The following is a 56,529-nucleotide window of genomic DNA, read 5'->3' as shown; positions in this document are numbered from 1 at the left end:
TATCAGAAGGTCTGCGGCTTCGTCGAGCGCTACCTGCCGGAGCTGATCGGCCGGATCGAACACTATCCGGGCGAGCGCCCGATCTTCGACCTGTTCAACGTCGAGGAGGAGATCCACCGTGCCCTGGAGCGCAAGGTGGAACTGAAATCCGGTGGCTACCTGATCTTCGACCAGACCGAGGCGATGACCACGGTGGACATCAACACCGGCGGTTTCGTCGGCCATCGCAAGCTCGAAGAGACCATCTTCAAGACCAATCTGGAGGCCGCGCAGGCGATCGGTCGCCAGCTGCGCCTGCGCAATCTCGGCGGGATCATCATTATCGATTTCATCGACATGCAGGACGACGAGCACAAGCGCCAGGTGATCCGCGCGCTGGAAAAGGCCCTGGAACGCGATCATGTGAAGACCCAGACCTGCGACGTGTCGCCGCTGGGCCTGGTGGAGATGACCCGCAAGCGCACCCGCGAGAGCCTGGAGCACCAGATGTGCGAGCCCTGCCAGGTGTGCAGCGGGCGTGGCTATCTGAAGTCGGCCGAGACGGTGTGCTACGAGCTGTTCCGCGAGATCCTGCGCGAGGTGCGCCAGTACGACGCGCGCGAGATGCGCGTGCTGGCCTCGCAGAACGTGATCGACCTGTTGCTGGACGAGGAATCCGCCAGCCTGGCCGAGTTGCAGAGCTTTGTCGGCATCCCGATCCGCTTCCAGGTGGAGACGCTGTACACCCAGGAACAGTTCGACGTGGTCTTCGTCTGATCTACAAGTAGATTAAGTAGACAGGCACCCGGTCCCCGTCTCCGTCAGGGAGGAAGAGGCGCGAAGATGAATCGCCAGTGCGGACCCAGCACGGATACGGGTCCCGGTCGGCCGGGCGGGTCGGATTGTGCCTTCCCGGTGGAGAAATGAGACGCCTGTCACAAATCCTGAGGGTGGCGCTGGGCGTCCTCCTGGCGCTGATCATCGTGATCGTGCTGCTGCGCCTGGCGCTTCCGCACTGGGATGGCCTGCACGCCTGGGTGGAGGATACCGCCAGTGAGCAGCTCGAGCGCGAGGTCACGGCCGCAGGGATCGAGCTCGGTTGGACCGGCTGGTCGCCGGCGCTGGTGGCGCGCGATGTCCGCGTGGCGATGCCGGATGGTGAACCGGTCGCCATCGACCACCTCGGGGTCGCGCTGAGCGTCGGGGCCAGTCTGCGTAGTCGCCATCCATCCTTCACAGTGCATGTTCGGGGCGTCGAGCTGCGCCTGGTACGCCACGCCGACGGACGCTTTTCCCTGCACGGTCGCGAGCTTGGCATGGGCGAGGGCCGCTTGTTCACGTTCTCCGTGGAGCAGTGGCCGGATGTCGAGGCCGAGGCCATCCGGTTGGTCTGGGACGATCGCAGCGCCGGCCTGGAGTCCGATGCGCGACTGGACCGGGCCGCCCTGCGCACGGCGCATGACGGGTCGCTGCGGATGCACCTCGAAGGGGTGCTGGAAGGCGAGGCCGCGGGCGGGCACTTCGAATTGGGGCTGAAGGCCCCCGCTGCGGATTTGCGTGATGCGCGCTTCTTCCTGCGGGCCGATGCGGTCGACCTGACCGCCTGGCAGCCGTGGCTGGCCTACCTCGGCTGGCCCGCGCCCGAGGGCACGGCCGCGCTGCGTCTGTGGGGCGGACTCGACGAGGGGCGCATGGCCTGGCTGCGCGGGGAGCACGAAACCACCCTCAACCTGGCCGGGGAACCGGTCGGCCCGGCCATCGGACATCGTTTCGACTGGCGGGTGCAGGAGGATCGCCACCGCTCGTCCTGGAGCGGGACCCAGCCCGGTTCCGGCGATCTGCGACTCGCCTATCGCCTGGAGGGCAAGCCGGAGGGGCTGGTGGTGGACGCGGTGGAAATGGCCGCGCGCGATCTCGAAGTGGAACCCTACGCGCCGCTGCTCACGCTGCTTCAGGATGCGGCGCCCGAGTTGGCGGAGCGGATTGCGGACCTGCATCCGCGCGGCACCCTGGACTTCGCCCGGCTGGAGGCCCGCCGCGAGGATGGCCGTCTGCAGCCTGTCTGGGCGGAGGCCGACGTGCACGACCTTGGCTGGCGCGCGGGGGATCACGGGCTGGGCGTGCAGGGTGCCTCGGGGTATATGCAATGGCGCCGTGGCGGTGTGGAACTGCTGCTGGACAGCCGCGACCTGCAGATCGACCTGCCGCGTGTGCTGGCCGATCCGGTGCCGCTGGATACGGTGCGTGGACGGCTGCGTGCCGAGCGCGATGACGCCGGACACTGGCGCCTGGCGGGCGAGGGCCTGAATGCTGCCAATGCCCATGCCGCAGTTCGCGGCCGCCTGCGGGTGCTGCTGGATGGTCACGCGGCCGGACCCCGGGTCGATATAGCGATGGACATTCTGCGAGCCGACGGTGATCACACCGCGCGCTACCTGCCGCTTTACCACCTGCCGGACAACACCTACCAGTGGCTGGTGGACAGCATCGTTACGGGCACGTCCTCCGGCGGCGGCATGGCCTATCGCGGGCGCGGGAAAGATTTCCCGTTCGCCGGCGACGAGGGTGTGTTTGATCTCTGGGCGGATGTCGAGGCGGGCATCCTCGACTATCAGGAGGGCTGGCCACGAGCGGAGGACCTCAGTGGCCGGCTCCTGTTCCACAACGCGAGCTTCCGCGCCGAGGGTGCGCGCGGGCGCATTCTGGACACCGAGGTGCGCGACACCCGGATCGGGATCGAGGACATGGAGCATGCGGTCCTCGAACTGGAAGGCACGGCAGAGGGCGATGCGGCGGATCTTCTGGCCTACCTGCGCCAGGCCGAGTTGCTGGAGGAGGCGGCCGAACTCCGTGACCAGGCGCGGCTGGACGGGCCGACCCGGCTGGGTCTGTCGCTGAACCTCCCGCTGCAGGCGGGCCGAATGGCCGAGACCCGTGTCGCCGGTGATCTGGACCTGCGGGGGATCCGCGCCGAGGTCTCGGGCTGGCCGACCATTCTCGAGGCCGTGGAGGGACGGGTCCAGTTCGATACCGGGGATCGCGTGACGGCCGATGGGGTCACCGCGCGGGTTCACGGCGAGACGGTGACGCTGGGGGCGGACTGGCCGCTGGATGGCGAGACGGCGCGGTTGACGGCGCGCGGTCCGCAACCCCTGGCCCCGTGGCTGGAGGACTTCCCGGAGCTTGCGCCCTATCTCGACGGGGCGGCGCACTGGGATGCCCAGCTGCGCTTGGGGCCGGCGGTGGACGGGGTTCGTCTGGAGTTGCGCTCGGACCTGGTCGGGGTCGCGATCGACTGGCCGGAGCCGATCGGCAAGTCCGCGGCGGCGGCCCGCGAGCTGGAGCTGGCACTGCCGCTCGGGCATGACGGCGCCGGTATCGGCCACCTGACGCTGGGGCAGGTCCTGCGCGCACACCTGCGCCTGTCACCGGCGGCCGCGCCCGAGGACCCGGCCGTACGGGGTGCCGAGCCGCGTACGGCGGCGCGCGGGATCGGGTTGCCGGCGATGGCGCTGGAGATCGGCGCGCCGTGGGCGGGTGCCCTGGCCTTGCCGGGGGAGGGGGTCTCGGTGCGGGCGCGCCTGCCGGAGTTGGCGGTCGACCCTTGGTTCAAGGCCCTGAGCGAGGCCCCCTGGGGCGGCGATGTGGATCTGGGTGCGGCCAGCCAGAACTCTGGGGAAGCCTCGGGAGCGGTCGCGTTGACCCGCCTGGAACTGGATATCCGCGACCGGATCCGCTGGGGCGAGCAGGACCTTCCCGGTGTGCGCTTTCTCGGTCGACGCGGGGATGCGGGCTGGGATCTGGAGGCCACTTCCGACTGGCTGGCGGGCGAGGCACGCTGGCGCCCGATGGGTGCGGGCGGGCACGACCGCTGGGAGGCGCATGTGCGCCACCTGGTCCTGGAGGATCTTGAGTGGGACGGCGAGCCGGACCCCGATCCCGGGGTGAAGCCCGTCGCAGTCGGGGGCTTCGAGGACCCGCGCGTGTGGCCGGCCGTGGACTTGACCCTCGACAGCCTGGCGCTGGGGGATTACCGTTTCGCGGACATCGAGCTGGGGCTGGAGCCGCAGCCGAACGGTCTGGTCGTCCGGGACCTGGAGCTGCGGACCCCGGAAGGTGACCTGCACGCAGACGCCGTCGGGGTCTGGCGGGTGACCACCGGCGGTCTGCCGGAGACGCGCCTGGACGTGAGCCTCTCCGGCGGTGACTGGGGCCGGGCGCTCGAGTCGGCGGGGTTGTCGCGTGCGATGGTCGGCGGGAGCGGTGACGGTTCGCTGTCGCTGACCTGGCCGGGCCCTTTGTATGCCCCGCGCCTCGCGCAGCTGGCGGGCTCCATGGAACTCTCCCTGGAGGACGGGCGTCTGGCGGATGTCGAGCCGGGCGCCGGCCGCCTGCTCGGCCTGGTGAGCCTGGACGTGTTGCCGCGGCGGTTGCGGCTGGATTTCCGCGACGTGTTCACCGAAGGCCTGACCTTCAGCGAACTGATCGCGGAGGCGACACTGCGCGATGGTGATCTCTACGTGCCGGCCCTGCGCATGGAAGGGCCCTCGGCGCGCGTACGCCTGAGTGGCCGCACCGGGCTGGTGGCGCGCGACTACGATCACGAGATCGTGGTGGTGCCCAGCCTGCGTACCGCGCTGCCGATTGTCGGGGCGCTGGTGGGCGGGCCGGTTACCGGGGTCGTGGTGCTGCTTGCGGAACGCGTGCTGGGGATTGGGGATCAGATAGAAGAGGCGGCTCGTGTCGAATACTCGGTGACGGGCCCCTGGGACGACCCACAGGTGCGCGTGCTGGTACAACCGGCCGCGGGAGCCGATGGGGCTGACAACGACTAACGCCGGCAGGGATCGGCGTTGCGGGTGCCATAACCGGCCCCGGTAACCAGATGATCGGAGCGACATGACTCAGGTAGCGGCCATCCAGATGGCCTCCGGACCCCAGCCCCAGGCGAACCTTCTGGAGGCAAAGCGACTGCTGCAGGAGGCCGCCGACAAGGGCGCCCGCCTGGCGGTTTTGCCGGAGAACTTTGCCTTCATGGGCATGCAGGACACCGACATCCTCGGGATCGCGGAGGTGGCCGATGGTGCCGGCCCGCTGCAGGCGTTCCTTGCGGAACAGGCCCGGCGCCTGGGGTTGTGGATTGTTGGCGGGACCATCCCGCTGCAGACCCCGGGCTCCGAGCGGGTGCGTTCGGCCTGTCTGGTGTTTGACGACCGCGGGCAGCAGGTGGCGCGCTACGACAAGATCCACCTGTTCGATGTGTGCCTGCCGGACAGCACCGAGGCCTACACCGAGTCGAAGGTCTTCGAGCGCGGTGACCAGGTGGTGGTCGTCGATACGCCGGTGGGCCGCATGGGCCTGGCGATCTGCTATGACCTGCGCTTCCCCGAGCTGTTCCGGGCCCTGCTGGACCAGAATGCGGAATGGGTCGCCCTGCCGGCGGCCTTCACCGCCCAGACCGGACAGGCGCACTGGGACGTGTTGCTGCGGGCGCGCGCAATCGAGAACCAGTACTACATGCTGTCGGCGGCCCAGGGCGGCTTTCACGTGAACGGCCGCGAAACCTACGGCCATAGTGCGCTGGTGGATCCCTGGGGTCGGGTGGTCGGTCAGTTGCAGCGCAACCCCGGGGTACTGCTGGCGAATCTGGACCCGACCCAGGCCGCGCGCATCCGGAGCAGCTTCCCGGCAGTGGACCACCGCCGCCTGCCGTGCCCCGGGGCCATCTGACCAGGAAGCGTACCCCCTGGATACCGCGTTTTCCGGGCCGGGGTGGCGATATACCCGCAACGGCCGCGCGCTTGAAAGCGAACGGCGTGCCCCAAGCTCCATACTGAGTGCCGACAGCTGCTCCCCCGTGATGGACACGGAACAGCGGATTTACGGAACCCGAGAGGACTTCATGATCGATCGCCTTGCGCAACAGACCCTGCTCGACCCCGCCGGTCTCGGCGAAAGCGAGCTGAGCTCCCTTCTGGGCACCACCTTCGGTCACGGTATCGATGGCGGTGACTGCTACTTCCAGTTCTCCAGCCAGGAGGGCTGGTCGCTGGAGGACGGCATCGTGAAATCCGCCAGCTTCAACATCGAACGCGGCGTTGGCATCCGCGTGGTGCGTGGCGAGCAGACCGGGTTCGCCTACTCCGACGACATCGCGATGCCGGCCATGCTGGAGGCCGCGAAGACCGCGCGCAGCATTGCCAGTGCCGGGCAGAGCGGGCGCATTGCGGTGGCCTCGCGCGCGTCCTCGCGGCCGGCGCTGTACGCCCCCGATAATCCGCTCGATTCGCTGGGCGAGCAGGCCAAGATCGACCTCCTGAAGGAGGTGGATGCCGTCGCCCGCGCCGAGGATTCCCGCGTAACCCAAGTGATGTGTTCGCTGGCCGGGGTGCACGAGGTGGTGCTGGTACTGAATGCCCGCGGCGAGATGACCACCGACGTGCGCCCGCTGGTGCGCCTGAACGTCCAGGTGATCGTCGAGCAGGGCGGGCGCCGCGAATCCGGCACCTCTGGAGGCGGTGGTCGTCACGGCTACCAGTACTTCCGCGAGGATGGCCGCGCTGCCGGTTATGCCCGCGAGGCGGTGCGCCAGGCCCTGGTGAATCTCGATGCGCGCGACGCGCCGGCCGGCAGCATGAAGGTGGTGCTCGGGCCCGGTTGGCCGGGCATCCTGTTGCACGAGGCGATCGGCCATGGGTTGGAGGGCGACTTCAACCGCAAGGGGACCTCGGCCTTCTCCGGGCGCATCGGCGAGCAGGTGGCGGCCAAGGGCATCACCATCGTCGACGACGGCACCCTGGAGGGCCGCCGCGGCTCGTTGAACGTGGACGACGAAGGCAATCCGACTCAGCAGACCGTGCTGATCGAGGATGGCGTGCTGCGCGGCTACATGCAGGACGAGATGAATGCCCGCCTGATGGGTACGCAGTCCACCGGCAATGGCCGCCGCGAGTCCTATGCCCGGCTGCCGATGCCGCGCATGACCAATACCTACATGCTGGGCGGCGACGCCGATCCGGAAGAGATCCTGGCCTCGGTGGACGACGGCCTGTACGCGGTCAATTTCGGCGGTGGCCAGGTGGATATCACCTCCGGCAAGTTCGTGTTCTCCGCCTCGGAGGCCTACCGGGTGGAGAACGGCAAGGTGACGTACCCGGTCAAGGGTGCGACTCTGATCGGCAATGGCCCGGATGTCCTGACGCGGGTGTCGATGATCGGGAACGACATGAAGCTCGATTCCGGCGTCGGTACCTGCGGCAAGGAGGGCCAGGGCGTGCCGGTCGGCGTGGGTCAGCCCACGTTGCGTATTGACGGCATGACCGTGGGCGGTACCCAGGCAGCCTGAGGGCCGCGGGGCCCGATGCAACCAAGGAGGCACAGATGAATCTCGATTTTCTCGAACAGGAACGTTCCCTGCCGGAAGGGCATGGCCACGACAAGATCGTCCAGTGGCATGTCTTTCGCGCGCGCGACAAGGCCGAACAGTTCGCCCACCACGTGGAGCTGAGCGAAGGCCAGGACCTGGTGGGCGGCTGGACGCGTGACAGCGTCGGCATGCTCTACTGGGTCGGCGTGCACGTCGACGACCTGGAGCGCTGGGGCAACGCCGGCGCGGTCCACAAGCACGGCGCCCGGGTCGACTAGTCATCCCTTCCCCGGGCCATTCGGCCCGGGGTGTCCTTGTATCGCCCCCAGATCAGTCATCGAGTAGCGGAACCCTGCATGAGTACATTTCCCGAACGCGCCATCCCGGAACCCGTGTCCCAGGAAGACGGGGTCCAGGCCCTGTCCCATTCGCCGGAATCCCTCCAGACGAGGGTTCAGCGCACGCTGGAGGCCGCGCGCGAGCGCGGTGCCTCGGACGTCCAGGCCGTGGTCAGTCACAGCGTCGGGCTGGAGTTGGGGGTGCGCAAGGGCGAGATCGAAACCCTGGAGCACGAGCGCGACCAGAGCCTTTCGCTGATCGTCTACTTCGGTCAGTCCAAGGGGGCGGCCTCCACCACCGATTTCAGCGATCAGGCCTTGATCGACACGGTGGAGGCGGCCTGCCGCATCGCCCGCTACACCGAGCCGGACCCGTATGCCGGGATGCCCGATCCTGCGTTCAAGGCGAGCGAGTGGGACGACCTGGACCTGGATCACCCCTGGGGCTGCAGTGCCGCCGCGGCTACCGAGCTGGCCCGCACTATCGAGGCCGCCGGCTTCGCGGCGGATGAGCGGATCGAGAATTCCGAGGGTGCCAGCGTCAGCACGCGGCGCGCCATTGCGTTTCTCGGCGACAGCCAGGGGTTCATGGGTGGCTACCGCAGCACCCGGCACTCCCTGTCCTGCGCGCTGGTGGCGCGCGACGCGGCAGGCATGCAGCGCGACTACGCCTATACCGTCGCACGCCACGCGGATGACCTGACCGCCGCCGAGCAGGTCGGGCGCGAGGCCGCCGAGCGCACCGTGCGCCGGCTGGGTGGGCGCAAGCTGTCGACCCGCAACTGCCCGGTGCTGTTCGCCCCGGAAATGGCGCGCACCCTGATCGGCAGTTTCACCCGTGCGATCGCCGGACCGTCCCAGTACCGCGAGAGCTCGTTCCTGCTGAACGCCATCGGCGAGAACGTGTTCCCCGGGTGGATGCAGATCGAGGAACGCCCGCAGACCCCGCGAGCGCTGGGTAGCGCCCCGTTCGACGGGGAGGGCGTGCGCACCCGCAATCGCCCGTTGATTGCCGACGGCGCGCTGCAGAGCTATACCCTCGACAGCTACGCCGGGCGGCGTTTGGGTCTCGAGGCCACTGGCAACGCGGGGGGCGCACGCAACGTGACCGTGGCTCCGGGCGATAAGGACTTCGCCGCCCTGCTGGCCGAGATGGGGACCGGTTTCCTGGTCACCGAGCTGATCGGCCAGGGCGTAAACCCGGTGACCGGCGACTATTCCCGCGGGGCCGCCGGCTTCTGGGTGGAAAACGGCGAGCTGCAGTATCCGGTGGAGGAGATCACCATCGCCGGCAACCTGAAGGACATGTTCCAGCGGATGGCGGCGGTGGGCACCGATGTCGACCGCCGCGGCAACATCCACACCGGCTCCATCCTGGTTGAATCCATGATGGTGGCCGGCGACTGAGCCACGCCCCGCCGGTCGTGCCTGTCCGTCCAAGCTTGGCCGATTTCTCGGAACAACCCACGCTGCTGCTCTCGCCTCCGGGCCCGTCCGTCCCGCAATGCGGTCGCCTCGCCGGTGGCGAGGAACGCCCATGAACTTCTTCGAGCATCAGGATCAGGTGCAGCGCAGGACCCGCTGGTTGATGGCCCTGTTCGGCCTGGCCGTGCTGGTGATCGTCGGGGCCCTGGGCCTGATCGTCTGGGCCATCGGGGGTGGCGCCGAGGCGGTTGCCTGGACCATGGGGGTCACCGCGGGCCTGATCGTGCTCGCGAGCCTGTACCGGGCCTGGCAGCTGCGCGCCGGCGGCGGGGTCCTGATCGCGCAGGAGATGGGCGGGGCCCGGGTCGACGGCAATCCCGCAGACCCCCAGCGGCGTCAGCTGCGCAGCGTGGTGGAGGAGATGGCCATCTCCTCGGGGGTGCCGGTCCCCGAGGTCTACGTGCTGCAGCAGGACCTCGGCATCAATGCCCTTGCCGCCGGATTCGCCCCGAACGATGCGGTGATCGTCGTCACCCGCGGCGCGCCGAACTGAAGGGCGTGGTCGCGCACGAGTTTGGCCACATCATTAATGGCGACATGTGCCTCAACATGCGCCTGATCGGCATCCTCTACGGGATCGAAATCCTGGCTTTGCTGGGGCAGGGCGGGTTGGCGCGGCGCCGGCGACCTTGCCGGGGCCCTGCCGCTGGCGCCCGGCATCCCGGAGGCCCTGACCGGATCGGCCGGTGCGTGCGCATGGGCAAATGTGCTGGACCGCGTGCTGGATCAGCTGATTCGTGCGATGGTGACCACCGTCAGCCATGGCGGGCAGGTGGTGCTGGCCGAGGTCGAGCTGCTGCGCGTGATGGCGGCGTCGCTGCACGTCCCGCTGCCGCTGGCGCCGGAGGGGCTGTTTGATGGTCTGGAGTAGCGGGCCGCTTTGTTTGAGGGTGGGGCGGGCGCCCCTCGAAGCGTGTTGGTTCCGGTCGGTAATGCCTTGAAACCGCTTTCGGCAGGAAAAAACCACCTGAATCCAAATTAAATTCCCATTCAAGCGGCGGATAACAAACGGTTTTCCGGTCGTACATCAAGAAAATCCGAAAAAACACTTTCAATCGAGAGCGGTTTGGGAGGACAATAGCCTCGAGGTAACGGTAACAGGCTCCATGCAGCACCAGGCGACACCCCGAAAGGGGCGTTAAGATTCGCAGTTCCGGTCCCGGTTAGTTTGGGGCCGCGTAGAATCACGATCAAGTTCCATCGTCGTTCGGTTGCCCTCCAGTCTCTCCCCCCTCGAAAATCCAATCTACTATGAACAAGCAGAGGTAACCGAAATGGCTACAGGTACAGTGAAGTGGTTTAGCGACGAAAAAGGCTTTGGCTTTATTACCCCGTCTGATGGCTCCAAGGACGTCTTCGTCCATCACAGCGCCATCCAGGGTAGCGGCTTCAAGTCGCTGGCCGAAGGCCAGAGCGTCTCGTTTGACGTCGAGCAGGGCCAGAAGGGCCCGGCCGCCGCGAACGTCGAAGCGCAGTAAGGCAACCCCGGCGCGCAAGCGCCAGGTTGTGAAAGCCCCGCCTCGTGCGGGGCTTTTTTTGTGGTGCGCCAGGCATGGCGCGCAGCGCCGTTTAGGCGCTATCCGGTCAGCCGTGGTGGCTGGCTGGATGACTCGGGGGTGAGAGACCCCTACGGACCCTGATAGGGGGAACCGTTAGCTGAACAGCAAGGGTATCCGCCGCGAGGCGGAATCTGAAGGAGGCTGTAGGCAAACTCCTGGCCCGACGAACAGGAACCGCATATGAGGCAGCCACATCTGGGCGAGCGGGCCATGAAACTTGAAGCCCAATAGCTATCCAGGGGATGTGGAAGTAGATGCGGCGGGTAGATGGGAGGAAGGTCGCGCGTCTTACCCTGGGAGGCCTGTTCGCCTGCCGCTGGCTACCGACACCGTGAGGTGGCGGGATGGGCGAACAGGAGTCAGAAGAGGCCATAGTAGGCTCTCTAACCAAGAGTTGAAGGGCTGAACCGGTCACGGGTGGATCGTTGATCGCTCTCTGATGTGTATGGGCAGAAGCCTATCCGGAGGGCTCTCGATAACGGTATGGCGGGCCGGAAGCCCAAAGACTGTCGAGGCGCTCACAGCACACAGGCGGGTGACTTCAGCGGAACGAAGCTCAGCCCAATAATGGGGGGCAGGAACCGCCGTGGTACGGATCCGTTTGTCCGGTGGTGTGAGAGGACGGGGGAGGCAACTCCCCCTCCTGCTCGATTGCGATCAGGGCGCGCGGAGCGGGATGTCCCCTGCGGTGCCAAATCGCGAGTGAGCGTGCACCTAATACGCCGTTTGGCGTGACGAAGACCCCGTGACGTGGTTCCGAGACGCCGATGAATGCAGGCGATCGTCTTGGCTCCCGGATCAGAAGATCATCTCGATCTTGAGGCCCAGGGCCCAGGCCTCGCGCCGGTCCGGATCGCGATCGCCGCGGGGCCAGAAATGCCCGAGTATGACCTCGCCGATCAGCCAGTCGCGGTAGACGGGCTGGCGATAGATCCCGCGCAGGCCATATTCGCGCACCTTCACCGGTCGGGCGGTCTCGCCATTCGCCAGCGCCTCCAGCGAGATCTCCCGCTCCGGTCCGAAGGTGTGGAACACCCCCATGGCGGTGGACCAGGCCGCTCCGCGCGTCTCCGAGCTGACGGTCGCGGAATTGCGCCAGCGAAACGCGCGGCGCTCGGTGAGTGCATGGGCCAGGTCGAGCGAGCTGGTTGCCCCGATACCGTCGCCGGTGGACACGAACAGGGTCTCGCGAAAATCCAGCGTGGTGGCGTCGGTCGGCCAGAAGATCCGGCGATAACGGGCCTGGGCATACGGCTTGTAGCCGCCGCGGATGCCCAGACGCAGGTCGACATGTTCGCGCAGGTGATAGCCGAGCCCGCCGAAATAGGTCTGGTCCTCGTCACGGTCCTCCGGCAGCAGGAGCTGCGCGCGCGAGAAAGTCTCCGGCTGGTCCTGCACCAGTTCGTCCCCCGCGCCGCGGCCGACGAACAGATAGACCCGTTCGTTCACGTTGGGCATGGTCACGTCCAGCCGGAACCGCGTGGAGGCCTTGAACCCCTTGTCCTCGCGGTGGAGCCCGCCGATCTGGATGCGACCACCCGCCTCGCCGCCGCTGTCGTCGAACGGCTTGTCGCCGAACCAGCCATCCACGTTGCGGACCAGCCAGTAGGTCAGGTCGCGCGTGCCGTCGCGTGTCTGGTGCAGCCACTGCTGACCGGATTCCCCGGTGCCGATGTCCTCGCTGGCGTGTGCCGTCGCGCAGAGCAGAAGTATCAGGACTAGGATCAGGATCGGAGATCGGCGCATGCGGTAAACGTCGGCTTGAAGGGTAGGGACGAGGGCGCTCGGGTACTGGACCGCGCGCAGCATTGCCGATCATTCTACGATTAATCCGCGCCCTGGTTGGCATTCATGGACCGCGGTGGATGGGGAAAATGGCCTGGGCGTGCGCGCCCTACGATCACTCCATGTGGCGGTTGGAGTGATGTTGTGTTCCGAGGCGGCGTCGCTGCGTGGATGCAAGACCGATTCGGCGGGCCGGTCCGATGGCCACTGTGCACGCCGAAGAGGCGCCCTCGCGAGCACCTTTCCGGGCACGAGACGCCGATAACGCTGGCACGCGGGCTGAGCCTGAATGGCGTCATCGAGTACCGTATCGGCCGGGCTGGCGCTGCCCGGGAGTGTTACGCACCCGGACAACTATCTAACGACAATTACTCTGGCCGGCCGTGTTGCCTCATTAAGAAAAGTTACCGACGGCTCCACGGCTCCACGGCTCCACGAACGGAGCGTGGTGTCCATGGGAGCGCGCAGATCTTCCGTCTCCGATGGCAGGAGGGTTGCGGCTACATGCGGCGAGCAAGGCGTGGCAAAGTACCCGCATGACGAACGACATTATGGCACCCGGGGCGGAATTGCCGGAGGGACTGGATCAGGCATCCCTGCTAGGGGAGATCTGGCAGTACTTTCCGGAGAACATGTTCCTGATTCGGGTCGATGGGCCGGATTTTGTGGTCGAGACGGCCAATCCGCGGATGGAACGTTTGTTCCAGCAGGACTGTACCGGCAAGCGCCTGCATGATTTCCTCCCGTGGCCTGTCGCCGAGGAGGTGGTGGCGCGCTACCGCGAGTGCTTGCACCGGAACGCACCGCTTCGCTACGAAGAGCACGCTGCTTTCCACGATGCGCGCGGCTCCGAGTGCGAGGGGCACTGGCTGACCCTGCTGGTGCCGGTGCATGACGCACAAGGCAGCATCACGCACCTGTTCGGGATCTCCCAGGATGTCACCGAGCTGCGTCTGGCGCGCGCGCGCCTGGAGCGCGCGCGCCTGGAGCGCTACAGCCACGACCTGGAGGCCGTGGTCGAGGAGCGTACGCAGGCCCTGAATCAGGCCAATCGCGAGCTCCAGGAGGCTAACCAGCGGCTGGAGATCCTGGCGTCCTGCGACCCCCTTACCGGGGTCGGCAATCGCCGCCACTTTCAGGCCCGGGCCGAGAGCGAGATGGAGCGCGCCCGTCGGCACGGGAGCCCCCTGTCGTTGTTGATGTTCGATCTCGATGGCTTCAAGCGAATCAATGACGAGGCCGGTCACGCGGCCGGCGACGCCATCCTGAAGCGAGTCACCGCGACCGCACAGGCGACGCTGCGCGACGCGGACCTCCTTGGGCGCTACGGCGGTGACGAGTTCGTCATCCTGCTCCCGCATACCCTGCTGGAAGATGCCCGCCGGATGGGCGAACGCCTGCAGGCCCGGATGCAGGAACAGGTCGGGGTTTCCATCAGCCTCGGGGCCGCCGGCTTCCTCGCCGCCGACATCCATCTTGACCACCTCGTCCACCGCGCGGACACGGAACTTCTCGAAGCCAAGCGCGCCCGTAATGAGGAGAGCTACTCGTAACACACCGAGGAGGGCGGTAGTTCTCGCGCTGTGAGCGCCTCAGGTCGCTGTGTCGGACGCAACGTCATCAGTATCGGACGAGCCATCCTCGCTAGCGGGTGCTGCAGGATCGCCCCTCCGGATCGTAGGAGGAGGGGGTACCCAGGCTCTCAGCCGCTGGCCGGCTTGCTCGTAAAAATGCGGCACGGCGCGCTCAAGCTCTTCGATGAAGACGTTGTTGCCAGAAAAGCGCGCCGCCAGATCGCTCATGTAGAAAACCTCGAAGCCTGTAGGGACCACATCCGTGTTGTCGGACTCCAATGCATCCGGGTCTTCCAGCACGTCGGCCAGGGCCGCCTGTGTGGCTTCTGCGCGGCCGGGTCGGGTGGCCTTGACGAACAGACCGATGGTGTCGATGCCCGCCAACTGACGCCGTAGCCAGTTGACCCGCGCACTGGCGCGTTTCTTGTCCTGTGGCGCAGCCAGCTTCATGCAGCAGACGATTACCCGCTTGGCCAGATCGGCCGTCACGTGAAGTTCGGCAGCCGCATTGGGGATCTCCAGTTCGCATTCCAGAACATGCTTACTGGCGAGGATTTCGGAATCATCCTTCAATCGCTTTTTCGGGTCGGTTCGATGCGAGCGTGACAGACGCAGCCGCACCGAACGCGATAGCTTGCGGCTCATGACCAGGCTCAGGTCCCGCTGTTCCTGGTGCCAACTGGAGACGGTGTTCTCCACTTCCTCGCTGTTCTTGTTCAGCGTGGCGCCGCTTTTTACCTTGGAAACGACGTCTTTCCATTCGCGATTCATGCTGTCGAATCGGCTGATACCGCTTGAGTCGTGCCCGAGATAGCGCACGACCTCTTCCAACAGAAAGTGCTGGTCGGGGGAATCGATCTCGTTCCCTTCGAGGAGGAGCGTGGCCTGCGTCAGCAGATACATCCAGGACCAGTGATACAGCTCGATGTTGCGCGTCTGCGTTTTGGGTAGTTTGACGGGGTGGTGCGAGGGCTCGGCGACGAACTGGTTAGTGATGGTAATGACGGCGTCGATCTTGTGGGCCTTCGCCTGATCGAGATAGGCCTGCAGCTGGTCCTCGCCGATCTCGGCGTTGCCGATTTTCGCCTCGATCAGGGCGGTCCACTTCTTGCGGCCGGTGTCGAGGACAATAAGCCCGTCCGGACGATCGTTCTTGGTCTTGCGTTGCTTCGATTTGCGGTCTTCGCTGAAGGTGACTTCTGTCCAGGCCCCCAGCTCGGCGCGGTTGCCGACGCGGACGCCAAGGGAATTGAGCATGGTCTGGCGAAACTCGAAAATGCCGCGCATCGCGGCAAGTACGACCGAGGCCGCCCGAACTTCCCGGTTGGAGTCCGCGGTGACGGGGATCAGGCGAGCGGTTTCACCGCATTCGATGTAGTCGGGCTTGGCAATCATGAGGCGTCCTTGTCACTGCATGCACCCGCGAACCTAGTCGTTCGCGCCACGGATTGCGAGGTTTGGGCGACGGTCGGGCGACTGCCGTGAGGTGGTCTCTGGCACCTTGCGGCAATCGCGAGCCGTTCAGAGGCCGAAGATTTCGGACTTGAGGTTCCACTTGGAGGCGAGGGTCTCGGTGGCGTTGAGGAACTCCTCGGCGCGGGTGGGGTGGTTCCACTGGCCCTTGGCGATCCAGGCCAGCGCGGTGTCGCGGTCGGGGGCCAGCGACAGGATGTGGATCAGCTCGCCGGCGTCGGCACCGATCACCTCACCGCCCAGCAGGGCCCCGGTGTCCATGTCGCCGATCAGGCGCACGAAGCCCTCCGGTTCGTCCTGGCCCAGCGCGCGGGGGGAGGTCTCGAAGGCGGCGAAGCCGACCGCCGGTTCCAGCTCCTCGTCCTCGGCGTCGTCCTCGTCCATCCCCAGGCGGGCCATCTCCACCGCGGAGTAGATCGCGATCGGGACGAAGCGCTCGTCCTGCTCGCGGGTGTTGCCGTTCTGGATGTTCTCGACCGCGATGGTCGCATCGGCCAGGGCGTGGTTGGCGGTCATCCACTCGGTGGCGACATCGCCGACGGCGTAGATGTTGTCGACGTCGGTCTGCAGGGTGGGGCGGCGCTGGACGAAGCCGCGGCGGTCGGTCTTCACGCCGATGGTGTCCAGGTTCAGGCCCTCGGTGTGCGGGGTGCGCCCGGTGCCGAGCAGGACCCAGTCGACCTCGAAGCGGTTGCCTTCGGCGTCGGTGATGGTGACGCCGTCGTCGGACGTCTCGATCTTCTCGTAGCCCTTCACCCGGACCGGCTCGACGCCGTCCTCGGCCAGGCGTTCCTTCAGCGTGCCCAGCGCCTGGGGGCTGAACTTCTGTCCGGACAGCGGCTTGGAGCGGCTCAGCCAGGTCACGTCCTTGCCGAGGTGATGGAAGATCCAGGCAAACTCGGTGGCGACCACGCCGGAGCCGATGATGGCGACACGCTGGCCGGCCGGGGGTTGGTCGTCGAACAGCATGTCGGTGGTGAGGACACGGCCGGGTTTCGCCTCGAAGGGCGCCGGCACGCTGGCGGTGGCACCGGTGGCGATGATGGTGTGCCGGGCGCTCACGGTCTCGGTGCCGTCGTCGGTGACGACCTCCAGGGTCTCGGCGTCGCGGAAGCTCGCGCTGCCGTGGCGGTACTGGATCTTGAGGTGCTTCATGTAGCCGAGGTAGGAGTTGCGTACCTTGGTGACCACGTCCTTCTGATGCTCCCAGGCCTTGCCCATGTCGGCGCTGAGGCGGCCGCTGATGCCGCGGCCCTCGAAGTGGCGCTGGGCGGCGACCGTGCGTGCGGTGTGGTACCAGTCCTTCTTGGGCACGCAGCCGCGGTTGAGGCAGCAGCCGCCCCAGTCGGCCTTCTCGATGATGACGACCTTCAGTCCGCGCAGGGCGCCCAGAACGGCGGCACGATAGCCCCCGGGGCCACTGCCGATGATGGCCAGGTCAAAGGTTTCGCTCATGGTGGTTACTCGTCGGTCAGATCAATGATCGGGTCGTGCCATTCCAGCTGCGTGAGGTTCAGCTCGAACACGCGGCCGTCGGCCTCGTAGTCGAAGCGCACCGGCACATGGCGCAGTTCGCGGGCGAACCAGGCGGACAGGGCGACATCGCTGTCGTCCGTGCGGCGATCGATGCGGATGGTCTCGACCCGGCCGATCGGGGAGTCCATGGTCTCGCGCCCGGCGTACTCGAAGCGGTATTCGCGCAGGCGGTCGCGTTCCAGGGCCTGGATGGTTTCGCGGTCGCCTTCGCTGGACAGGGCCCCGCTCTCCAGGCGTTGCATCATCAGATACAGCGAGCCGAGGAAGTCCAGGGTCTGCGGCGGCACCTCGAGATCGAAGCGTTCGCCGTTGATGGTGCCGATCGCGCGGTTGGTCTCCCAGTCGAAGCGGGTCTCGACCTTGCGCTCGCGGCGCGGGGTGATCTGCTGGCTGCGCGATTGCACCAGCTGCAAATCGCCGCTTCGGCTGTTCATCAGGGCCTCGCGGCTCAGCTCGAAACGCCCGAGGATGCGCAGGAAACCGGAGACATGGGCGTCCATCGCCATGCGGGTCTGCACGTCTTCGTGATTGAGCGTGATGCGCGCCTTGAGCGTGTTGCCCATGGCGTTGGCCTCGTAACTGGCGGTGTACGGCGGGATCGGGCTCAGATCGCGCTCCGCAGCCGCGGGGGCGGCCAGCAGGGCCAGCAGCAGAGCGATTGCGAGTCGGAACATGGGGGTTCTAGCCGACCGGGTGCGGTGGGCGGCTCCGGGCGTCAGGGCCTGAAACATCGTGGGTGTCCTCGTCGAGTTGCAGCGGCGCCTCAAGCGGCGAGCCGTCGGCCTGCAGGATCCGCCCGGACCACTGAATTTCACCTGAACACACCCGGCGCACGGCCTCGGGGTACAACCGGTGCTCGGCCCGTTGCACGCGGGCGGCCAGGGTGTCGGGCGTGTCGTTGGGGTCGACCGGTACGCGGGCCTGCATGATGACCGGGCCGCCGTCCAGCTCCGGGGTGACAAAGTGCACGCTGGCGCCGTGTTCGGGCTCGCCATCGGCCAGGGCGCGGGCATGGGTATCCAGACCGCGGTACTTCGGCAACAGCGACGGGTGAATGTTCAGCATCCGGCCGGTGAAGCGGTCCACAAAACCGGGGGTCAGGATGCGCATGAAGCCGGCCAGGATGACCAGGTCGGGGGCATAGTCCTCGATGGCGGTGGCCAGGTCGGCGTCAAAGGCCTCGCGCGAGGGGTAGTCGCGGTGGTTCAGTACCCGGTGCGGGATGTGGTGCTGTTCGGCAAAGCCCAGCCCGGCGGCATCCGGGCGGTTGCTGATGACGCCGACGACCTGCGCCGGGATGCGGTCCTGCTCGCAGGCCTCGATCAGTGCGCCGAGGTTGCTTCCACGCCCGGAGATCAGCACCACCAGGCGCTTCGGGGTCGCGGCCGATTGCCCGGCGGGGACGCTCATGCGGCGGCGTAGGAGACGCTTGGCTGGTAGTCCTCGCGTTCCTGGATCACGCCGATCGGCCAGCTGCGGATGCCGGCGCGGGCCAGCTGCGAGCTGGCGGCCTCGACCCGGTCCTCGGGGAGGATCACGGTCATGCCGATGCCGCAGTTGAAGGTGCGCAGCATCTCCTCGTCGGCGATGTCGCCGGCCTGCTGCAGCCACTGGAACACCGGCGGGCGCGCCCAGCTGTCCGGGTCGATGCGCGCCCCCAGGGTATCCGGCAGCACGCGCGGAATATTCTCGGTCAGACCACCGCCGGTGATATGCGCCATCGCGTGCACCGGGAACTGCTGCAGCAGCTCCAGCAGCGGGCGTACGTAGATCCGGGTGGGGGCCATCAGTGCCTCGCCGAGGGAGACCCCGTCGGCGCCCGGCAATGGGGCATCCAGGCTGGCGCCGGAGTGTTCCAGCACGCGGCGGATCAGGGAATAGCCGTTGGAGTGGGGCCCGCTGGCCTCCAGGCCCAGGACCACATCGCCCGCGGTGACCCGGCTGCCGTCGATCAGGGCGGCCTTCTCGGCGATCCCGACCGCGAAGCCGGCCACGTCGTAGTCCTCGCCCTGGTACATCCCGGGCATCTCGGCCGTCTCGCCGCCGATCAGCGCACAACCGGCCTGTTCGCAGCCCTCGGCGATGCCAGTGACCACGTCGGCGGCGATGTCCACGTCCAGGTGGCCGGTGGCGTAGTAGTCGAGGAAGAACAGCGGCTCGGCGCCCTGGACCACGATGTCGTTCACGCACATCGCGACCAGATCGATGCCGATGCTGTCGTGACGACCGGTCTCCTGGGCCAGGCGCAGCTTGGTGCCGACGCCGTCGGTGCCGGAGACCAGAACCGGCTGCTTGTAGCGATCCATCGGCAGCTCGAACAGGGCGCCGAAGCCCCCCAGTCCGGCCATGACGCCGGGACGCCGGGTGCGCGCCGCATGCGGCTTGATGCGTTCGACCAGCTCGGCGCCGGCCTCGATGTCGACACCGGCCTCGCGGTAGGTCAGGCCTGAACGGGATTCGGACATGGGTTCCCCGATGTTTGACGACCGCGCGCCGTGGCGGTCTCGCAGAACCCGGCATGGTAGCGAGCCGGGTGCGGGCGTGCAAAGAAGACGGTCCGGCCCGGGCCGCATTGGGCCGCTTTCCTCAGGGACTTCGGCGCGGTGGCCTGTGGTATTTTGTGGCGCTTGTCGAACAATTGAACGCAACCATGTCACTGCACCCCCGAACGCATTCGCGCCTGGCTATGCTGCTGGGTCTTTTCCTCCTCGTGCTGGCCCCGGCGGCCGCGGTCGATGGCCCGGTGGTGGTGACGGTCACGGCCGAGGACGAGTCCGCGGCCCTGGAGCAGGGCCTGGAACAGGCGCTGGTGCGTCTGGCCGGGCTGCGCTCGGAGCCGGTACTGGAACTGGTCGAGGCGTTGCTGGACGCGCGTGACGACGCGGGCTGGATCGCGGCCCTGGAGCGCCGGCAGCAGGTCGAGGACGATTCCTACCGCCTGGAGTTCGACCGCTTCCGTCTGCGCACCGCGCTGCGCGATGCCGGGGTGCCATCCGTGCTCGGGGAGCGTCCGGGGCTGCTGGTCTGGGCCGTCCATGAGCGGGGCGGGCAGCGCGACCTGCTCGGGGATGCCGTGGACGGTCCGGGCATTCTCTCCGCGCTGGGGGATCTGGCCGCGGCGCGTGACATGCCGCTGTTGTTCCCCCTGGGCGACCTTCAGGACCGCCGCGCGGCCCAGCCGTCCGACATCGTCGGCGGCGTGACCGAGCCGCTGGTGGAGGCGGCGCGTCGCTACGACGCCGATGGCGTCGTGCTGCTGCATGTGCGCGAGACCACGAGCGGGGCGGAGGCGCGGGCGATTGCCGTGCACGATGGCCGCGAGTATCGCAGCGCGGCGAGCGGGGAGAATCCCGGTAGTGCGGCGCACGACGCGGTGGCGCGAGGGCTGGATCAGGTGGCCGAACGCCTGGCGCGGGTGGCGGCCGAGCCGGAATGGCTGCGTCTGGGCTTTGCCGGGGTTCAGGGCTATGGGGCCTTCGAGCGCCTGCGCGCCGAGCTGACGCGGTTGCAGGCGGTGGAGGCCGCGCGTCTGGATTCCCTGGCTGGCGATAGTGTGGTGCTGCAGGTCCGTACTGGACTCGAGCAGGACGATCTGATCGATCTGCTGCGGGGCTCCGGCTTCGCGCGGGCCGAGACGCCCGAGGACGCCGCCGGTGCCGATGCCTGGCTGGACCGGCGCTAATCCGCGCCGGCCTCGGTTCGCGCCCACTTTCATCGAATGTTCCCTCGCCACCAGATCCCCAACGCCGTCACCATTGGCCGGATCGCGCTGATTCCGCCGATCGTGTGGTTGCTGGCGCTGGAGTACTACGTGGTGGCGGTGGTGCTGCTGACGATCGCCGGGCTGAGTGATGCCCTGGATGGCTGGCTGGTGCGGCGCTACGGCTGGCACACGCGGCTCGGGGCCTGGCTGGACCCGGCAGCGGACAAGCTGCTGATGCTGGGGGTCTACGTCGCGGTGACGCTGTCCGGGCTACTGCCGTTGTGGCTGCTGGTGCTGGTGGTCGGGCGGGATGTCTGGCTGACCGTGGGCTCCGCGCTGTACCGGGTGTTCGTGGGCCCGCTGGCCATCCGGCCGCTGCTGATCAGCAAGGTGAACACCTTTTTGCAGATCACGCTGGTGCTGGTCGCCATCGTGAAGGTCGGTCTGCTGGCGCTGGATCCGATCTGGGTGCAACTGCTGGTGATCGTCGTGGCCTTCACCACCGTGGCCAGCGGGCTGGCCTACACCGTGCAATGGGGGTTTTATGCCTGGCGTCACCTGCACGGACACACGAATCCGGCAGGCACCTCGGGGAGGACGCCATGAATCCGGATACCCGCGACCATGTCTGGCCGCTTTCGGCCGCCCCGCTGGCTGCCCTGGTTGGGCTGCTGGTCCTTGGCGGAGCGCTGTACCTGCTGGCGCCCATCCTCACGCCCTTCGTCGCAGCCCTGCTGATCGGCTACCTGTTCAACCCGCTGGTGACCCGGCTGGTGGCGCGCACGGGGCGCTCGCGCACCCTGGCGACCGTGGTGATCTTCTTGCTGGTGATGCTGGGGTTGGCGGCGCTGATCCTGATCCTGATCCCGCTGGCGATCGCCCAGTTCGAGCGGCTTACGCTGGCGATGCCGCAAATCCTCGGCTGGTTCGACGATCAGGTGCGCCCGCGGCTGGAGGATCTGGCCGGGGATTCCCTGCCGCCGCTGGATGCCAGCGCGCTGCAGGGGCTGGTGGCCGACCACTGGCGCGAGGCCGGCGGGCTGGCCGGGGGCGTGCTGCAATGGATCGGCAGCTCGACCGGCGCGCTGGTGCTGGGGGTGCTCAACGTGGTGCTGATCCCGGTGGTGAGCTTCTACCTGCTGCGCGACTGGCCGCGGCTGCTGGACGGCCTGCGGGATCTACTGCCGCAGGCCTGGCGCCCGGCGGTGCTGATCTTCGCCGCGGAGTCGGACGAGACCCTGGGGGCCTTCCTGCGCGGGCAGTTGCTGGTGATGCTGGCGCTGGGCCTGTTCTATGCCGTCACCTTGACCGTGGTGGGCGTGGAGATGGGGCTGGCGATCGGCCTGATCGCGGGGCTGGTGAGCTTCATTCCCTACGTCGGCGTGATCGTTGGCGTGTTGCTGGCCACCGCCGCGGCGCTGGTGCAGGGCGACGGCTGGAGCCTGCTGCTGATCGTGCTGGTGATCTTCGCCATTGCCCAGGTGCTGGAGTCCATGGTCCTGACGCCCTGGCTGGTGGGGGACCGTACCGGGCTGCACCCGGTCGCGGTGATCTTTGCCGTACTGGCGGGCGGCCAGCTGTTCGGGTTCTTCGGCGTGCTGCTGGCGTTGCCGGTGGCGGCGGTCCTGGCCGTGGGTGTGCGCCATACCCTGGCGCACTACCGGCGGCTGAATGCCGGGGATGCGGATACAGGGGGCGGAGGCTCATGACGACGGGGCAGGGGGGCAATGCTGCGCCGCAGCGCCAGCTCCCGCTGGATTTGCGCCTGCGCGACGCCTCGCGCTTTGCCAGCTTCTATCCGGGCGGCAACCGCCTCGCGCGGGACGCGGTGGAGGCCCTCTCGATCGGGACCGGGATGACCGAGCCACAGATTCTGTTGCACGGCCCGGCGGGCCTGGGCAAGACCCATCTGCTGCAGGCCGCCTGCCACCAGGGCCACGAACGCGGCGAGCCCGTGGCCTATCTGCCGCTGGCCGAACTGGTGACCGCGCCGCCGCTGGCGGTGCTGGATGGGCTGGAGCGCGCCCGCCTGGTTGCGCTGGACGATCTCGACGCGGTGGTCGGGCAGGGCGACTGGGACGAGGCCCTGTTCGGGCTGCTGAATCGACTTCGCGATGGCGGCTGCCGGGTGCTGCTGGCAGCCGCGCACGCGCCGGACGGGCTGGGCAGCCGCCTGCCGGATCTGACCTCGCGCCTCGCCTGGGGGCCGGTGTTCCGCATACAGGCGCCGGAGGAGGAGGATCTCAAACGCATCCTCGCCCAGCGCGCGGTGCTGCGCGGGCTGGAGCTGCCGGAGGCGGTGGCCGAATACCTGCTGCGCCACTACCGCCGCGACCTGGTGGCGCTACTGGAGCTGCTGGACCGCCTGGACCTGGCCGCCCTGGCCGAGCAGCGGCGCCTGACCATCCCCTTCGTCCGCGACCAGCTCGCGCGTTTCTGATCGTCACCCCGAAGCGCACGAAGGTACGAAGAAGGGCAACGTCAAGGGCGTTTTTGCTGAAAGGCAGGCATGACGGAAGAAAGGACTTATTGGTTGGCGTCGATCGCCCGGAACGCCGTCGCGGTGTGCAGTGCCCCGCCCATTTCGGTCATCCCGGACACCGCGCAGCGGTGATCCGGGATCTCCCCACGGTGGTTTTCCTGCGCCAGAGATCCCGGCTCTGCGCTGCGCTCCGGCCGGGATGACGGGCAACGGAGGCGGCAGCTCCGAAGGTTCTTGCACCCGTGGCACCCCACCCAGAACCGTCCCTATTTCCTGTGACTTGCCGTTGACCTTGCCCTTCTTCGTGCCTTCGTGCGCTTCGTGGTGGATGGAAAAGTCAGGAAGCCATCTGGCGGGCGCGGCGGGCGTCCAGCTTGACGTAGAGCAGGCAGCCGGCGAACCAGGCGAGGCTGGCGGTGGTCATCAGCACACCGTAGAGCCGGGCGTCCGCCGCGGCGGCCAGCGTGATACCGAGGGTGATGTAGGCCAGCGCCAGCAGGCTGGACCAGGCGTGGGTGTAGCGGCGTCCGTGCAGCATGCCGCGCAGCGGGAACATCAGTGGCAGGACCAGCACGACCAGCGCCACGGCGATCGGAACGATCTCCGGCGGGTCGATCCAGGTCGTCCAGATCAGGATCACGCCCAGCAGGCCGAAGTAGGCGATCAGCGCCAGCGCGCGGGCCGCGAGGATCATGCGTCGTCTCCGGCCTGGAGCCGCAGGGCAATGCGGCCGACGCGTTCGCCCAGCGCGCCGGCAATGCGCTGCTCGTCGCGCGTGACCGGGTGTTCGCCCTGTCCCCCCGCGACGTGGCTGGCGCCATAGGGCGAGCCGCCGCTCGTGGTGGTGCTCAGTTCCGGTACGGTGTAGGGCACGCCCACCCACAGCATCCCCTGGTGGATCAGCGGCATGGCCATGGTCAGCAGGGTGGTCTCCTGCCCGCCGTGCTGGGTAGCCGTGCTGGTGAACAGCCCGAACGGCCGATCCACCAGCCCGCCGCTGGCCCAGAGACCGCTGGTGCCATCAAGGAAGTGTTTCAGCGGCGCGGCCATGTTGCCGAAGCGGGTGGGCGACCCCATCACCAGCCCGGCGCATTCTTCGAGGTCGCGGGTCTCCGCGTAGGGCGGGCCGTCGGCGGGGACCGCCGGGGCGTCGCCGGTGATGTTAGTGCTCACCGGCGGTACGGTGCGCACGCGGGCGACCGCACCGGCGCGCTCCACGCCACTGGCCACGTGGCGGGCCAGTTCTGCCGTCGCCCCATAACGGCTGTAGTACAGCACGAGGATCTCGGGGGCGGCGCTCACGACAGGATCTCCAGGACCTGTTCCGGCGGGCGCCCGATACGGGCGTCGTCGCCGTGGACGAGGATGGGGCGCTCGATCAGTTTCGGGTGCTGGACCATGGTCTGGATCAGCGCCTCGTCGTCCATCTCGGCATCCTTCAGGCCCAGTTCGCGGTATTCCGCCTCGCCGGTGCGCAGAAGGTCGCGTGGCGCAATGCCGAGCTTGTCCACGATCGCGCGCAGGGTGGCCGCGTCCGGCGGGGTCTTCAGGTATTCGACGATCTGCGGTTCCACGCCCTGTTCGCGCAGCAGCGCCAGGGTCGCACGCGACTTGCTGCAGCGCGGGTTGTGGTACAGCGTAGGGGCATCGGACATGAATCCACTCCGGAGGACGACAAATGACGGAGACCAATGATAACCATGCCCGCCGCTGGCGTGTGAGCGGCCAGGTACAGGGCGTGTTCTTCCGCGCGTCCACCCGCGACGAGGCGCAACGCCTGCACCTGACCGGTTATGCCCGCAACGAACCGGACGGCAGCGTCGAGGTGCTGGCCGTGGGTCCGCGCAAGGCACTGGACGCGCTGGAGGAGTGGCTGGCGGACGGCCCGCGTATGGCGCGGGTCGACGCGGTTGAGGCCGAGGAGTTGCCGCCGCCCGACCCGGCGCCGGGAGACTTCTCCACCGGTTGACCCGATGGCGCGTCAGTAGCGCCGCAGCGGGCGGCCCGGTGGCGGAATGACCTGGACGAAGGCACGCACGTCGCGCAGCCGGTGTGGCCCGTCCGAACGAATGCGGGACTCGGCCCCCTGCATCCAGTCGCCGTCCCAGGCGACGCGTGCGGCACCGGTGCGGGAATGGCGCGGCAGGTCGATCAGCAAGAGGCCGTCTTCATAGGCGACGTCGAGCTCGCTGCGATAGCGCTCGGCGTGGACCTCGACGCTGCGGGTCTCGCCACTGGCAAGGGTAAAGCTTGTCGGCTCCAGCGCCCGTTCGCGACCGCCGATGCGCAGGGTCCCGCCGCGCAGGCTGACGCGGATCAGGTCCCCCGGCAGTCCCGCATCGCCGCTGCGGATCGCGGCGACCTGCGCCGCCCGTTCGGCCGCCAGCGCCGCCTCCTGCTCGGCCTCCGCCTGCAGGCGCGCCTCGCGCGCCTTCTGCACCGATTCCCAGGCGCGGATGGCCTCGACACGCTCGGCCTCGCCCATCGTGTCCCACTGTTCCTCGCTTACCCCGTAGATCCGCGGGCTGCAGGCGGCCAGAAGCAGCACCATGGATGCGGCTGCCAAGGGGAGTATTCGATGAAAGGTTTCGGCCATATCGGGTTCCGGTGCAGGGGCGCTGCCGCCAGTCTCTCCGTTCAGGCTGTATCGGGGCTGAACCGGGCTCAGAAGATCAGGTTGATCACGAGCAGCGAGACGACCATGAAGAGCACGGTCATCAGGGAGCCGGCGCGCAGGTAGTCGGCCACGCGGTAGCCGCCGGGGTCCATGATCAGGGCGTTGACCTGGTGGGTGGGCAGGATGAACGAGTTGGAGGCGGCGATCGCGACGATCAGTGCAAAGACCCGCGGATCGGCGTCGATGCCCATGCCCTGGGCGACGCTCGCGAAGCTGACCGCCAGCGGCACCAGCAGCACGGTGGCGCCCACATTCGACATCACCAGCGTGAAGAAGGTGGTCAACAAAAAGACCGCGACCTGCAATACCCAGACCGGCATCCCCTCCAACTGCTGCATGCCGTTGGTCGCGATCCACTCCCCGGCGCCGGAGTTCTCCACCGCAAGCCCCAGCGGGATCAGCGAGGCCAGCAGAAACACCGTCTTCCAGCTGATGCCGCGATAGGCCTCGTCCATGCTGATGACGCCGCTGAAAATCATCCCCAGTGCGCCGCCAAGCAGGGCCAGCGCCAGCGGCAGGTCGGTGAACAGCACGAGCCCCAGCCCCAGCGCGAGCGACCCGAGCGCAGCCAGCGGCCGGTGGGTCTTCGAGGCCTCCTGCTTGCGCCGCGGATAGCGGCTGGTCACCACCACGAAGTCGCGGTTGTCCTCCAGCGCCTGCAGGTGCTCCCATGGGGTATGCACCACCAGCGTGTCACCGGCCTTCAGCGGGGTGTCCGGGACCTCTTCGATGATCAGGTCGTCGCCGCGCTGGATGCGCAGGACCGAGATGCCGTAGGTGCGGCGCATGCCCTTGTCGCGCACGGTCTGTCCGATCAGCTCCGAGCCGGGCGGCACGATGACCTCGGCGATCCCGCCATGGCGGGCCGACAGCACGCGCGCAAACACATCCAGCTCGTCCTTGAGGACGGTCCCGGTACTGTCGCAGGTCTTCTCGATGGTGGTGACCGGTCCGAGGATGGCCAGGTGCGCCCCGTGCTTCAGTTCCACGTCGCGGTTGGGCTCGATGCGGGTCTCGTCATCGCTGGTCACGCCGACGACGTGTACGCCAAAGGCCGCTTCGAAATCGCCCACCGTGCGTCCGGCCAGCGAGCTGTCCTCGCCCAGGCGCGCCTCGCGCACGCCGAAGTCCATGCCATAGACCTCGCGGAACCAGGCGGAAGTGGTCTGCACCCGGCTCTCGTCCGGGTCTTCCGTCTGCGGATCGCGGGCGGGCAGAACCCATTTCCCGAGCACCGCGAAGTACAGGATCAGGGTGGCCAGCAGAGCCAGCCCGATGGGCGTCACGTCGAAGAGGCCAAAGCCCTCGACATCCCCGGGTAGCAGGTCGTTGAGCAGGATCAACGGGCTGGAGGCGACCAGTGTGAGTGTGCCCCCGACGATCGCGGCAAAACCCATCGGCATCAGCAGGCGCGAGCGCGGGATGCGGGCGGCAGCACCAATGCGATTGATCACCGGCATGAACAGCGCGGCCGCGCCGATGTTCTGCATGAAGCTGGTCACGATGCCCACGGCGCCCGAGGTGGTCGCCATCACCCGGCGTTCCGTCTTCCCACCAAACCGCAGGATCAGGTCCGCCAGGCGGTTCATCACTCCGGAGCGGTCCAGCCCCGTGCCGATGATCATCACCGCGATGATCGCGATGACCGCGTTCGAGGCAAAGCCGGAGAAGAGCGCCTCGCCCTCGACGATCGGCGCGACCCCCGGCACCAGCGCGACCATCCCCAGCAGGAACAGCACACTCAGCGCCGCCAGGTCGATCCGGATCACCTCGGTCACGAACAGCAGGATCGTCAGCCCCAGCAGGCCGAACACGATCCCCATCTCCAGCGTGAAGCTTATGTTTTCCACTGCAGTTAGCGACCGCCGCGCACGACGCGGTTCCTGTTCAATGTTTCATGGGAGTGCATGGCGCGGCCGCTACCTTCGTTCAAGCGACGTGCGGGCGAACTTCCTGGTCGAGCCGATTGCCCAGCGCCTGTTGAGCGCACGCCAGCTCGTAGTGGTCCTGAAGATTCATCCAGAACTCGGGCGAGGTGCCGAAGTATCGGCCCAGACGAAGGGCTGTGTCGGCGGTGATGGCTCGCTTGCCGCGAACGATCTCGTTGATCCGGCGGGGTGGGACGCTGATATCCAGCGCCAGGCGGTACTGGCTGATCCCTGTCTCTTCCAGGAATTCGGCCAAGTGGTCCCCTGGATGGATCGGGTTATGCGAATTTTCATGATTCATGGTCGCCTCCAGCGTCCCGCCTATCGGTGATAGTCCACGATCTCGACGTTGTATGCATGACCGTCGTGCCATTCAAAACAGATCCGCCATTGCGCGTTGATGCGGATGCTGTACTGGCCCGCCCGGTTTCCCTTGAGCCGTTCCAGGTGGTGCGACGGCGGAACCTTCAGGTCGTCCAGTTGGGTGGCGGCATGGATGCGGGCCAGCCGCATCCGCGCGCGGCGTACGATATCGGCCGAGCCCCGTCGTATAAAAGCTAGTGGGGTTGGTGCTCCATTTTTCCCGATCCTGCGTTGCGCCGCTTGCCGGTAGAACCACTACCGGGCTGCACGCCGCGCCTGGCCTCGGAAAAAATGGAGCACCAACGCGAGCGCGTACATCGCTCAGCGTCTCCCTGGGTAGCTCCTGATCATGCACTGACATTAACGCGGTGCGTTAATAGTCCGCAAGGCCCACGTATTTTTGGCCGAGCCTAGCCCCGCAGGCGTTCGCGCAGGGCGTCGATCAGGTTGTCGAGTGGCAGGTGTTCGGCCTCGGGGTCGCGGCGGTCCTGGTATTCGAGTTCGCCGGCGTCCAGGCCGCGCTCGCCGATGACGATGCGGTGCGGGATGCCGATCAGCTCCATGTCGGCGAACATCACGCCAGGGCGCTGTCCGCGGTCGTCCAGCAGGACCTCGAAGCCGGCTGCCTGCAGGTCGTCGTGGAGCTTCTCCGCTGCCTCGCGCACGCGCTGGGATTTCTTCGCGCCGATCGGGCACAGCGCGATATCGAAGGGCGCGATGGCGGTGGGCCAGCAGATGCCGCGCTCGTCGGAGTTCTGCTCGATGGCCGCCGCCACGACGCGCGAGACGCCGATGCCATAGCAGCCCATGGTCACGACCTGTTCGCGGCCGTCCTCGTCCAGCACGCGGGCGCCCAGGGCCTGGCTGTACTTGTCGCCCAGCTGGAAGATGTGGCCGACCTCGATGCCGCGACGGATTTCGATGGGACCGGAGCCGTCGGGGGCCGGTTCGCCCTCGGTGATGTTGCGCAGGTCCGCGCTCTCCGGTTGCGGCAGGTCGCGGCCCCAGTTCACGCCGGTCAGGTGATGGCCGTCTTCGTTGGCGCCGACCACGAAGTCGGCCATGCCCAGCATCGCCTGGTCGGCCAGCATCGGGATCGGGCTGCCCACCGGGCCCAGCGAGCCGGGGTCGGCGCCGAATGCGGTGCGGATCTCGGCCGCCTCGGCCATGCGCAGCGGTTCGGCGATCCAGGGGTGCTTCTCGGCCTTGACCGCGTTCAGTTCGTGGTCGCCGCGCAGCACGATGGCGACCAGGTCGGCGTCGATCTCTTCGGAGGCGGCGACCACCAGGGTCTTTACCGTCTGCTCGGTCGGGATGTTCAGGAACCCCGCCAGCTCGTCGATGGTGTGCACGTCGGGTGTGGCGATCTTCGCCATCTCCGTGCCGGGTGCCGGGGCCGGGTCCGGCTGAGGGCAGGGGGCCAGTTCGACGTTGGCGGCGAAGCCGGCCGGGGAGAAGGCGATGGCGTCCTCGCCGGAGCTGGCGAGGACGTGAAATTCGTGCGACGCATTGCCGCCGATGGCGCCGGTGTCGGCCTCCACCGCGCGGAAGTCCAGCCCGCAGCGTTCGAAGATGCGGGTGTAGGCGGCGTGCATCTGGCGGTAGGTCTCGGCCAGCGAGTCGCCGTCGATGTGGAACGAGTAGGCGTCCTTCATCAGGAACTCGCGCGCGCGCATGATCCCGAAGCGCGGGCGGCGCTCGTCGCGGAACTTGGTCTGGATCTGGTAGTAGTTGATCGGCAGCTGGCGGTAGCTGCGGACCTCGCGGCGTACCAGGTCCGTGATGACCTCCTCGTGGGTCGGCCCGAAGCAGAAGTCGCGGTCGTGGCGGTCCTTCAGGCGCAGCAGCTCGGCGCCGTAGAAGTCCCAGCGCCCGGATTCCTGCCACAGCTCGGCGGGCTGCACCGCCGGCATCAGCACCTCCAGCGCCCCGGCGCGGTTCATTTCCTCGCGCACGATGCCCTCGACCCGGCGCAGCACGCGCAGCCCCAGTGGCAGCCAGGTGTACAGCCCGGAGGCCAGCCGGCGGATGTAGCCGGCGCGCAGCATCAGCTGGTGGGAGATGATCTCGGCGTCGGCCGGGGTTTCCTTCAGGGTGTTCAGCGGGAATTGCGAGACGCGCATCGGGGGCAGTCCGTGGTTGATGGCTGGAAAGGGTTCAGAACGTGGTGCCGTTGGTGCCCCAGAAGTGGCGCGGGGCATCGGCGAATTCGATATAGACGCGGGCGGGTTCGATACCCAGCTCCGCCTGCAGGGCGTCGCACAGCTTGCGCGACAGCTCGCGGGTCAGGCCCTCGGGCAGGCCGATGCTCTTGAGCTCGCAGTAGGCGAGCGCATCGGTACTGCCGCCAAAGCACATGGCCGGATTATGCGTGCAGGCCACCATCACGTAGCCCTCGGGCTTGCCCAGCCAGTCGGCGACCTGCGCGGACAGGCGCTGGCTGAGGCCGGTGGCATCGTCCGGCAGGGCGGTATTGGTCTCGACTCGCAGCAGCGGCATGGCGTCCTCCAGATCTTGTGTGGTTCCCGGATCGGTCGCCATGATACGGGGAGCGCGGGTGCGCTGCAGCGTCCCGGCGAGTCGCCGGGGTGGGTGAAACCCTTGTCAGGGTGGCTATACTCGCTGCGAGGGAGCGGACCGGTCGCGGGAGGATGCGCCCGGATTGCGTTCAGCATCAGGAAATAATAAATTAGAAAAAGCTAATATATGGAGCCGGGACGAGTGCGAGACGGCCCATCCCCGGCGACCTCACCAAGCAAGGAAAGACCCCATGACACGAATCCGGATGCGCCACACCCTGTGGGCCCTGCTGCTGTTGCCGTTTGCGGCCCAGGCGGAGCTGCCGTTCGACACGGCCACCGCGGAACGCCAGACGATTGCCCAGGAACGCATCCTGGATGGCCGCGTCGAGGCGGTGCAGCGGTCCACGATCTCCGCCCAGACGTCCGGGCGCATCCGCGAGATCTACGCGGACGTGGATGACTTCGTCGAGGTCGACGAGCTCCTGGTTCGGGTCAGCGATACCGAGCAGCAGGCTCGTGTGAGCCAGGCAGAGGGCGATCTGGCCGACGCCCGCGCCCGCTTCAACGAGGCGCGTTCGGAGTTCGACCGGATTGAGGATGTGTTCGAGCGGGGGGTGGTCTCGCGCTCCGAGTTCGACCGCGCCGAGGCCGCGCTGGGTTCGGCGCGTGCCCGCCTGCGCTCGGCCGAAGGCCGGGTCGAGGAGGCCCGCGAGCAGCTCGGCTACACCGAGGTGTATGCGCCGTACTCCGGGATCGTCACCGAGCGTCATGTCGAGGTCGGCGAATCGGTCAGCCCGGGTTCACCGCTGCTGTCCGGGATCAGCCTGGATCAGTTGCGCGTTGCCGTGGATGTGCCGCAGCGCCTGATCCACAACGTGCGCGAGCGGCGCAGTGCCGAGGTCCTGCTGAACGGGGACCGGGTGGCGGCCGAGAGTCTGACTATCTTCCCCTATGCCGATCCGGCCAGCTCCACCTTCCGGATTCGCGTGAACCTGCCGGAGCAGCAGGATCTGGGCCTGTTCCCCGGCATGTTCGTGAAGACCGCCTTCGTGGTGGAGGACGTTGAACGCCTGCTGGTGCCGGTGGAGGCCGTGGTCTATCGCAGCGAGGTTATTGCCGTGTACGTCGTCGATGAGGACGATCGGGTCGCGTTCCGCCAGGTGCGGGTCGGGCGCCAGCATGACGGCATGATCGAGATCCTCGGCGGTCTGGACGACGATGAACGCGTGGCGCTGGATCCGGTGCATGCGCAGATCTATCTGAAGGAACATCAGCAGGTGAACCGATGAGCGATGCCGGCACGGAGGGGGCGTCCGAGCGCATGGGGATCTCCGGGCGCATTGCCAAGGCCTTCCTGACTACCCAGATCACCCCGCTGCTGGCCCTGATCGGTCTGCTGCTGGGGTTGTTCGCGATCCTGGTCACGCCGCGCGAGGAAGAGCCGCAGATCAACGTGACCATGGCCGATGTGTTCATCCCGTTCCCGGGGGCGAGCGCGCAGGAGGTGGCCCAGCTGGTGGCCACGCCGGCCGAACAGGTGCTCTCGGAGATCGAGGGCATCGACGACATCTATTCGACCTCGCGCCCGAACATGGCGCAGATCACCATCCAGTTCGAGGTCGGCGAGGATCGCACCGCGGCCCTGGTGCGCCTGTACAACCAGGTGTTCTCCAACCAGGACTGGCTGCCCCAGGGGCTGGGGGTCGGCGAGCCGATCATCAAGCCGATGGGGATCGACGACGTGCCGATCGTCAACGTGACCCTGTGGACCGAGGACCCCGAGCGCGGCGGGCATGACCTGCTGCGCGTGGCGCACGGCATCGAGGCCGAGCTCAAGCGGGTGCCGGGCACCCGCGACATCTACACCGTCGGTGGACCCGATCACGTGGTGCATGTGCGCTTCAAGCCGGAGACCCTGGCGGCCCACAACCTGTCGGTGGACGACCTGCGCGACAGCCTTCAGGCCTCGAACTTCTCGCGCGATGCTGGCCGGCTGTACCAGGACGACGAGGAAATCCTGATCCAGGCCGGCGACTTCATCACCGAGCCCGAGGCCTTCGCCAGCCTGGTGGTCGGGATGCACGAGGATCGCCCGGTCTACCTGTCGGATGTTGCCGAGGTGGTACAGGGTCCGGCCTATGCCACCGAGCATGTGCGCTTTGCCCATGGCGCCGCCGCGGGGGATCGCGCGCGCCTGGGTGATAGCCATCCGGCGGTCACGGTGGCGATCGCGAAGCAGCCGGGGACCAATGCCCCGGATATCGCCGATGCCCTGGTCGAGCGGCTGGAGCAGTTGCGCGGGACCTACATCCCGGACGGCATCGAGACGACCATTACCCGCAATTACGGCCAGACCGCGGACGACAAGGCCAACACGCTGATCCAGAAGCTGATCCTGGCAACCGCCTCGGTGGTCATCCTGGTGTGGATCGCGCTGGGCTGGCGCGAGGCGTTTATCGTTGGCGTGGCGGTGGTGATCACCCTGGCGATCACGCTGTTTGCCTCCTGGGCCTACGGCTTCACGCTTAACCGGGTGTCGCTGTTCGCGCTGATCTTCTCCATCGGGATACTGGTGGATGACGCCATCGTCGTGGTCGAGAACATCCACCGGCACATGGCCAAGGGCGGCAAAAAGTTCATCGAGGCGATTCCGCTCGCGGTGGACGAGGTGGGCGGACCGACGATCCTCGCGACCTTTGCGGTGATTGCGGCACTGTTGCCGATGGCCTTCGTGACCGGCCTGATGGGCCCGTACATGAGCCCGATCCCGATCAACGCCTCGATGGGGATGATCATCTCGCTGGCGGTGGCCTACGTAGTCACGCCCTGGCTGACCTACAAGGTCCTGCGTCGCCAGGCCGAGAAGCACGAGCATGCCGCGCCGGCCAGTGGTGGTCATGGCGCGGAGGGCGAGAGCGCCTCGGCCGGGCTGATGAAGCTCTTCAACACCCTGCTGCTGCCCTTCCTTGGTGCTGGCGGACGCAAGAAGGTCAACCGCCTGGCGCTGTGGGTGGGCACCCTGGTGCTGATCCTGGCCTCGGTGTCGCTGGCGTACTTCCAGCTGGTGGTCATGAAGATGCTGCCGTTCGACGACAAGTCGGAGTTCCAGGTGGTGCTGGACATGCCGGAAGGGACCAGCCTGGAACGGACCTCCCGCGTGCTGGCGGAGATGGGGGACTACCTGAAGACGGTCCCCGAGGTGCACAACGTGCAGACCTACGCGGGCACCGCGGCGCCGATCAACTTCAACGGCCTGGTGCGTCAGTACTACCTGCGCGAGGGCTCGCACGTCGGCGACATTCAGGTGAACCTGGTCGATTCCTACGAGCGCGATCGCAAGAGCCACGCGGTGGCCCTCGGCGTGCGCGAGGCGATCAACGCGATCGCCGATCGGCATGGCGCGGCGGTCAAGGTGGTCGAGGTCCCGCCGGGGCCGCCGGTGATGTCGCCGATCGTCGCCGAGATCTACGGACCGGACTACGACGGCCAGATCGAGATCGCCCGGCAGGTGCGCGAGCGTTTCGAGAACACCGATGGCCTTACCGATATCGACGACTCGGTCGAGTATCCGGGGCAGAAGAAGATCCTGCAGGTCGACCGCGAACGCGCCGCGCGCCTGGGTGTGTCGCAACAGGCGGTGGTGCAGGCGATCGAGACCGCCCTGTCGGGTGAGGACGTGACCTATCTCTACGGCTCCAACGTAAAGTACGCGGTGCCCGTGCGCCTGGAGTTCGAGCAGGCCGAGAAGGGCAGCCTGGACCCGGTGCTCGGGCTCAAGGTGCGCTCGCGCGACGGCACGCTGGTGCCGCTGTCCGAGGTCGTCAACGTCGTCGATTCGAGTCTCGAGCACTCGATTCACCACAAGAACCTGCTGCCGGTGGTCTACGTGATGGGCGACCTGGCCGGCGGGCTGGATAGCCCGCTGTACGGCATGTTCGACATGTTCTTCGGCCTGCGCGACCAGCCCATGGCCTACGACGAGCCGCTGGAGCAGCTGTTCATCAGTCAGCCGGACAATCCCTACAACTTCTCGCTGAAGTGGGACGGCGAGTGGCAGGTGACCTACGAGACCTTCCGCGACATGGGGATCGCCTACTCGGTGGGGCTGCTACTGATCTACCTGCTGGTGGTGGCGCAGTTCCGCTCGTACATGGTGCCGCTGATCATCATGGCGCCGATCCCGCTGACTGTGATCGGGGTGATGCCGGGGCATGCCTTCATGGATGCCTTCTTCATGGACGCCAAGTTCACCGCAACCTCGATGATCGGGATGATCGCGCTGGCCGGGATCATCGTGCGCAACTCCATCCTGCTGGTGGACTTCATCAACGAGGAGATTCGCCGCGGCGTGGATGTGATCGAGGCGGTGGTGCACGCCGGCGCGGTGCGCGCCAAGCCGATCGTGCTGACCGGCCTGGCGGCGATGGTCGGGGCCGGGTTCATCCTCGACGACCCGATCTTCTCCGGCCTGGCGATCTCGCTGATCTTCGGCGTGTTCGTCTCCACGCTGCTGACGCTGGTGATCATCCCGGTGCTGTACTACCTGTACGTGCGCACCCGGGTCGACCTGATCCGCGCCCAGACGGCCTAAGCCATACCGGCCATCGCGAGGAGCGCAGCGACGTGGCGATCTCCGTGGGCGGCCCCGACGTCAGCCCGGTCGGACGTCGGGGGTTTCGTTGGGAGATTGCCACGGCCCCTTCGGGGCCTCGCAATGACGTGGCTGGAGTCCGGCGTTTTCGCCATCGGTGCGTGACCGGCTACAATCGGCGCCATCTAACCGAATGGGAGTCGCTCGATGGATGTCGAGATGGGAGAGAACGGCCTGAATGTCCTCGGAATCAGCCGTGAGCAGTGCGCCACCCTGGTCGAGGTGCTGAAAGCCAGCGAGGACCAGCGCTTCATGGAGGACCCTGAACTGCGCAAGCTGTTCAAGCTGCTGGCCGTACTGCAGAGCGATCTGTGGGACGACATGACCGCCGGGGAATTCGACTTTACCCCCTACAAGAAACAGTAGCGTTCACTGGCGTCGCTCCAGGCGCCTGCACCGGAGCCGTCCATGCCCGACAATGATTCCCGCCGGCCGTCCAATTTCGTGATCGGCAATATCTTCCTTGGTGCTGCCGCCATCATGCTGTTTTTCTTCGTGACGCTCTGGGAGGTCCTCGGGGTGTTCGCGCTGCTCATGTGGATGGGGCTGGCCGCCATCGGGGTCTACTTCATCGTGAAAGACAAGGACATCAACCCGGGCGGCCCGCCGAACTGACCCGTTGCATTCGTTACAGCCAACGGCCGTGAACCCGGCCCCGGCATCGCCGGGGCTGGCGCGTTTGCGGGGCGAGTTTCTCGAGTCCCTGGCCCAGCGGGTTGCGGAACTGGAGCGGCTGTCCCGGGCCCTCGACGGTTCGGCCCAGGATGGCGACCGGCTGACCACGCTGTACCGCGAGGCCCAGACCCTGGCGCAGGCCGCCCAGATTTTCGATATCGGTTTGATTCGCGCGGTGGCTGAATCGCTGTGTGCCGCCCTGGCCGGCGTTCGTCGTGCCCCGGCCGGGCCGGATCGCGACCTGATCCATGCCGGGGTTCGGCGCCTCGCGATGAGTGTTGAGGCCTACCGACAGCGTGCGCGTCCGGTCGCGCAGGCCCGCATGCAGCCCTTGGGCGGGCGCCCGGCCGAAACGCGGGTGTGCCTGATCGACGACGGTGGCGAGGCCGGCGACGAGATCGCTCGCATGCTCGACGAGCAGGGCTTTCGCGTGACGCGGGGTGAAATGGGTGGCACTGGGACCGATAGTGCCCCTGAGGACGCCCCTTTATCCGCCGTGGTGCTGTGCGCCGATACCGTGGCCACGGACGGTGGCGGGTTGCCCGGCTTGGGGGCCGCGTTGGGTAGCGGTCTGCCGGTGCTGGCTGTTGCGCGCAGCTGGAGTTCCGGGGCGCGACTCGAATGCGTGCGCCAAGGCGTGGCGCGTTGTCTCGATCATCCGCTGGCCACGGACACCCTGATCGAGCAGTTGATGCAGATCGGCGGCCTGATCGTCGATTCGGACTACCGCGTGCTGCTGGTCAAGAATGATGCGGCCGACGGCGGCCTCGAGTCGTACCTGACTGGCGCCGGTCTGGGTGTAGCCACCGCTTCCGATCCGGAGGTCGTCCGACGTCATCTGCGCGAGGCCGGCGCGGATGTGGTCGTCTTGGATCTGGAGGGGCTAGCCGAACCGGTGGAGTCGTTTGTCGCGTTGCTGCGCACCCGGGACAATGGTGGCGCGATCCCGCTGCTTCTTTTGACCGAGGATCCCAGTCGGATCAATCACCTGATGACGTTGCATCCAGGGGTTGCCGGGGTGTTCCTGAAGCCGGTGGAGCCGGCGCGAGTCGCGGCAACCATCACCGCGCGGGCGCGCCAGATGCGCCAGATTGACGGGGTCAGCCAGGCCTATCGGGATGCGCTGTACGAGCGCGAGCGCGAGCACGTGGCGGTCAACGAGCACTCCCTGGTCAGCATCGCCGATATCGCCGGCAATATCATCTACGCCAACGAGCGGTTCGCGCGGGTGAGCGGCTACGCCGTGTCCGAGCTTATGGGGTGCAACCACCGGATCCTGAAGTCCGGGCAACATCCGCCGGAGTTCTACGCCGACTTGTGGGAGACCATTGCCGCCGGCCAGATCTGGCGGGGCGAGGTGTGCAACCGGGCGCGCAGTGGATCGCTGTACTGGGTGGAGACCACCATCGTCCCGTATCTCGGAAGCAACGGTCGTCCCTACCAGTACGCGTCGATTCGCACCGAGATCACCCACGTGAAGCATCAGGAGCACCGCCTGCGTTCGAGCCAGACCTTCGCCAACATGGGGACCTGGGAGTGGGCGCCGAACCGCGAGGCGCTGGGCTGGTCGGAGCGCATCCCGCCGCTTCTGGGCTATCCCGAGGGCGGGCTGGAGCCGACGGTCTCCAATTTCTTGGATGCCGTGCATCCCGATGATCGCGCCCGGGTACGCACCGCCATCGCCAGCAGCCTACGCCGCGGTTCCTACCTCGAGCTGGAACACCGGGTGATGTGGCCGGATGGGTCGGAACACTGGCTGCTGGAACGTGGCGACGTGGTGCGCGGCCAGGACGGCGAGATCCTGTACATGCTGGGCGTGATGCAGGACATCACCAAGCGCAAGAATTCCGAGCTGGCGCTGTCCGACCTGTCCACCCGCCTGCTGGAGTCGCAACGGCTCGCGCGTATCGGCAACTGGGAGATGGATGCGCTTGATGGGCGGATCACCTGGTCCCGGGTGCTCCGCGAGATCTTCGAGCTGGATGCCGAAGACGCGCCGCTCGAACGTGACGACTACCTGAACCTGGTTCACCCGGAGGACCGCCATCAGGTCGAGAGCTTCCTGGCTGGCGTCGGCGAGAGTCGGCACCACGAGATCAACCACCGGGTGGAGCTGCCCGGCGGACGCATCCGCTTTGTCCACATGATCGCGAGCGGACGCTTCGATAGCGACGGCCGATTGACGCACGTCGGCGGAAGCTTGCAGGACATCACCGAGCTGCACCAGGCGCAGGAACACCTGGCGTTGTTCCAGCGCATCTTCGAAGCCTCCGAACAGGGGATCGAGGTGGTGGATCGCGAAGGCCGCTTCGTCTACGTCAATCTGGCTGCTCTGGAGATGCTGGGCTACCGTTCGGAGGAGTTGCTGGGCCGGGATTTCCACGAGCTGGGGATCATCCCGGCGGAGAACAAAAAGGAGGAGCAAGAGATCGACCAGGTGCTGGCCGAGGGCGGGGCCTGGACGGGCAAGCTGCCCCAGCGCTGTGCCAACGGGGCCGTGTTTATTACGGCCAGCACGATCGGCGTGGTGCGCGATGCCCGCGGGGAGCCGCAATACGGCTTCAACATCTTCAGTGATTTTACCGACGAATTGCGCCGTCGCTCGGAGCTCCATCGGGCCCGCGAGACGGCCGAGGCGGCCAACCGCGCCAAATCCGACTTCCTTTCCAACATGAGCCACGAACTGCGCACGCCGATGAATGCCGTTCTCGGCTTTGCCCAGTTGCTGGAGAGCGATCCGGCGCTGGATGGACACCAGCGTGGCCACCTGGAGGAGATCACGCGCGCGGGCCGGCACCTGCTGGACCTGATCAACGAGATCCTGGACCTGGCCCGGATCGAGGCCGGTCGCATGCAGGTCGATCCGGAGCCGGTGGCGCCGGGTCCGGTGCTGGAGGACTGCCTTTCGTTGCTTGCGCCTGTGGCGCGCGAGTATCGGGTGGAGCTGGAGCCGGATCAGTTGCCCGAAGTCATGCTGGAGGCCGATCCGCGGCGTCTGAAGCAGGTGCTCCTGAACTTGCTCTCCAACGCGATCAAGTACAACCGGCCAGGCGGAAGCGTACGCGTGAGCTGCGAGCCGTCAGAGGCCGATGTGCGGATCGCCATCCACGACAGCGGGCCGGGGCTGAACGCGGAGCAGTGCCGGCGGTTGTTCCAGCCGTTCGAACGGCTGGCGGCGGAGGAGCAAGGGATCGAGGGCAGCGGTGTCGGGCTTGCGGTTACCCGCAATCTGGTCGACCTGATGGGGGGCGAGATCGGGGTCGACAGCGTGCCGGGAGAGGGCAGTACCTTCTGGTTCCGTCTGCCCCGGGCCCGTGACCGGATGCCGTCCGGCACCGGGGACGATGCGGCACTGCCCGGCGGCTCCGGCGCGCCGGGCGACTGCCGCGTGCTTTGCATTGAGGACCACGATGCCAACCAGCGTCTGATGCGCGAGATGCTCAAACAGCAGGGCGCGGCCGACTGCCGCATGGCGGAATCCGCCGCCGAGGGACTCGACATGGCCCTGCGGGATCCGCCCGAGCTGATCCTGCTGGACCTGAACCTGCCGGTGATGGATGGGTTTCAGGTGCTGCGCGCGTTGCGGGCCGAGCCGGAGCTGGCCGCGATCCCGGTAATTGCGGTGACCGCCGATGCCACGGATGCCACGCGCCAGCGGGCCGAACAGGCCGGTTTCAACGACCTGTTGACCAAGCCGATCGGTGCGAGTGACCTCCTGCGGGCGCTGGATCACTGCCGCGCGAGTCGCCCGGACGGTTGACCCCGCGAGGGGGTGCGCCGCGCACGCCGTCGTCGCGCACTTCGTCCTACAGGAAGAGGAAGCCGACGATTGTCACCGCCGCGATCACCGCGACGGCATCCGCCGTCAGCGCGGCGGCCAGGGTGTGGCGCACGCGCTTGATGCCGATGGCGCCAAAGTACACGGCGAGCACGTAGAAGGTGGTCTCGGTCGAGCCCTGCAGGGTCGAGACCAGGATGCCGACATGCGTGTCCGGCCCGGTGGCCGGATCCTGCATGATGCCGGCCATGATGCCGTAGGCGCCGGAGCCGGACAGCGGGCGCAGCAGCGCCATCGGCAGCGCCTCGGCCGGCAGGCCGAACGGCGTGGTCAATGGCCCGACCAGCCCGACAAACATCCCCAGTGCCCCGCTCTCGCGCAGCATGCCCACCGCGACCAGGATTGCGACCAGGTAGGGGATGATGCGCAGCGCGACATTGAAACCCTCCTTCGCCCCCTCCACGAACACCTCGTAGACCGGTACGCCGCGAATGACGCCGTAGGACAGGAAGCCGACCACCAGCCCGGGGATGATCCACGGCGCGATCGCCTGGCCGTAGAGGATGGTCAGCGGGATGATTGCGAGCACTCCGGCCAGCACGGTCAGCGAGACCCACGCGGGATAGCCCTCGGTGGGGACCTCGATGTTCATCGGTTGCTGGTTGGCCGTGTCCGCTGTCGGGTCGGCGTCCTGGGTCGGCTCGGCGGTTGCCTCCCGGCCGGCCTCGCGCATGGTGTCGTCCAGCTCGCTCGCGCCATCCGCGGACGTCTGGTCCGGATCAATGCTGCGAGTCGCCGGGGGTGGCAGGAAGTAGCGCTGCAGGATCAGCGCGCTGGCGATGCCGGCGATGGTCGCGAACAGGGTCGCGAACAGCGTGGTCGGCAGGATCGCGGCCGGGGCCTCGGAACCCAGCGAGGCGCGCAGGGCGATCACGCCGGTGGGCAGCAGCGTGATGCTGGAGGTGTTGATCGCCAGGAACAGCGCCATCGCGTTGGTCGCGGTGCCCGGGTGCGGGTTCAGCTTCTCCAGCTCCTGCATCGCGCGGATGCCGAACGGCGTGGCGGCGTTGCCCAGGCCCAGGATGTTCGCGGAGAAGTTCAGGATCATCGCGCCCATCGCCGGGTGTTCGGGCGGCACCGACGGGAACAGGCGCACCATCAGTGGGCGCAGCAGCCGCGCCAGTACGGTGAGCAGGCCACCGGCCTCGGCGATCTTCATCAGGCCCAGGAACAGGGCCATCACCCCGACCAGCCCCAGCGCCAGCTCCACCGCGGAACCGGCGGCCTCGATCGCGCCCTCGGACAGGGCCTGCATCGGTTGTTCGTCGGGATCGGTGGAGCGGATCTCGCGGATCGCGGCCGTCGCCACGGCGATCACGATCAGCGCGAGAAAGATCAGGTTCATGCCGCGCAGTGTGCCACGGTCAGCGGTTCTCCCCGCGTGATACACCGCGCAGCACGGCATCCATCGCGCGGGCCGGTAGCAGCCACTTGAGGAAGGCGAACAGCCGCGTGGGGAAGGTCACGTGATAGCGCACCCGCGGGCGGCGGGCCTCCAGGGCGTGCACGACACAGCGCGCGACGGCCTCGGGCCCCAGCGTGAACGGTGCATCGGCCTCGGCGTTCGCCATGCGGGCCTCGGCGGCGCGGTAGGTCTCCTGCCAGGGGCCGTGTTCGCGCTGGACGTGGTAGCGAAAGGCCTTCAGCGCGTTGGCGCGGAACGCGCTGCGGATCGGCCCCGGCTCGATCAGGGCGACATGGATGCCGGTTCCGTGCAGTTCCTGGCGCAGGGTGTCGCTCATGCCCTCGATCGCGAATTTGGAGGTCACGTAGGCCCCGCGCAGGCGCAGGGCGACCAGGCCCAGGACCGAGCTGTTCTGGATGATGCGGCCCTCGCCGGCGCGGCGCATGGCGGGCAGGACGGCGTTGGTCAGTTCCAGCCAGCCGAGGACGTTGGTCTCCAGCTGCGCGCGCAGCGTGGCGCGGTTCAGATCCTCCACGGCGCCGGGCTGGCCGTAGGCGCCGTTGTTGAACAGGGCATACAGATGGCCGTCGGTCCGGTGCAGGATCTCGGTGACCGCGCTGTGGATGCTGGCGGAGTCGTCCAGGTCCAGCTGCAAGGCCTCGAAGCCGTCCTTCTTCAGCCGGGCGACATCCTCGCCGCGCCGTGCGGTGGCAAACACGCGGTAGCCGCGATCACGCAGCACGCGCGCGGTACAGGCCCCGATGCCGCTGGAGCAGCCGGTGATCAGGACGGCACGGGAAGCAGTGTCACTCACGGCGGCGCGCTCAGTAGGTCAGGGTGGCGACGCCGTCCTCGACGACCTCGCCGATGAAGGCACCGCCGCCGCGCATCCCGTCCAGTTCCGGCACGGCGTTGTCCAGCGTCAGGCCGTTCTCGCTCATCGCTCCGGCGCAGGCGTAGAAGGCGCAGCCGGCCTCGTGGGCGTCCTGCATGAAGCTGTAGACGGACTTCTCCCTGGCCTCGCCGGGGTAGATGGTCTCCGCCACGCCCTGACGCAGCAGGCGTGTGGTGCCGGCGGCGAAGTAGATCTCCACCTCGAGATCCATCGCGGCGGCGACGGTGGCCTGGAAGAAGGGCGCCCCCAGCGTGCCAGGGCGGTCCAGGTCCAGGTTCAGCAGCATGATCACGATCTTTTCGGCCATGACAGGTCCTTGCGCGGTCGTATCGTCGAGTTGGGGGTGAATGATCCGCGCTGCGGCCGCCCGGCGCAAACCCCAGCGCGGATTGGCCGGGCAGCATCAAGAGACGCCCCCGGTGGCGGCGGATATCGGCTGCATGGCCCTGAACGGCTCCCGCCTTGTCGTCATCCCGGACGCGTTCGAGCCGTACCCACCGCCGTCATTCCGGACACATTCGCGTCGTCCCCCCTGCCGTCATCCCGGACACCGCGTAGCGGTGATCCGGGATCTCCCCGGTCGGGAAGGGTCTGACGCTGGAGATCCCGGTTCTGCGCAGACCTTCGGCCGGGCTGCCCTTGATGGCGTGCAAGGCGAGCCGGCTGCTTCCGTGTGCCTGGGAAATACCGTTCTGGATTATGAAAACGGATTGTCGGAAGCGAAGGCCTTTCATTCCCCGAAAACGGCCGCATAATACGCCTCAACCCGTGTTTTCGCGGATGCATTCCGAGGATTCCAGTCATGCCCATTTACGAATACCAGTGCAAGGATTGCGGCGAGGTCTCCGAGATCCTGCAGAAGATCTCCGATCCGCCGGCCACCATTTGCCCGGAGTGTGGTGCCGAGGCCCTGACCAAGCAGGTGTCCGCGGCCGGCTTCCGTCTGGCCGGCGGCGGCTGGTACGAGACCGACTTCAAGAAGGACGGCAAGCGCAACCTGAAAGAGGGCAGCAGCTCGGCCACCAGCTCCAGCGGCAGTAGCTCAACGAAGTCGGACGCCTCCGGAAAGTCCGAATCTTCCGGTAGCGCCAAGACCGGTACCGCCGCGACCGGCACCTGATCAATGCTGGTCTCCCTGCGCCGCTATCTGATTGCAGGGCTGCTGGTCTGGCTGCCGCTGATCGTCACCGGCTTCATTATCAAGCTGCTGGTCGACCTGCTGGATTTCACCATCCTCCTTCTGCCGCCGCCCTGGCGGCCGGAGGCGATTCTCGGCTTCTCCATCCCGGGTGCCGGCATCGTGCTGGCGGTGGTGGTGGTGTTCGTGACCGGGGTGGTGGTGGCCAATATCGTTGGGCGCAAGCTGGTGTCGGTGGGCGAATCGATCGTCCGCCGCATCCCGCTGGTCAGTTCGATCTACGGCGCCGTCAAACAGGTCACCGAGACCGTGCTGTCCGACGGCGGGCAGGCGTTTCGCAAGGTGATGTTGATCGAGTATCCGCGCCGCGGCCTGTGGTCCGTGGGGTTCATGACTGGTGTCGCCGTCGGCGAGGTGCAGGACCGCACCGAGCGTGACGTCATCACCGTTTTCGTCCCGACCACGCCCAATCCCACCTCCGGCTTCGTGATCATGGTTCCGCGCGAGGAAGCCATCGAACTGGACATGACGGTGGAGGATGGTCTCAAGTTCGTCATGTCCATGGGGGTCGTGACACCGATGAGAAGCCCTGAAGAAGCGCCGGCGCCGGTTGCGCAGGGGCAGGGCAAATCGTAAGATTTCCGGCCTTTTCGCGGGTGCGAACGCCATGTTCGTCCCGTTTTCCCGACTCACCGTGCAGGCCCCTGGCGGGCGTGCCCTTCGGCTGGAACAGCGCAATGCGAACTCATCTATGTGGACGTGTCACCGAGAACGAACTCGACTCGGAGGTGACCCTTTGCGGCTGGGTGAACCGCCGACGGGACCACGGGGGGGTGATCTTCGTGGACCTGCGCGACCATGCGGGCCTGGTCCAGGTGGTGTTTGACCCTGACCGCGAGGAGGTCTTCGCGCGCGCCGAGCAGCTGCGTACCGAGTACGTGATCCGCATGACCGGCCGCGTGCGCCGGCGCCCCGAGGGCACCGAGAATCCCGACCTGCCCACCGGCGCCGTGGAGATCCTCGGGCTCGAGCTGGAGGTCCTGAACGCCGCCAAGACCCCGCCATTCCCGCTGGACGACGAAGACGTCGGCGAAGACACCCGCCTGCGCTATCGCTACATGGATCTGCGCCGCCCGTTGATGCAGCAGCGTCTGCGCCTGCGCGCGCAGGTCTCCGCGGCCATGCGCCGCTTCCTCGAGGAGCGCGAGTTCCTCGACCTCGAGACCCCGATGCTGACCAAGGCCACACCGGAAGGTGCGCGTGACTACCTGGTGCCCAGCCGCACGCATCCGGGCAGCTTCTTTGCCCTGCCGCAGTCGCCGCAGCTGTTCAAGCAGTTGCTGATGATGTCCGGCATGGATCGTTACTACCAGATCACCCGCTGCTTCCGTGACGAGGACCTGCGCGCCGATCGCCAGCCGGAGTTCACCCAGCTGGACATGGAGATGGCGTTCGTCGACGAGGCGGACGTGATGGAGGTGACCGAGGGCCTGATTCGCCACCTGTTCCGCGAGGTCCAGGGCGTGGAGCTGCCGGATCCGTTCCCGCGCATGGCCTATGCCGAGGCGATGGCCCGCTTTGGCTCCGACAAGCCGGATCTGCGCATCCCGCTGGAGTTCACCGAGCTGACCGAGGTGATGCAGGCGGTGGAGTTCAAGGTCTTCAACGGCCCGGCGAACGACCCCGAGGGCCGCGTGGCCGCCCTGCGCGTCCCGGGCGGTGCCAAGCTCACACGCAAGGAGATCGACGTCTACACCGAGTACGTCGGCCGCTACGGCGCGAAGGGCCTGGCCTACATCAAGGTCAACGACCCGGCTGATATCGAGGGCGGCTTGCAGTCGCCCATCCTCAAGTTCCTGCCGGAGGACGTGACTCGGCAGATCCTGGAGAAGACCGCGGCCGCCGCCGGCGACCTGATCTTCTTCGGCGCGGACAAGGCCTCGGTGGTCAACGAGGCGATCGGCGCCCTGCGCGTGAAGATCGGCCACGACCTGGAGCTGGTCGAGGCAGGCTGGCAGCCGCTGTGGGTGGTCGACTTCCCGATGTTCGAGTACGACGACCAGGACAAGCGCCTGTACGCCCTGCATCACCCGTTCACCGCCCCGGCAGTGGACAGTCCGGAGGCGCTGCGCGCCAACCCGCGCGAGGCGCTGTCCCGCGCCTACGACATGGTGCTCAACGGCACCGAGGTCGGCGGCGGCTCGATCCGTATCCACAACCCCGAGATGCAGCAGGCCGCGTTCGAGGCCCTGGGCATCGGTGAGGAAGAGGCGCGCGAGAAGTTCGGCTTCCTGCTGGATGCCCTGAACTTCGGCGCCCCGCCGCACGGCGGCCTGGCCTTTGGCCTCGACCGCCTGGTGATGCTGATGAGCGGCGCCCACTCGATCCGCGACGTGATGGCCTTCCCCAAGACCCAGACCGCCGCCTGCCTGCTGACCGACGCCCCGGCCCCGGTCGGCGAGAAGCAGCTGCGCGAGCTGGGTATCCGTCTGCGTCCCAGCGCCACGCAACAGGCCGAGTAACCGCTTGTCCGGCCGAACGCCATGACCGGCATGCGCAGTAGTGTGGTCATGGTCCATGGCTGGCACATGCCGGGCCTGGAGATGGCCCTGCTGGGCCGCCGTCTGCGCGCGGCCGGCCACGAGGTTCACGGGTTCCGCTATGCCTCGCGCCGGCAAACGCCGGAGCAGGCCGCGCGCGCCCTGGCTGCGTTTCTCGAGGATGTCCCCGGCGACCTCGTGCACTTGGTTGCCCATAGCCTGGGCGGCGTGATCGTGCGCCACCTGTTTGAGGTCGCGCCCGTGCAGCGCCCTGGGCGTATCGTGATGCTGGGTTCGCCGCTGCAGGGCAGTCGTGTGGCCGCGCGCCTCGCGCAGAACCGACTTGGCCGCTGGTGGCTGGGCGCCGCCCTGGACCGTGGTCTGCTCGGCGGCAGTCCCGTCCTGCGCGGTCGCGACGTCGGCATGATCGCCGGCAGCAAGCCGTTCGGGCCGGGGCCCTGGGTCGCGCCGCTCCCGGATCCGCACGATGGCACGGTCGCGGTGGACGAGACGCGCGGCCCGGAGGTCTCGCGCCACCTCACCATGCCGGTCTCCCACTTCGGCATGCTGGTCAACCGTCTCCTGGTCCAGGAGACCCTCCATTTCCTGGAAACGGGCGAGTTCCTCCCATAACCCCAGCCGGCCCGACCCCACCGCCGCCCCCGTCATTGCGAGGAGCGCAGCGACGAAGCAATCTCCGTCCGGAACCACCGGATCGTGACTCCAGCGCTCTGCCAGCGTGAGGAGATTGCCACGGCCCCTTCGGGGCCTCGCAATGACGGGGGAGGGAAGAGGCGGTGTGGGTGAGTGCTGCGCCGGCATCCGTGATTACCGCCGCGCCAGCGATTAGACTGTGCGGGTCCTGCGGCTCGGTGGAATCCCGGGGCCGCTGCAACCGAACCCAATCCAAGGAGTCGTGACCGAATGGCAGGCCACAGCAAGTGGGCGAACATCCAGCATCGCAAGAATGCCCAGGACGCCAAGCGCGGCAAACTCTTCACCAAGCTGATCCGCGAGATCACCGTGGCTGCGCGCCAGGGCGGCTCGGACCCGGAGACCAACCCGCGCCTGCGTCTGGCGATCGACAAGGCGCTGGGCGCCAACATGACCCGCGACACCATCGAGCGCGCGGCCAAGCGCGGGGCGGGCGAGAGCGACGGCGACAACGTCGAGGAGATCCGCTACGAGGGCTACGGTCCGGGCGGCGCGGCCATCCTGGTCGACTGCATGACCGACAATCGCAACCGCACGGTCGCCGAGGTGCGCCACGCCTTCTCCAAGATGGGCGGCAACCTGGGTACCGACGGCTCGGTCGCCTATCTGTTCCAGAACAAGGGCGTGATCCGCTTCGCCCCGGGGCTGGACGACGAGGTGGTGATGGAGGCCGCGCTGGAGGGCGGGGCCGAAGACGTCCAGGTCGAGGATGACGGTTCCATCGAGGTCATCACCGAACCCGATACCTATCAGGACGTCCGCGCCGCGCTGGCGGAACGCGAACTCCAGCCGGAGGATGCCGAAGTCACCTGGCGCCCGGAGACGCTCGCGCCACTGGACGCGGAGACCGCCGAGTCGATCCTCAAGCTGCTCGACATGCTCGACGACCTGGATGACGTGCAGAACGTCTTCACCAATGCCGACTTCCCCGACGAGGTCAGCGGTGACTGATCCGGCCGCCACGTGACCGGCGTGCGCATCCTCGGGATCGACCCCGGTTCCCGGATCACCGGCTTCGCGGTCGTCGAGTATGATCGCAGCCGCGGCCGCTCCTGCGGGCACGGTGTGATCCGGCCCAAGGCCAAGGGTTTCCCCGAGCGCCTGGGCGAGATCTTTGCCGGCGTGGTCGAGGTGATCGATGAACTGAAGCCCGACGTGCTGGCCATCGAATCGGTGTTCGTCGCGCGCAATGCCCAGTCCGCGATCAAGCTGGGACATGCCCGGGGCGCGGCCATCTGCGCCGCCACCCAGGCCGGCCTTGCGGTACACGAATACGCCCCGCGTGCGATCAAGCTGGCCGTGGTCGGTATCGGCGGGGCGGACAAGGAACAGGTCCAGCACATGATGCAGCAACTGTTACGCCTGGCCGAACCGGCCAGCAGCGATGCCGCCGACGCCCTGGCCGTCGCGCTTTGCCACGCTCACACCCAGCAGCACGAGGCGCGTCTGGCGGCCGCCACCTCCGGCTCGATCGGGGGCCGTCCATGATCGCGCGGCTGGAAGGCCGGCTGATCAGCCGCGAGGTTAACGGCGTCGTGATCGACGCCGGCGGGGTTGGTTACGAGGTTGACGTCCCTTTGTCCACGCTGGCGGCCCTGCCGGAGCCGGGCGAGACCGTCGTGCTGGCCACCCATCTGGTCGTGCGCGAGGATGCCCACCAGCTGTTCGGTTTCCTGAACAAGCGCGATCGCGACCTGTTCCGGCGTCTGATCCGTGTGAACGGCATCGGCGCGAAGCTGGCGCTTGCCATGCTTTCTACCTACGCCGGCGACGAGCTGGCGGGCCTGATCAGCGGCGGCGATGTCACCGGCCTGGCCAAGGTGCCGGGTATCGGCAAGCGTACCGCCGAGCGCATCGTGCTGGAACTGGGCGAACGCCTTGCCGAGATGGGCTTTGTCGGCGCGCCCGCCGGGGGAGCGGGCGGCAGCGAACCGACGCCCGCCGCCGCGATGGAAGCCGAGGCCCTGGCCGCGCTGGAGTCGCTCGGCTATCAACGCGCCAGCGCCGAGAAGATGGTCGCCACCGTACGCGACCAGGCGGACTCGGTGGAGACCCTGGTACGCCTGGCCCTCCGCGCCACCGTCAAGCGCTAACGCCCGCTCCGCTGCGCGGCTTAATCGTCTCCGGTGGGTTTCGTCCGGTCCTGAGGCTGGCCCTGGTTCGTCCTTCGGTGTTTACGTGCCCTCGGTCCGCCGCCTGCCATGCGCTCTCTCGCGAGCGCACCGCGAGGTACTTTCTTGCTTGCCCAAGAAAGTACCCAAAGAAGGGCCCCCGGATTCCGCCCGGGAACCTTGCTCCAGGGCCCTCGGGCCGGCGGCGCTGAACTCGCTGCGCCTGCGGCTCCGCTCAGACATCCAGCGCCTTCTCCCGGCCCGAGAACCCTTCCGCAAGGGGCTCCATGCGGGAGGAGAAGGTCAAAACAGACCGTATCCCGTAGGGGGCGGTTGAGCGCAGCGAAACGCACCATACCCCACGTCGTGCGAAACCCTGATGCGATTCGCTGCGCTCATCACATCCTACGCCCCCCAGCGCCCGCTTCGCGGGCGCGGCACGCAAGGGCCAAAGGCCGAGCGTGCTCGAGATGTCGGAATAGCCTGCCTCCGACCAATGGCACGGGCCTTCGGATAGCCGTTGTCTTGACCTACCTTCCCGTTGTCGTCGCGCCGAGTGGAGAGGCTTTTCGCGGGGTTCAAGGCGCTGGATGTCTGAGCGCAGCGCAGCGTAGCGAGTTCAGCGCCGCCCGCGAAAAGCCTCGGAGCGAGGGAAACCCCGGCCCGCGCAGCGGGCCGGGGTCGCGGCAGTCGGGCGTGTTTCTTGGGTACTTCTTTGCACGAGCAAAGAAGTACCTCGCGGTGCGCTCGCGAGAGAGCGCCTGGCAGGCGGCCAGACGAAGGCACGTAAACATCGGATGACGAACCAGGACCAGCCAAGAGGGTGGTAGGTCGATTCGGGGCATTGGAAACGTAGGAGGGAAGGCGGCGGGACGCCGCCAGGCGCGTTAGCGCGACGAGCCGAGGCTTTTCTCGATGCGGTCGGCGAGGGCGACCAGGCGTTCCGAGCTTCCGGAGGTGTCCGCGCCGGCCTTCTGCTGCCGGCACTCCAGCATCTCGTGCGCCAGATTGAGCGCCACCATCACCGCGATGCGCTCGGCGCCCACGATGCGCCCGCCATCGCGCAACTCGCGCATGCGCTCGTCGATCAGCGACGCCGAGGCAAACAGGTCGGCGCGTTCCTCCGGTGGGCAGGCGATCTGGTACTCCTTGCCCATGATGGAGACGCGGACGGGTTCGGACTGGCTCATTCGCTGTGCTCCATCGAGCGCAGGCGCGCGATCATGTTCTCGACCCGGTGGCGCGCCTGTTCGTTGCGTTCCTTGAAGGCCGCGCGTTCGCCCTTGAGCTGGCGGATCTGCTCCTGCAACAGGTGGTTCTCCTCGCGCAGGGCCGCATGCTCTTCCAGAAGGCGCGTGATCGCGGCCTCCAGGCGTTCGGTCGGGTCGATCGCTGAATCGTCGTTCGGCTGCATGGCCTCGGGCCCCGCGTGGCAGGTGCGGCTTTCGCCGCGAGTCGATTAATCTCTGGAGTCTAGGAGGCGTTCGAGCGAAGCGTCAACTTGCGTGACTCACAGGGAGACGCCGGTCAATGTACGCGTTCGTGCACCAGGCATTCCGGGGTTTGTTGCGGCCTGGCACCCGCGCTGGCCACAATACGTGGAATCCCTAAGCCATCAAGTGTTGTCGCCCATGACCCAGCCACCCGAACCCGGCCCCGACGCTACCGTGATCGAGGGTACGGCCCATAACGGAAAGCCGTGCCGGATTGTCGACAATACGGGCACTGTGCCGCGTCCGGAGCTGGAGCAGCTGTTGAACGCCTTGATCGAGGACAAGCGCTTCGGTCTCAACATGCTGTCCTCCACCGGCTCCAGCGCGATCAAGCTGGGCGAGCCGCAGTTCACCCATCTGCAGGTGGGGGACGATCTCTACCGCTTCCTGCTGTTCCCCTACGAAGCGCGGCTGGAGTCCTTCTGATGACGCATTCACCGGGCACCGGAAACGCCAAGTCCCTGGACGGTCTGGAGCGCGACCCCGAGGCCCTGCGCGAGCAGCTCGAACACGGGCTGCGCAGCATGGGCTATGCGCAGACGCCGGCCTCGGCCCACGGGCTGTTCACCGGATGCCTGGTAGCCGATCCGGGTTCCGATGTGGATGCCCTGGAGCTGAGCCTGGGCGAGGCACTGCCACTGACCGAAGGCGCAGGAGAGCGCTTCGACAAGACCGTGGAGGCGATCCGCCGCGCGCTGCTGGCGCAGCTCTACGACGTGGAGCTGGGCTTTGGTCCGCTGTTGCCGGAGGACGACGCCATCGAGGCGCAGGCCCAGGCCCTGTCGGAGTGGGTGGACGGCTTCATCGCCGGGCTCGGGCAGACACCCCGTCTGGCCAAGCTCAAGCCCTCGGCCGAGGCCAGCGAGATCCTGCGCGACTTCGCCGAGATTGCTCGCATCGAACTGGAACCGGACGATGACGAGGACAACGCGGCGGCCTTCGAGGAACTCAACGAATACGTGCGCGTGGGCGTGTTGCTGATTGCCGACGAGCTGGCCCCGGACGACCCGAAACGGATCCCGATGCAATGACGCGAACGCGACAAGCCCCCCAACCGGGCCGGATGCCGGAGATCCCGCAGGGCGAGTTTGCCCGGCGTCGCCAGCGGTTGATGCGGGCGATCGGGCCGGACTCGATCATCGTCGTCCCGGCCGCCCACGAGCGCACCCGCAACCGGGACGTCGAATATCCCTTCCGTCAGGACAGCGACTTCCTCTACCTGACCGGCTTCCCCGAGGCGGATGCAGTGGCGGTGCTGGTGCCGGGCCGCCCGGCCGGCGAGTACATCCTGTTCTGCCGCGACCGCGACCCCACCCAGGAGACCTGGCAAGGGCGGCGCGCGGGGCCGGACGGCGCGATGGAGACGTATGGGGCCGAGTGCGCCTTCCCGATGGAGGACATCGACGAGATCCTGCCGGGGCTGATGGAGAACCGCGCAGTGCTGGCCGCGCCGTTCGGACGCGACGAGCCCCTGGACCAGCGCCTGTTCGGCTGGGTCAACCAGGTCCGGGCCAAGGCCCGCAACGGCGTGCGCGCGCCGCACGAGTTCGTTGCCGTGGAGCACCACCTGCACGAGCAGCGGCTGTTCAAGAAGGCACCGGAGCTGAAGCTGATGCGCCACGCCGCGGCCATCTCCACCCAGGCGCATGTGCGCGCGATGCAGGCCTGCCGGCCGGGCCTGACCGAGTTCGCGGTGGAGGCGGAGCTGCTGCACGAGTTCCACCGCTACGGGACCGAGACCGCGTACCCTTCCATCGTCGGCGGCGGCGAAAACGGCTGCATCCTGCACTACATCGAGAACCGCGCCGAGCTGAACGACGGCGACCTGTTGCTGATCGACGCCGGCTGCGAGGTGCAGGGCTACGCCTCGGATATCACCCGTACCTTCCCGGTCTCCGGGCGCTTCGGCGAGCGCCAGCGCGAGGTCTACGAGTGCGTGCTGGCCGCCCAGCTCGCCGCGATCGAGCAGGTCCGGCCCGGCAACGACTGGGACACCCCGCATGTAACCGCCGTACGCGAGTTGACCCGCGGGCTCAAGGAGCTGGGCGTGCTCAAGGGCCGCCTGGACAAGCTGATCCGCGACCAGGCCTACCGTCCGTTCTACATGCACCGCACCGGCCACTGGCTGGGGCTGGACGTGCACGACGTCGGCGACTATCGCGTCGGCGACGCCTGGCGCCAGCTGGAACCGGGCATGGTGATGACCGTGGAGCCCGGGCTCTACTTCGGGCCCTACAGCGAGGCACCGAAGGAGCTGCGCGGTATCGGCGTGCGCATCGAGGACGACGTGGCCGTCACCCGCGACGGCCACGAGGTCCTGACCGCGGACTGTCCCAAGACCGTCGCCGACATCGAGGCCTGCATGGCCGGCGACCTCCCGGGCTGGAACTGACCATGCCCGCCCGCCACACCGCATCCCGCACAACCGCGCAGCCCGCGCCGCTCCCGACAGCCCTTGTGGGAGCGGGCCTGCCCGCGAATAGGGAGCGGACCCCGCCCCTGGGTGTGTCCATAACCGTAGGGTGCGTTGAGCTCTGCGAAACGCACCGCTCACCACGGAGCCACGCGCCCCGTGATGCGATTCGCTGCGCTCATCCGCATCCTGCGCAGCGGTATTTTGCCAACGGTCCATCAGGAGCCTGCGTGTTTTTCGGCCGGCATGGCCATCGCTACAAATGGACGGGAACCCACCACTCCCGTCATCGCGAGGCGCGCAGAACCGTAGGGTGCGTTGAGCTCTGCGAAACGCACCGCTCACCACGGAGCCACGCGCCCCGTGATGCGATTCGCTGCGCTCATCCGCATCCTACGCGGCGGTATTTTGCCAACGGTCCATCAGGAGCCTGCGTGTTTTGGGGCCGGCATGGCCATCGCTACAAATGGACGCCAACCCACCACTCCCGTCATCGCGAGGCGCGCAGCGCCGTGGCGATCGCCTTCCGTTGCCACCCGATCCCGCCAATGTGCAGGCATCCAGAGGTTGCCACGGCCCCTGCGGGGCCTCGCAACGACGGGGTAATTGGCTGACATGACCGAACAACGATCCGATATCGCCATCGTCGGTGGCGGGCCGGTAGGTGGCCTCGCTGCCTGCACCCTGGCGCGGGCGGGCTACGCGGTCACGCTGTTCGAGCGCGGCGCGCCGCCGGCGCCGGACGCCCACGCGAATGACACCCGCGGCTATGCCCTGGCGGCCGGCTCCGTGCAGTTCCTGGACGATCTGGGCTATTGGGCGTCGCTGGCCAATCGGGCGACCGCGATCCGTTCCATTGTCGTCAGCCGGCGCGGTGGCCTGGGGCGCGTCCAACTGAACGCGGCCGATCACGGCCGCCACGCCCTCGGCCAGGTGGTGCCGGCCGTCGCGCTGGAGCCGATGCTGGATGCGGCCTGCCGCGACGCCGGCGTGGACGTGCGCCACCACTCGACGCTGGCGGGCGTGGGCGAGGTGACGGACGGCCAGCGCGCACTGCGCATCCACGGCGCCGAAGGCGAGAGCACTTGGGCGGCGCGCCTGATCCTGGCCGCCGACGGCATCCAGTCGCCCGCCCGCAAGGCCCTGGGCCTGCCGGTGAACCGCCTGCGCTATGCGGCGGATGCCCTGGTCTTCGATGTCCTGCCCGCGCGGCCGCACAACGGCCAGGCCTTCGAGCGCTTCACCGACGAGGGCCCGCTGGCGCTGCTGCCGCAGGCGGAAGGGCGGATGAACGTGGTCTGGGTAGCCCCGCCGGAGACCTGCGAGCGCCGCCTGGAACTGGACGAGGCCGAACGCCTGCGCGAGCTGCAGGCCCGTTTCGGCTGGACCCTGGGTCGGCTGCGCCCGGCGGGCCGCGTGGTGCGCTTCCCGCTGGAGCGGGTGCATGCCCCGGAGCCGGTCGCGGACCGCGCGCTGCTGCTGGGCAATGCCGCGCATGCGGTGCACCCGGTGGCGGGGCAGGGGCTGAACCTCGCCCTGCGCGACGTGGCGACCCTGCTGGGGGCGCTGCGCGAGGGGCACGGGCAGGGCGGGGCGCCTGGCTTTGTCGCCGACCCTGGCGCACCCGCAACCCTTGCCGCCTATGCCCGGGCCCGGCGTGCCGACGTGAACGGCGTGGTGGCGGCGACCGACTTCCTCGCCCGCGGCATGCTGCACGCAGCGGGCCTGCGCGGGCATGCGCTGGGCAGCGGGATGATGGCCGTCGACCGCCTGCGCCCGGCGCGCGATCGCCTGGCACAGGCGGCGATGGGCCTTGGCCCGCTGCCGCGCCATACCGCGCGCCATCTCGCGCGGCCGGACGCAGGGGGCGGGGCATGAGCGCGTCCGGTTCCCGCGACGTGCTGGACTTGCTGGTGGTGGGCGCCGGCGCGGTTGGTGGCGCCATCGCGCTGGGCGCGGCCAGCCAGGGCCTGCGCGTCGGGCTGCTGGAGCGCGCTGGCGCGCCCACCTTCAGCGACGCGACCCCGGTGACGCGCGTCGCCACGCTCAACATCGCCTCCATGGAGTTCCTGGCCCGTCTGGGGGTGCAGGACGCCCTCGAGGCGCGCCGTGCCCATGCCTTCTCCGGCATGGCCGTATGGGATGGCCACGGCCCCGGGCATATCCGCTTCGACGCCGACGAGCTGGGCGTACCGGCGCTCGGCTGGACCGTGGAGCACGCCGCCCTGGAGGCCGTGCTGTGGGCCGAACTGGAGGCCACCGGCGTGGCCCTGTGGCCGGAAACCGAATGGAAGAGTCTCGACACCCGCCCGGATCGGGTGGATCTCTACGGCCCGCAACATGCGCCGCTGGCCTCCGCCCGTCTGGTGGTCGCGGCCGATGGCGCGCAATCGCCCCTGCGTACCCGCATGGGTATCCCGGTGCGCGAGCAGGACTATCACGCCCGTGGTGTGGTCGCGACCGTGACCACCGAGCGCCCGCACGAGGACACCGCCTGGCAGCGCTTCGTCGACGACCAGATCATCGCCTTCCTGCCGCTGGCGGACGGGCGTAGCTCCATCGTCTGGTCCCAGCCCGAACACCAGGCCGACGACACGCTGGCGCTGGACGATGCCGGCTTCTGCCGGGCGCTGGAGGCCGTGATCGACCACCGCCTCGGGGCGATCACCGCCACATCGAAGCGCGCCAGCTTCCCGTTGGTAGCCCGCCACGCCCGCGACTACCACGCCGGCCGCGTGGCCCTGGCCGGGGATGCCGCCCACACCATCCACCCGCTGGCCGGGCAGGGCCTGAACCTCGGCCTGGCCGACGCCCGCGCTCTGGTCGAGCGCCTGCACGGCCCCGCCCGTCGCGACCCGGGCGCCGAGACCGTCCTGCGCGCCTACACCCGCGACCGCCGCAGCGAAAACGCCTTCATGCAGCGCGCCATGGACGGCTTCCGCCTGATCTTCGGCACCCACGCCGCCGGCCTCCCGGAACTGCGCGGTCTCGGCATTCGCCTGGTCGACCAGGCCACCCCCCTCAAGCGCCGCCTTGCGCTCCGCGCCTTCGGGCTCGATTAAGGCGACCCAGGCTGTTCGGCCCGGGGTGATGCGATTCGCTTCGCTCATCACATCCTACGAGTGCTTTAAACCGCAGTCCGAGCCGGGATCGGGTGCGGCAGCGCTCGCTGGACGCTGTGCATGGCGGGCCGTGGTATCCCGTAGGATGCGCTGAGCGCAGCGAACCGCATCATGGCCTCGGGAACCCCTCCTCATCGATCCCTGGCACGCTGCCATGTCCCCGCGACGCCGCCCATCCGCCACGCCCGCTCACCCCGACCGTTCGTCGAACCCCAGGGATACCGCCCACACGTCCACCCCACCCGTCATCGGCCGGAGCGCAGCGCAGGGCCGGGACCTCAAGGGATTGGGGTTCCCCGAACGTGCGAGATCCCGGATAACCGCTGCGCGGTTTCCGGCATGACGGCGGCGGGCGGCCGAGGTCTTGTTCGAAGAGAGCCCGAGACGAGTCCTGCACACCGTCATCCCGGCCGCAGCGAAGCGAAGAGCCGGGATCTCCGGATGAACCCCCGCGCTTCAACCGCCCACCATGCCCCTGTAGGAGATTCTATGTCTCTCCACAAGGGATCTTAGGTTGGTAATCGGTCTGATTTTTCATCAAGGCGAAGGCGACGCGGGCCAGCTTTCGAGCCAAGGCGTTCAGTGCCTGGGTCGTCGCCAGGCCACGGTCCAGGCAGCGCTGGTAGTAGTCGCTCCAGGCGGCTTTCGACTTGGCCTGCATCGCGGCCAGATAGAGCAGCCGTCGCAACTCTGGATCGCCCTGTTTGGTGAGTTTGCGCTGCCCCCGTTTCGTGCCGGAGTCGCGTATGCGGACATCCAACCCC

The 56,529-nt window shown here is 67.7% G+C and carries 53 protein-coding genes and 1 pseudogene (1 of these 54 only partly in view); 32 read left to right on the top strand and 22 right to left on the bottom strand.

Features of this window, described 5'->3' with window-relative positions:
* The 9 genes and pseudogenes from F618_RS0105795 to F618_RS0105755 form a co-directional block, all read left to right on the top strand.
* A protein-coding gene (locus F618_RS0105795; protein WP_019568023.1) for an Rne/Rng family ribonuclease crosses the window boundary here: on the top strand, positions 1-756 show its final stretch. The gene continues 786 nt to the left of window position 1, outside the view; the window shows 756 of its 1,542 coding nt (coding positions 787-1,542); its start codon lies beyond the left edge, outside the window; the stop codon is at positions 754-756.
* 146 nt (positions 757-902) lie between these two features.
* Positions 903-4,814, top strand: a complete 3,912-nt coding sequence (locus F618_RS0105790; protein ID WP_038071258.1) for a YhdP family protein — start codon at positions 903-905, stop codon at positions 4,812-4,814.
* Positions 4,815-4,878: 64 nt separating this feature from the next.
* Positions 4,879-5,709 (top strand): carbon-nitrogen hydrolase family protein, encoded by an 831-nt coding sequence (locus F618_RS0105785; RefSeq protein ID WP_019563485.1) that lies wholly within the window; start codon positions 4,879-4,881, stop codon positions 5,707-5,709.
* A 172-nt stretch (positions 5,710-5,881) separates the two neighbouring features.
* On the top strand, positions 5,882-7,324 hold the full coding sequence (tldD, locus tag F618_RS0105780) for a metalloprotease TldD (RefSeq protein ID WP_026331165.1): 1,443 nt from the start codon (positions 5,882-5,884) through the stop codon (positions 7,322-7,324).
* A 35-nt stretch (positions 7,325-7,359) separates the two neighbouring features.
* Positions 7,360-7,623: a hypothetical protein gene (locus F618_RS0105775; protein ID WP_018143927.1), complete on the top strand. Its 264-nt coding sequence runs from the start codon at positions 7,360-7,362 to the stop codon at positions 7,621-7,623.
* A 78-nt stretch (positions 7,624-7,701) separates the two neighbouring features.
* Positions 7,702-9,090 carry a metalloprotease PmbA gene (pmbA, locus tag F618_RS0105770; protein WP_019568020.1) on the top strand — a complete coding sequence of 463 codons (1,389 nt, stop codon included), beginning with the start codon at positions 7,702-7,704 and terminating at the stop codon, positions 9,088-9,090.
* A gap of 130 nt (positions 9,091-9,220) precedes the next feature.
* A pseudogene (locus F618_RS14750) lies at positions 9,221-9,816 on the top strand (M48 family metalloprotease); the annotation flags it as partial.
* A gap of 58 nt (positions 9,817-9,874) precedes the next feature.
* Entirely contained in the window at positions 9,875-10,039 is a 165-nt protein-coding gene (locus tag F618_RS16150) for a hypothetical protein (RefSeq protein WP_019568018.1), read from the top strand.
* A gap of 403 nt (positions 10,040-10,442) precedes the next feature.
* Positions 10,443-10,646, top strand: coding sequence for a cold-shock protein (locus F618_RS0105755; RefSeq protein WP_018143924.1), 204 nt, complete (start codon positions 10,443-10,445; stop codon positions 10,644-10,646).
* 879 nt (positions 10,647-11,525) lie between these two features.
* Here F618_RS0105755 and F618_RS0105750 read toward each other — a convergent pair.
* Positions 11,526-12,536 (bottom strand): hypothetical protein, encoded by a 1,011-nt coding sequence (locus F618_RS0105750; RefSeq protein ID WP_019568017.1) that lies wholly within the window; start codon positions 12,534-12,536, stop codon positions 11,526-11,528.
* A 512-nt stretch (positions 12,537-13,048) separates the two neighbouring features.
* On the opposite strand from F618_RS0105750, the gene F618_RS0105745 reads away from it, so the two are divergent.
* The gene (locus F618_RS0105745) at positions 13,049-14,065 is read left to right on the top strand and encodes a diguanylate cyclase (protein ID WP_019568016.1); all 1,017 of its coding nucleotides are present in this window, start codon (positions 13,049-13,051) and stop codon (positions 14,063-14,065) included.
* 39 nt (positions 14,066-14,104) lie between these two features.
* Here the strand turns inward: F618_RS0105745 and F618_RS0105740 are convergent, their stop codons facing one another.
* The 5 genes from F618_RS0105740 to purM form a co-directional block, all read right to left on the bottom strand.
* The gene (locus tag F618_RS0105740) at positions 14,105-15,481 is read right to left on the bottom strand and encodes a hypothetical protein (protein WP_019568015.1); all 1,377 of its coding nucleotides are present in this window, start codon (positions 15,479-15,481) and stop codon (positions 14,105-14,107) included.
* A 126-nt stretch (positions 15,482-15,607) separates the two neighbouring features.
* Positions 15,608-17,014 carry an NAD(P)/FAD-dependent oxidoreductase gene (locus F618_RS0105735; protein WP_019568014.1) on the bottom strand — a complete coding sequence of 469 codons (1,407 nt, stop codon included), beginning with the start codon at positions 17,012-17,014 and terminating at the stop codon, positions 15,608-15,610.
* Positions 17,015-17,019: 5 nt separating this feature from the next.
* Entirely contained in the window at positions 17,020-17,769 is a 750-nt protein-coding gene (locus F618_RS0105730) for a DUF3108 domain-containing protein (RefSeq protein ID WP_018176048.1), read from the bottom strand.
* Between the two features lie 7 nt (positions 17,770-17,776).
* Positions 17,777-18,505: a phosphoribosylglycinamide formyltransferase gene (purN, locus tag F618_RS0105725; protein ID WP_018649763.1), complete on the bottom strand. Its 729-nt coding sequence runs from the start codon at positions 18,503-18,505 to the stop codon at positions 17,777-17,779.
* The gene (gene purM / locus F618_RS0105720) at positions 18,502-19,560 is read right to left on the bottom strand and encodes a phosphoribosylformylglycinamidine cyclo-ligase (RefSeq protein WP_019568013.1); all 1,059 of its coding nucleotides are present in this window, start codon (positions 19,558-19,560) and stop codon (positions 18,502-18,504) included. Before purM ends, purN begins: the two co-directional genes overlap by 4 nt.
* Before the next feature lie 185 nt (positions 19,561-19,745).
* Here purM and F618_RS0105715 point away from each other — a divergent pair, with 185 nt between their 5' ends.
* Genes F618_RS0105715 through hda form a run of 4 tightly spaced genes read left to right on the top strand, consistent with a single transcriptional unit; the run spans position 19,746 to position 23,238 of the window.
* The gene (locus F618_RS0105715) at positions 19,746-20,777 is read left to right on the top strand and encodes a DUF2066 domain-containing protein (RefSeq protein WP_026331163.1); all 1,032 of its coding nucleotides are present in this window, start codon (positions 19,746-19,748) and stop codon (positions 20,775-20,777) included.
* Positions 20,778-20,813: 36 nt separating this feature from the next.
* Positions 20,814-21,404, top strand: a complete 591-nt coding sequence (locus F618_RS0105710) for a CDP-alcohol phosphatidyltransferase family protein (RefSeq protein ID WP_018168483.1) — start codon at positions 20,814-20,816, stop codon at positions 21,402-21,404.
* The gene (locus F618_RS0105705) at positions 21,401-22,507 is read left to right on the top strand and encodes an AI-2E family transporter (protein WP_019568011.1); all 1,107 of its coding nucleotides are present in this window, start codon (positions 21,401-21,403) and stop codon (positions 22,505-22,507) included. The genes F618_RS0105710 and F618_RS0105705 overlap by 4 nt, the downstream gene beginning before the upstream one ends.
* Positions 22,504-23,238 carry a DnaA regulatory inactivator Hda gene (gene hda / locus F618_RS0105700; RefSeq protein WP_019563473.1) on the top strand — a complete coding sequence of 245 codons (735 nt, stop codon included), beginning with the start codon at positions 22,504-22,506 and terminating at the stop codon, positions 23,236-23,238. Before F618_RS0105705 ends, hda begins: the two co-directional genes overlap by 4 nt.
* A 379-nt stretch (positions 23,239-23,617) precedes the next feature.
* Here hda and F618_RS0105695 read toward each other — a convergent pair whose 3' ends face one another.
* From F618_RS0105695 to arsC, 3 genes are read right to left on the bottom strand one after another with little or no spacing between them, the layout of a single operon-like run.
* Positions 23,618-23,974 (bottom strand): DUF2069 domain-containing protein, encoded by a 357-nt coding sequence (locus F618_RS0105695; RefSeq protein WP_018143910.1) that lies wholly within the window; start codon positions 23,972-23,974, stop codon positions 23,618-23,620.
* A complete protein-coding gene (gene wrbA, locus F618_RS0105690; RefSeq protein ID WP_018168488.1) occupies positions 23,971-24,582 on the bottom strand; it encodes an NAD(P)H:quinone oxidoreductase in 612 nt (203 codons plus the stop codon). The genes F618_RS0105695 and wrbA overlap by 4 nt, the downstream gene beginning before the upstream one ends.
* On the bottom strand, positions 24,579-24,935 hold the full coding sequence (gene arsC, locus F618_RS0105685) for an arsenate reductase (glutaredoxin) (protein WP_018143908.1): 357 nt from the start codon (positions 24,933-24,935) through the stop codon (positions 24,579-24,581). Before arsC ends, wrbA begins: the two co-directional genes overlap by 4 nt.
* A 23-nt stretch (positions 24,936-24,958) precedes the next feature.
* Here arsC and F618_RS0105680 point away from each other — a divergent pair, with 23 nt between their 5' ends.
* A complete protein-coding gene (locus F618_RS0105680; RefSeq protein ID WP_018649769.1) occupies positions 24,959-25,249 on the top strand; it encodes an acylphosphatase in 291 nt (96 codons plus the stop codon).
* 12 nt (positions 25,250-25,261) lie between these two features.
* Here the strand turns inward: F618_RS0105680 and F618_RS0105675 are convergent, their stop codons facing one another.
* The 6 genes from F618_RS0105675 to F618_RS0105650 form a co-directional block, all read right to left on the bottom strand.
* Entirely contained in the window at positions 25,262-25,876 is a 615-nt protein-coding gene (locus tag F618_RS0105675) for a hypothetical protein (RefSeq protein ID WP_019563472.1), read from the bottom strand.
* A gap of 68 nt (positions 25,877-25,944) precedes the next feature.
* Positions 25,945-27,807 (bottom strand): SLC13 family permease, encoded by a 1,863-nt coding sequence (locus F618_RS0105670; RefSeq protein ID WP_019568010.1) that lies wholly within the window; start codon positions 27,805-27,807, stop codon positions 25,945-25,947.
* A gap of 79 nt (positions 27,808-27,886) precedes the next feature.
* Complete coding sequence (locus F618_RS0105665; protein ID WP_018649772.1) at positions 27,887-28,186, bottom strand: HigA family addiction module antitoxin; 300 nt, start codon at positions 28,184-28,186, stop codon at positions 27,887-27,889.
* Between the two features lie 20 nt (positions 28,187-28,206).
* On the bottom strand, positions 28,207-28,473 hold the full coding sequence (locus F618_RS0105660) for a type II toxin-antitoxin system RelE/ParE family toxin (protein ID WP_081620862.1): 267 nt from the start codon (positions 28,471-28,473) through the stop codon (positions 28,207-28,209).
* A gap of 185 nt (positions 28,474-28,658) precedes the next feature.
* Positions 28,659-30,371, bottom strand: a complete 1,713-nt coding sequence (locus tag F618_RS0105655) for a proline--tRNA ligase (RefSeq protein ID WP_019568008.1) — start codon at positions 30,369-30,371, stop codon at positions 28,659-28,661.
* Between the two features lie 34 nt (positions 30,372-30,405).
* A complete protein-coding gene (locus F618_RS0105650; RefSeq protein WP_018649775.1) occupies positions 30,406-30,747 on the bottom strand; it encodes a phenylpyruvate tautomerase MIF-related protein in 342 nt (113 codons plus the stop codon).
* A 286-nt stretch (positions 30,748-31,033) separates the two neighbouring features.
* On the opposite strand from F618_RS0105650, the gene F618_RS0105645 reads away from it, so the two are divergent.
* From F618_RS0105645 to F618_RS0105625, 5 genes are all read left to right on the top strand, one after another.
* The gene (locus F618_RS0105645) at positions 31,034-32,059 is read left to right on the top strand and encodes an efflux RND transporter periplasmic adaptor subunit (protein ID WP_019563469.1); all 1,026 of its coding nucleotides are present in this window, start codon (positions 31,034-31,036) and stop codon (positions 32,057-32,059) included.
* Complete coding sequence (locus F618_RS0105640; RefSeq protein WP_019568007.1) at positions 32,056-35,361, top strand: efflux RND transporter permease subunit; 3,306 nt, start codon at positions 32,056-32,058, stop codon at positions 35,359-35,361. Before F618_RS0105645 ends, F618_RS0105640 begins: the two co-directional genes overlap by 4 nt.
* Positions 35,362-35,568: 207 nt before the next feature.
* On the top strand, positions 35,569-35,787 hold the full coding sequence (locus tag F618_RS0105635) for a hypothetical protein (RefSeq protein ID WP_018143900.1): 219 nt from the start codon (positions 35,569-35,571) through the stop codon (positions 35,785-35,787).
* Positions 35,788-35,829: 42 nt separating this feature from the next.
* Positions 35,830-36,036 (top strand): hypothetical protein, encoded by a 207-nt coding sequence (locus F618_RS0105630; protein WP_018143899.1) that lies wholly within the window; start codon positions 35,830-35,832, stop codon positions 36,034-36,036.
* 28 nt (positions 36,037-36,064) lie between these two features.
* Positions 36,065-39,856 carry a PAS domain-containing protein gene (locus F618_RS0105625; RefSeq protein ID WP_019563467.1) on the top strand — a complete coding sequence of 1,264 codons (3,792 nt, stop codon included), beginning with the start codon at positions 36,065-36,067 and terminating at the stop codon, positions 39,854-39,856.
* Between the two features lie 46 nt (positions 39,857-39,902).
* Here the strand turns inward: F618_RS0105625 and F618_RS0105620 are convergent, their stop codons facing one another.
* Genes F618_RS0105620 through F618_RS0105610 form a run of 3 tightly spaced genes read right to left on the bottom strand, consistent with a single transcriptional unit; the run spans position 39,903 to position 42,541 of the window.
* On the bottom strand, positions 39,903-41,279 hold the full coding sequence (locus tag F618_RS0105620; RefSeq protein WP_019563466.1) for a nucleoside recognition domain-containing protein: 1,377 nt from the start codon (positions 41,277-41,279) through the stop codon (positions 39,903-39,905).
* Positions 41,280-41,298: 19 nt separating this feature from the next.
* On the bottom strand, positions 41,299-42,153 hold the full coding sequence (locus F618_RS0105615; RefSeq protein WP_019568006.1) for an SDR family NAD(P)-dependent oxidoreductase: 855 nt from the start codon (positions 42,151-42,153) through the stop codon (positions 41,299-41,301).
* A 10-nt stretch (positions 42,154-42,163) separates the two neighbouring features.
* Positions 42,164-42,541 carry a DsrE family protein gene (locus F618_RS0105610; protein WP_018143893.1) on the bottom strand — a complete coding sequence of 126 codons (378 nt, stop codon included), beginning with the start codon at positions 42,539-42,541 and terminating at the stop codon, positions 42,164-42,166.
* Between the two features lie 495 nt (positions 42,542-43,036).
* On the opposite strand from F618_RS0105610, the gene F618_RS0105605 reads away from it, so the two are divergent.
* The 7 genes from F618_RS0105605 to ruvA all read left to right on the top strand — a co-directional run bounded on the left by F618_RS0105605 (position 43,037) and on the right by ruvA (position 48,719).
* Positions 43,037-43,354, top strand: a complete 318-nt coding sequence (locus F618_RS0105605; protein ID WP_018951071.1) for an FmdB family zinc ribbon protein — start codon at positions 43,037-43,039, stop codon at positions 43,352-43,354.
* Positions 43,355-43,357: 3 nt separating this feature from the next.
* The gene (locus F618_RS0105600) at positions 43,358-44,008 is read left to right on the top strand and encodes a DUF502 domain-containing protein (protein WP_018168499.1); all 651 of its coding nucleotides are present in this window, start codon (positions 43,358-43,360) and stop codon (positions 44,006-44,008) included.
* Positions 44,009-44,109: 101 nt separating this feature from the next.
* Complete coding sequence (aspS, locus tag F618_RS0105595) at positions 44,110-45,894, top strand: aspartate--tRNA ligase (protein WP_019563463.1); 1,785 nt, start codon at positions 44,110-44,112, stop codon at positions 45,892-45,894.
* Between the two features lie 21 nt (positions 45,895-45,915).
* Positions 45,916-46,545, top strand: a complete 630-nt coding sequence (locus tag F618_RS0105590; RefSeq protein WP_018143889.1) for a triacylglycerol lipase — start codon at positions 45,916-45,918, stop codon at positions 46,543-46,545.
* A gap of 291 nt (positions 46,546-46,836) precedes the next feature.
* Positions 46,837-47,577: a YebC/PmpR family DNA-binding transcriptional regulator gene (locus F618_RS0105585; RefSeq protein WP_018143888.1), complete on the top strand. Its 741-nt coding sequence runs from the start codon at positions 46,837-46,839 to the stop codon at positions 47,575-47,577.
* Between the two features lie 21 nt (positions 47,578-47,598).
* Positions 47,599-48,114, top strand: coding sequence for a crossover junction endodeoxyribonuclease RuvC (gene ruvC / locus F618_RS0105580; protein WP_026181986.1), 516 nt, complete (start codon positions 47,599-47,601; stop codon positions 48,112-48,114).
* Positions 48,111-48,719 (top strand): Holliday junction branch migration protein RuvA, encoded by a 609-nt coding sequence (gene ruvA / locus F618_RS0105575; RefSeq protein WP_019568005.1) that lies wholly within the window; start codon positions 48,111-48,113, stop codon positions 48,717-48,719. The genes ruvC and ruvA overlap by 4 nt, the downstream gene beginning before the upstream one ends.
* A 253-nt stretch (positions 48,720-48,972) precedes the next feature.
* On the opposite strand, the gene F618_RS16330 is transcribed toward ruvA, so the two are convergent.
* The 3 genes from F618_RS16330 to F618_RS0105565 form a co-directional block, all read right to left on the bottom strand.
* Entirely contained in the window at positions 48,973-49,209 is a 237-nt protein-coding gene (locus F618_RS16330; RefSeq protein ID WP_081620861.1) for a hypothetical protein, read from the bottom strand.
* 415 nt (positions 49,210-49,624) lie between these two features.
* Positions 49,625-49,927 (bottom strand): cell division protein ZapA, encoded by a 303-nt coding sequence (locus F618_RS0105570; RefSeq protein ID WP_018143885.1) that lies wholly within the window; start codon positions 49,925-49,927, stop codon positions 49,625-49,627.
* Complete coding sequence (locus tag F618_RS0105565; protein ID WP_018950274.1) at positions 49,924-50,151, bottom strand: cell division protein ZapB; 228 nt, start codon at positions 50,149-50,151, stop codon at positions 49,924-49,926. Before F618_RS0105565 ends, F618_RS0105570 begins: the two co-directional genes overlap by 4 nt.
* Before the next feature lie 217 nt (positions 50,152-50,368).
* Here F618_RS0105565 and F618_RS0105560 point away from each other — a divergent pair, with 217 nt between their 5' ends.
* The 5 genes from F618_RS0105560 to F618_RS0105540 all read left to right on the top strand — a co-directional run bounded on the left by F618_RS0105560 (position 50,369) and on the right by F618_RS0105540 (position 55,705).
* Positions 50,369-50,656, top strand: a complete 288-nt coding sequence (locus F618_RS0105560) for a hypothetical protein (protein ID WP_018168504.1) — start codon at positions 50,369-50,371, stop codon at positions 50,654-50,656.
* Positions 50,656-51,261, top strand: coding sequence for a UPF0149 family protein (locus tag F618_RS0105555; RefSeq protein ID WP_019568004.1), 606 nt, complete (start codon positions 50,656-50,658; stop codon positions 51,259-51,261). Before F618_RS0105560 ends, F618_RS0105555 begins: the two co-directional genes overlap by 1 nt.
* Before the next feature lie 32 nt (positions 51,262-51,293).
* Positions 51,294-52,622, top strand: coding sequence for a Xaa-Pro aminopeptidase (pepP, locus tag F618_RS0105550; RefSeq protein ID WP_019568003.1), 1,329 nt, complete (start codon positions 51,294-51,296; stop codon positions 52,620-52,622).
* Positions 52,623-53,258: 636 nt separating this feature from the next.
* Positions 53,259-54,521 (top strand): FAD-dependent monooxygenase, encoded by a 1,263-nt coding sequence (locus F618_RS0105545; protein WP_019568002.1) that lies wholly within the window; start codon positions 53,259-53,261, stop codon positions 54,519-54,521.
* Positions 54,518-55,705, top strand: coding sequence for an FAD-dependent monooxygenase (locus F618_RS0105540; RefSeq protein WP_019568001.1), 1,188 nt, complete (start codon positions 54,518-54,520; stop codon positions 55,703-55,705). Before F618_RS0105545 ends, F618_RS0105540 begins: the two co-directional genes overlap by 4 nt.
* 547 nt (positions 55,706-56,252) lie before the next feature.
* Here the strand turns inward: F618_RS0105540 and F618_RS14745 are convergent.
* The coding region (locus F618_RS14745; protein WP_019568000.1) for a transposase at positions 56,253-56,529 on the bottom strand (277 nt) is incomplete at its 5' end.

The sequence above is a fragment of the Thioalkalivibrio sp. ALMg13-2 genome (genome assembly GCF_000381185.1).
Taxonomy (GTDB): Bacteria; Pseudomonadota; Gammaproteobacteria; order Ectothiorhodospirales; family Ectothiorhodospiraceae; genus Thioalkalivibrio; species Thioalkalivibrio versutus.
Note: the sequence above shows the minus strand (reverse complement) of the source record. Positions and strands in the feature narration are given on the sequence as shown.

Coding starts and splice junctions, on each gene's coding strand:
- F618_RS0105790 (WP_038071258.1), top strand. CDS start 903: ATGAGACGCCTGTCACAAATCCTGAGGGTGGCGCTGGGCGTCCTCCTG.
- F618_RS0105785 (WP_019563485.1), top strand. CDS start 4,879: ATGACTCAGGTAGCGGCCATCCAGATGGCCTCCGGACCCCAGCCCCAG.
- tldD (WP_026331165.1), top strand. CDS start 5,882: ATGATCGATCGCCTTGCGCAACAGACCCTGCTCGACCCCGCCGGTCTC.
- F618_RS0105775 (WP_018143927.1), top strand. CDS start 7,360: ATGAATCTCGATTTTCTCGAACAGGAACGTTCCCTGCCGGAAGGGCAT.
- pmbA (WP_019568020.1), top strand. CDS start 7,702: ATGAGTACATTTCCCGAACGCGCCATCCCGGAACCCGTGTCCCAGGAA.
- F618_RS0105755 (WP_018143924.1), top strand. CDS start 10,443: ATGGCTACAGGTACAGTGAAGTGGTTTAGCGACGAAAAAGGCTTTGGC.
- F618_RS0105750 (WP_019568017.1), bottom strand. CDS start 12,536: ATGCTGCGCGCGGTCCAGTACCCGAGCGCCCTCGTCCCTACCCTTCAA.
- F618_RS0105745 (WP_019568016.1), top strand. CDS start 13,049: ATGACGAACGACATTATGGCACCCGGGGCGGAATTGCCGGAGGGACTG.
- F618_RS0105740 (WP_019568015.1), bottom strand. CDS start 15,481: ATGATTGCCAAGCCCGACTACATCGAATGCGGTGAAACCGCTCGCCTG.
- F618_RS0105735 (WP_019568014.1), bottom strand. CDS start 17,014: ATGAGCGAAACCTTTGACCTGGCCATCATCGGCAGTGGCCCCGGGGGC.
- F618_RS0105730 (WP_018176048.1), bottom strand. CDS start 17,769: ATGTTCCGACTCGCAATCGCTCTGCTGCTGGCCCTGCTGGCCGCCCCC.
- purN (WP_018649763.1), bottom strand. CDS start 18,505: ATGAGCGTCCCCGCCGGGCAATCGGCCGCGACCCCGAAGCGCCTGGTG.
- purM (WP_019568013.1), bottom strand. CDS start 19,560: ATGTCCGAATCCCGTTCAGGCCTGACCTACCGCGAGGCCGGTGTCGAC.
- F618_RS0105715 (WP_026331163.1), top strand. CDS start 19,746: ATGTCACTGCACCCCCGAACGCATTCGCGCCTGGCTATGCTGCTGGGT.
- F618_RS0105710 (WP_018168483.1), top strand. CDS start 20,814: ATGTTCCCTCGCCACCAGATCCCCAACGCCGTCACCATTGGCCGGATC.
- F618_RS0105705 (WP_019568011.1), top strand. CDS start 21,401: ATGAATCCGGATACCCGCGACCATGTCTGGCCGCTTTCGGCCGCCCCG.
- hda (WP_019563473.1), top strand. CDS start 22,504: ATGACGACGGGGCAGGGGGGCAATGCTGCGCCGCAGCGCCAGCTCCCG.
- F618_RS0105695 (WP_018143910.1), bottom strand. CDS start 23,974: ATGATCCTCGCGGCCCGCGCGCTGGCGCTGATCGCCTACTTCGGCCTG.
- arsC (WP_018143908.1), bottom strand. CDS start 24,935: ATGTCCGATGCCCCTACGCTGTACCACAACCCGCGCTGCAGCAAGTCG.
- F618_RS0105680 (WP_018649769.1), top strand. CDS start 24,959: ATGACGGAGACCAATGATAACCATGCCCGCCGCTGGCGTGTGAGCGGC.
- F618_RS0105675 (WP_019563472.1), bottom strand. CDS start 25,876: ATGGCCGAAACCTTTCATCGAATACTCCCCTTGGCAGCCGCATCCATG.
- F618_RS0105665 (WP_018649772.1), bottom strand. CDS start 28,186: ATGAATCATGAAAATTCGCATAACCCGATCCATCCAGGGGACCACTTG.
- F618_RS0105655 (WP_019568008.1), bottom strand. CDS start 30,371: ATGCGCGTCTCGCAATTCCCGCTGAACACCCTGAAGGAAACCCCGGCC.
- F618_RS0105650 (WP_018649775.1), bottom strand. CDS start 30,747: ATGCCGCTGCTGCGAGTCGAGACCAATACCGCCCTGCCGGACGATGCC.
- F618_RS0105645 (WP_019563469.1), top strand. CDS start 31,034: ATGCGCCACACCCTGTGGGCCCTGCTGCTGTTGCCGTTTGCGGCCCAG.
- F618_RS0105640 (WP_019568007.1), top strand. CDS start 32,056: ATGAGCGATGCCGGCACGGAGGGGGCGTCCGAGCGCATGGGGATCTCC.
- F618_RS0105635 (WP_018143900.1), top strand. CDS start 35,569: ATGGATGTCGAGATGGGAGAGAACGGCCTGAATGTCCTCGGAATCAGC.
- F618_RS0105630 (WP_018143899.1), top strand. CDS start 35,830: ATGCCCGACAATGATTCCCGCCGGCCGTCCAATTTCGTGATCGGCAAT.
- F618_RS0105620 (WP_019563466.1), bottom strand. CDS start 41,279: ATGAACCTGATCTTTCTCGCGCTGATCGTGATCGCCGTGGCGACGGCC.
- F618_RS0105610 (WP_018143893.1), bottom strand. CDS start 42,541: ATGGCCGAAAAGATCGTGATCATGCTGCTGAACCTGGACCTGGACCGC.
- F618_RS0105605 (WP_018951071.1), top strand. CDS start 43,037: ATGCCCATTTACGAATACCAGTGCAAGGATTGCGGCGAGGTCTCCGAG.
- F618_RS0105600 (WP_018168499.1), top strand. CDS start 43,358: ATGCTGGTCTCCCTGCGCCGCTATCTGATTGCAGGGCTGCTGGTCTGG.
- aspS (WP_019563463.1), top strand. CDS start 44,110: ATGCGAACTCATCTATGTGGACGTGTCACCGAGAACGAACTCGACTCG.
- F618_RS0105590 (WP_018143889.1), top strand. CDS start 45,916: ATGACCGGCATGCGCAGTAGTGTGGTCATGGTCCATGGCTGGCACATG.
- F618_RS0105585 (WP_018143888.1), top strand. CDS start 46,837: ATGGCAGGCCACAGCAAGTGGGCGAACATCCAGCATCGCAAGAATGCC.
- ruvA (WP_019568005.1), top strand. CDS start 48,111: ATGATCGCGCGGCTGGAAGGCCGGCTGATCAGCCGCGAGGTTAACGGC.
- F618_RS0105570 (WP_018143885.1), bottom strand. CDS start 49,927: ATGAGCCAGTCCGAACCCGTCCGCGTCTCCATCATGGGCAAGGAGTAC.
- F618_RS0105565 (WP_018950274.1), bottom strand. CDS start 50,151: ATGCAGCCGAACGACGATTCAGCGATCGACCCGACCGAACGCCTGGAG.
- F618_RS0105560 (WP_018168504.1), top strand. CDS start 50,369: ATGACCCAGCCACCCGAACCCGGCCCCGACGCTACCGTGATCGAGGGT.
- F618_RS0105555 (WP_019568004.1), top strand. CDS start 50,656: ATGACGCATTCACCGGGCACCGGAAACGCCAAGTCCCTGGACGGTCTG.
- pepP (WP_019568003.1), top strand. CDS start 51,294: ATGCCGGAGATCCCGCAGGGCGAGTTTGCCCGGCGTCGCCAGCGGTTG.
- F618_RS0105545 (WP_019568002.1), top strand. CDS start 53,259: ATGACCGAACAACGATCCGATATCGCCATCGTCGGTGGCGGGCCGGTA.
- F618_RS0105540 (WP_019568001.1), top strand. CDS start 54,518: ATGAGCGCGTCCGGTTCCCGCGACGTGCTGGACTTGCTGGTGGTGGGC.